57 protein-coding genes (2 of these 57 cut by a window edge) are annotated in these 53,568 nt (G+C 68.0%); 21 read left to right on the forward strand and 36 right to left on the reverse strand.

Annotated elements, in window-relative coordinates:
* The 3 genes from AC1ROD_RS14730 to AC1ROD_RS14740 form a co-directional block, all read left to right on the forward strand.
* Nucleotides 1–996, forward strand: partial view of a lysine--tRNA ligase gene (locus AC1ROD_RS14730; RefSeq protein ID WP_492949012.1) — the 3' portion only. The gene continues 684 nt to the left of window position 1, outside the view; the window shows 996 of its 1,680 coding nt (coding positions 685–1,680); the start codon falls outside the window, past its left edge; its stop codon occupies nt 994–996.
* A 73-nt stretch (nt 997–1,069) separates the two neighbouring features.
* Complete coding sequence (locus AC1ROD_RS14735; RefSeq protein ID WP_492949013.1) at nt 1,070–1,450, forward strand: hypothetical protein; 381 nt, start codon at nt 1,070–1,072, stop codon at nt 1,448–1,450.
* Between the two features lie 79 nt (nt 1,451–1,529).
* Nucleotides 1,530–1,994, forward strand: a complete 465-nt coding sequence (locus AC1ROD_RS14740; protein ID WP_492949014.1) for an SH3 domain-containing protein — start codon at nt 1,530–1,532, stop codon at nt 1,992–1,994.
* Nucleotides 1,995–2,094: 100 nt separating this feature from the next.
* Here AC1ROD_RS14740 and AC1ROD_RS14745 read toward each other — a convergent pair whose 3' ends face one another.
* The 6 genes from AC1ROD_RS14745 to AC1ROD_RS14770 form a co-directional block, all read right to left on the reverse strand.
* A complete protein-coding gene (locus AC1ROD_RS14745) occupies nt 2,095–2,739 on the reverse strand; it encodes a S24 family peptidase (RefSeq protein WP_492949015.1) in 645 nt (214 codons plus the stop codon).
* Nucleotides 2,740–2,789: 50 nt separating this feature from the next.
* Nucleotides 2,790–3,218 (reverse strand): hypothetical protein, encoded by a 429-nt coding sequence (locus tag AC1ROD_RS14750; RefSeq protein ID WP_492949016.1) that lies wholly within the window; start codon nt 3,216–3,218, stop codon nt 2,790–2,792.
* A gap of 89 nt (nt 3,219–3,307) precedes the next feature.
* The gene (locus tag AC1ROD_RS14755) at nt 3,308–3,670 is read right to left on the reverse strand and encodes a hypothetical protein (RefSeq protein ID WP_492949017.1); all 363 of its coding nucleotides are present in this window, start codon (nt 3,668–3,670) and stop codon (nt 3,308–3,310) included.
* A 92-nt stretch (nt 3,671–3,762) separates the two neighbouring features.
* On the reverse strand, nt 3,763–4,104 hold the full coding sequence (locus tag AC1ROD_RS14760; protein ID WP_492949018.1) for a hypothetical protein: 342 nt from the start codon (nt 4,102–4,104) through the stop codon (nt 3,763–3,765).
* Nucleotides 4,105–4,169: 65 nt separating this feature from the next.
* On the reverse strand, nt 4,170–4,568 hold the full coding sequence (locus AC1ROD_RS14765; protein ID WP_492949019.1) for a PaaI family thioesterase: 399 nt from the start codon (nt 4,566–4,568) through the stop codon (nt 4,170–4,172).
* Nucleotides 4,565–5,056, reverse strand: coding sequence for a PaaI family thioesterase (locus AC1ROD_RS14770; protein ID WP_492949020.1), 492 nt, complete (start codon nt 5,054–5,056; stop codon nt 4,565–4,567). Before AC1ROD_RS14770 ends, AC1ROD_RS14765 begins: the two co-directional genes overlap by 4 nt.
* Nucleotides 5,057–5,115: 59 nt before the next feature.
* Between AC1ROD_RS14770 and AC1ROD_RS14775 the strand changes: the two genes are divergently transcribed.
* The gene (locus tag AC1ROD_RS14775) at nt 5,116–6,156 is read left to right on the forward strand and encodes a ligase-associated DNA damage response exonuclease (RefSeq protein WP_492949021.1); all 1,041 of its coding nucleotides are present in this window, start codon (nt 5,116–5,118) and stop codon (nt 6,154–6,156) included.
* Here the strand turns inward: AC1ROD_RS14775 and AC1ROD_RS14780 are convergent.
* Nucleotides 6,153–7,775: a response regulator gene (locus AC1ROD_RS14780; RefSeq protein ID WP_492949022.1), complete on the reverse strand. Its 1,623-nt coding sequence runs from the start codon at nt 7,773–7,775 to the stop codon at nt 6,153–6,155. The two genes, AC1ROD_RS14775 and AC1ROD_RS14780, sit on opposite strands and share 4 nt — an antisense overlap.
* A 235-nt stretch (nt 7,776–8,010) precedes the next feature.
* Between AC1ROD_RS14780 and queC the strand changes: the two genes are divergently transcribed.
* Genes queC through AC1ROD_RS14795 form a run of 3 tightly spaced genes read left to right on the forward strand, consistent with a single transcriptional unit; the run spans nt 8,011 to nt 9,744 of the window.
* Complete coding sequence (queC, locus tag AC1ROD_RS14785) at nt 8,011–8,742, forward strand: 7-cyano-7-deazaguanine synthase QueC (protein ID WP_492949023.1); 732 nt, start codon at nt 8,011–8,013, stop codon at nt 8,740–8,742.
* Complete coding sequence (gene queE / locus AC1ROD_RS14790; protein ID WP_492949024.1) at nt 8,739–9,374, forward strand: 7-carboxy-7-deazaguanine synthase; 636 nt, start codon at nt 8,739–8,741, stop codon at nt 9,372–9,374. The genes queC and queE overlap by 4 nt, the downstream gene beginning before the upstream one ends.
* 4 nt (nt 9,375–9,378) lie before the next feature.
* Nucleotides 9,379–9,744, forward strand: a complete 366-nt coding sequence (locus AC1ROD_RS14795) for a 6-pyruvoyl trahydropterin synthase family protein (RefSeq protein WP_207870851.1) — start codon at nt 9,379–9,381, stop codon at nt 9,742–9,744.
* 51 nt (nt 9,745–9,795) lie between these two features.
* Here AC1ROD_RS14795 and AC1ROD_RS14800 read toward each other — a convergent pair whose 3' ends face one another.
* Entirely contained in the window at nt 9,796–10,449 is a 654-nt protein-coding gene (locus AC1ROD_RS14800) for a hypothetical protein (protein ID WP_492949025.1), read from the reverse strand.
* Between the two features lie 104 nt (nt 10,450–10,553).
* Nucleotides 10,554–11,804, reverse strand: coding sequence for a S8 family serine peptidase (locus AC1ROD_RS14805; protein WP_492949026.1), 1,251 nt, complete (start codon nt 11,802–11,804; stop codon nt 10,554–10,556).
* 187 nt (nt 11,805–11,991) lie between these two features.
* Between AC1ROD_RS14805 and AC1ROD_RS14810 the strand changes: the two genes are divergently transcribed.
* Together AC1ROD_RS14810 and AC1ROD_RS14815 are read left to right on the forward strand one after the other, a co-directional pair.
* Nucleotides 11,992–12,495, forward strand: a complete 504-nt coding sequence (locus AC1ROD_RS14810; protein ID WP_492949027.1) for an RNA polymerase sigma factor — start codon at nt 11,992–11,994, stop codon at nt 12,493–12,495.
* The gene (locus AC1ROD_RS14815) at nt 12,492–13,217 is read left to right on the forward strand and encodes an anti-sigma factor (protein WP_492949028.1); all 726 of its coding nucleotides are present in this window, start codon (nt 12,492–12,494) and stop codon (nt 13,215–13,217) included. Before AC1ROD_RS14810 ends, AC1ROD_RS14815 begins: the two co-directional genes overlap by 4 nt.
* A 5-nt stretch (nt 13,218–13,222) precedes the next feature.
* Here AC1ROD_RS14815 and AC1ROD_RS14820 read toward each other — a convergent pair whose 3' ends face one another.
* The 6 genes from AC1ROD_RS14820 to AC1ROD_RS14845 form a co-directional block, all read right to left on the reverse strand.
* Nucleotides 13,223–13,915: an alpha/beta fold hydrolase gene (locus tag AC1ROD_RS14820; protein ID WP_492949029.1), complete on the reverse strand. Its 693-nt coding sequence runs from the start codon at nt 13,913–13,915 to the stop codon at nt 13,223–13,225.
* Between the two features lie 58 nt (nt 13,916–13,973).
* Nucleotides 13,974–16,280, reverse strand: coding sequence for an arylsulfatase (locus AC1ROD_RS14825; RefSeq protein WP_492949030.1), 2,307 nt, complete (start codon nt 16,278–16,280; stop codon nt 13,974–13,976).
* Nucleotides 16,281–16,405: 125 nt separating this feature from the next.
* Nucleotides 16,406–17,506: a M48 family metallopeptidase gene (locus AC1ROD_RS14830; RefSeq protein ID WP_492949031.1), complete on the reverse strand. Its 1,101-nt coding sequence runs from the start codon at nt 17,504–17,506 to the stop codon at nt 16,406–16,408.
* A 4-nt stretch (nt 17,507–17,510) separates the two neighbouring features.
* Nucleotides 17,511–18,683, reverse strand: a complete 1,173-nt coding sequence (locus AC1ROD_RS14835) for a YjgN family protein (RefSeq protein ID WP_492949032.1) — start codon at nt 18,681–18,683, stop codon at nt 17,511–17,513.
* 107 nt (nt 18,684–18,790) lie between these two features.
* Nucleotides 18,791–19,075, reverse strand: a complete 285-nt coding sequence (locus AC1ROD_RS14840; protein ID WP_492949033.1) for a hypothetical protein — start codon at nt 19,073–19,075, stop codon at nt 18,791–18,793.
* A 61-nt stretch (nt 19,076–19,136) separates the two neighbouring features.
* Nucleotides 19,137–20,774: a long-chain-fatty-acid--CoA ligase gene (locus tag AC1ROD_RS14845; protein ID WP_492949034.1), complete on the reverse strand. Its 1,638-nt coding sequence runs from the start codon at nt 20,772–20,774 to the stop codon at nt 19,137–19,139.
* A 130-nt stretch (nt 20,775–20,904) separates the two neighbouring features.
* Here AC1ROD_RS14845 and AC1ROD_RS14850 point away from each other — a divergent pair, with 130 nt between their 5' ends.
* Genes AC1ROD_RS14850 through AC1ROD_RS14860 form a run of 3 tightly spaced genes read left to right on the forward strand, consistent with a single transcriptional unit; the run spans nt 20,905 to nt 22,690 of the window.
* Complete coding sequence (locus AC1ROD_RS14850) at nt 20,905–21,294, forward strand: hypothetical protein (RefSeq protein ID WP_492949035.1); 390 nt, start codon at nt 20,905–20,907, stop codon at nt 21,292–21,294.
* Nucleotides 21,295–21,328: 34 nt separating this feature from the next.
* A complete protein-coding gene (gene udk / locus AC1ROD_RS14855; RefSeq protein WP_492949036.1) occupies nt 21,329–21,991 on the forward strand; it encodes a uridine kinase in 663 nt (220 codons plus the stop codon).
* Between the two features lie 57 nt (nt 21,992–22,048).
* The gene (locus AC1ROD_RS14860; protein WP_492949037.1) at nt 22,049–22,690 is read left to right on the forward strand and encodes a TetR/AcrR family transcriptional regulator C-terminal domain-containing protein; all 642 of its coding nucleotides are present in this window, start codon (nt 22,049–22,051) and stop codon (nt 22,688–22,690) included.
* 24 nt (nt 22,691–22,714) lie between these two features.
* Here AC1ROD_RS14860 and AC1ROD_RS14865 read toward each other — a convergent pair whose 3' ends face one another.
* From AC1ROD_RS14865 to pdxH, 3 genes are read right to left on the reverse strand one after another with little or no spacing between them, the layout of a single operon-like run.
* The gene (locus AC1ROD_RS14865) at nt 22,715–23,125 is read right to left on the reverse strand and encodes a MarR family transcriptional regulator (protein ID WP_492949038.1); all 411 of its coding nucleotides are present in this window, start codon (nt 23,123–23,125) and stop codon (nt 22,715–22,717) included.
* A gap of 57 nt (nt 23,126–23,182) precedes the next feature.
* Nucleotides 23,183–24,532 carry a S41 family peptidase gene (locus tag AC1ROD_RS14870; RefSeq protein WP_492949039.1) on the reverse strand — a complete coding sequence of 450 codons (1,350 nt, stop codon included), beginning with the start codon at nt 24,530–24,532 and terminating at the stop codon, nt 23,183–23,185.
* 22 nt (nt 24,533–24,554) lie between these two features.
* Nucleotides 24,555–25,229 (reverse strand): pyridoxamine 5'-phosphate oxidase, encoded by a 675-nt coding sequence (gene pdxH, locus AC1ROD_RS14875; protein WP_492949040.1) that lies wholly within the window; start codon nt 25,227–25,229, stop codon nt 24,555–24,557.
* 109 nt (nt 25,230–25,338) lie between these two features.
* Here pdxH and AC1ROD_RS14880 point away from each other — a divergent pair, with 109 nt between their 5' ends.
* The 3 genes from AC1ROD_RS14880 (at nt 25,339) to AC1ROD_RS14890 (ending at nt 27,930) form a co-directional block, all read left to right on the forward strand.
* Complete coding sequence (locus AC1ROD_RS14880) at nt 25,339–26,058, forward strand: DnaJ C-terminal domain-containing protein (protein ID WP_492949041.1); 720 nt, start codon at nt 25,339–25,341, stop codon at nt 26,056–26,058.
* Nucleotides 26,059–26,067: 9 nt separating this feature from the next.
* Complete coding sequence (gene aroC, locus AC1ROD_RS14885) at nt 26,068–27,153, forward strand: chorismate synthase (RefSeq protein ID WP_492949042.1); 1,086 nt, start codon at nt 26,068–26,070, stop codon at nt 27,151–27,153.
* Nucleotides 27,154–27,216: 63 nt separating this feature from the next.
* The gene (locus AC1ROD_RS14890; protein WP_492949043.1) at nt 27,217–27,930 is read left to right on the forward strand and encodes a hypothetical protein; all 714 of its coding nucleotides are present in this window, start codon (nt 27,217–27,219) and stop codon (nt 27,928–27,930) included.
* Here the strand turns inward: AC1ROD_RS14890 and AC1ROD_RS14895 are convergent.
* Nucleotides 27,927–28,832 carry an MBL fold metallo-hydrolase gene (locus tag AC1ROD_RS14895; protein WP_492949044.1) on the reverse strand — a complete coding sequence of 302 codons (906 nt, stop codon included), beginning with the start codon at nt 28,830–28,832 and terminating at the stop codon, nt 27,927–27,929. The two genes, AC1ROD_RS14890 and AC1ROD_RS14895, sit on opposite strands and share 4 nt — an antisense overlap.
* Before the next feature lie 184 nt (nt 28,833–29,016).
* Between AC1ROD_RS14895 and AC1ROD_RS14900 the strand changes: the two genes are divergently transcribed.
* Nucleotides 29,017–29,163, forward strand: coding sequence for a hypothetical protein (locus AC1ROD_RS14900; protein WP_492949045.1), 147 nt, complete (start codon nt 29,017–29,019; stop codon nt 29,161–29,163).
* Nucleotides 29,164–29,166: 3 nt separating this feature from the next.
* Here the strand turns inward: AC1ROD_RS14900 and AC1ROD_RS14905 are convergent, their stop codons facing one another.
* Together AC1ROD_RS14905 and AC1ROD_RS14910 are read right to left on the reverse strand one after the other, a co-directional pair.
* Complete coding sequence (locus AC1ROD_RS14905; RefSeq protein WP_492949046.1) at nt 29,167–29,571, reverse strand: protein tyrosine phosphatase family protein; 405 nt, start codon at nt 29,569–29,571, stop codon at nt 29,167–29,169.
* A gap of 9 nt (nt 29,572–29,580) precedes the next feature.
* Nucleotides 29,581–30,132 carry a hypothetical protein gene (locus AC1ROD_RS14910; protein ID WP_492949047.1) on the reverse strand — a complete coding sequence of 184 codons (552 nt, stop codon included), beginning with the start codon at nt 30,130–30,132 and terminating at the stop codon, nt 29,581–29,583.
* Nucleotides 30,133–30,416: 284 nt separating this feature from the next.
* Between AC1ROD_RS14910 and AC1ROD_RS14915 the strand changes: the two genes are divergently transcribed.
* Entirely contained in the window at nt 30,417–33,413 is a 2,997-nt protein-coding gene (locus AC1ROD_RS14915) for a TonB-dependent receptor domain-containing protein (protein WP_492949048.1), read from the forward strand.
* A gap of 194 nt (nt 33,414–33,607) precedes the next feature.
* Nucleotides 33,608–34,189 carry a hypothetical protein gene (locus tag AC1ROD_RS14920; protein ID WP_492949049.1) on the forward strand — a complete coding sequence of 194 codons (582 nt, stop codon included), beginning with the start codon at nt 33,608–33,610 and terminating at the stop codon, nt 34,187–34,189.
* Between the two features lie 37 nt (nt 34,190–34,226).
* Here AC1ROD_RS14920 and metH read toward each other — a convergent pair whose 3' ends face one another.
* The 6 genes from metH to AC1ROD_RS14950 form a co-directional block, all read right to left on the reverse strand.
* Nucleotides 34,227–36,893 (reverse strand): methionine synthase, encoded by a 2,667-nt coding sequence (gene metH, locus AC1ROD_RS14925; RefSeq protein WP_492949050.1) that lies wholly within the window; start codon nt 36,891–36,893, stop codon nt 34,227–34,229.
* Between the two features lie 12 nt (nt 36,894–36,905).
* Nucleotides 36,906–37,436: a RidA family protein gene (locus AC1ROD_RS14930; protein WP_492949051.1), complete on the reverse strand. Its 531-nt coding sequence runs from the start codon at nt 37,434–37,436 to the stop codon at nt 36,906–36,908.
* A 14-nt stretch (nt 37,437–37,450) separates the two neighbouring features.
* Nucleotides 37,451–39,010, reverse strand: a complete 1,560-nt coding sequence (locus AC1ROD_RS14935) for a flavin monoamine oxidase family protein (RefSeq protein ID WP_492949052.1) — start codon at nt 39,008–39,010, stop codon at nt 37,451–37,453.
* Between the two features lie 80 nt (nt 39,011–39,090).
* A complete protein-coding gene (locus AC1ROD_RS14940; RefSeq protein ID WP_492949053.1) occupies nt 39,091–40,185 on the reverse strand; it encodes a homocysteine S-methyltransferase family protein in 1,095 nt (364 codons plus the stop codon).
* Nucleotide 40,186: 1 nt separating this feature from the next.
* Entirely contained in the window at nt 40,187–41,158 is a 972-nt protein-coding gene (metF, locus tag AC1ROD_RS14945; RefSeq protein WP_492949054.1) for a methylenetetrahydrofolate reductase [NAD(P)H], read from the reverse strand.
* On the reverse strand, nt 41,158–42,123 hold the full coding sequence (locus AC1ROD_RS14950; protein ID WP_492949055.1) for an ArsR/SmtB family transcription factor: 966 nt from the start codon (nt 42,121–42,123) through the stop codon (nt 41,158–41,160). The genes metF and AC1ROD_RS14950 overlap by 1 nt, the downstream gene beginning before the upstream one ends.
* Nucleotides 42,124–42,263: 140 nt before the next feature.
* On the opposite strand from AC1ROD_RS14950, the gene AC1ROD_RS14955 reads away from it, so the two are divergent.
* A complete protein-coding gene (locus AC1ROD_RS14955) occupies nt 42,264–42,761 on the forward strand; it encodes an EF-hand domain-containing protein (protein ID WP_492949056.1) in 498 nt (165 codons plus the stop codon).
* 4 nt (nt 42,762–42,765) lie between these two features.
* Here the strand turns inward: AC1ROD_RS14955 and AC1ROD_RS14960 are convergent, their stop codons facing one another.
* The 4 genes from AC1ROD_RS14960 to AC1ROD_RS14975 form a co-directional block, all read right to left on the reverse strand.
* On the reverse strand, nt 42,766–43,695 hold the full coding sequence (locus AC1ROD_RS14960) for a 2-hydroxyacid dehydrogenase (RefSeq protein WP_492949057.1): 930 nt from the start codon (nt 43,693–43,695) through the stop codon (nt 42,766–42,768).
* Between the two features lie 91 nt (nt 43,696–43,786).
* On the reverse strand, nt 43,787–45,454 hold the full coding sequence (gene ettA, locus AC1ROD_RS14965; protein ID WP_207870882.1) for an energy-dependent translational throttle protein EttA: 1,668 nt from the start codon (nt 45,452–45,454) through the stop codon (nt 43,787–43,789).
* 118 nt (nt 45,455–45,572) lie between these two features.
* A complete protein-coding gene (locus tag AC1ROD_RS14970) occupies nt 45,573–47,333 on the reverse strand; it encodes a cellulase family glycosylhydrolase (protein WP_492949058.1) in 1,761 nt (586 codons plus the stop codon).
* Between the two features lie 128 nt (nt 47,334–47,461).
* Nucleotides 47,462–48,214: a 3-oxoacyl-ACP reductase family protein gene (locus tag AC1ROD_RS14975; RefSeq protein WP_492949059.1), complete on the reverse strand. Its 753-nt coding sequence runs from the start codon at nt 48,212–48,214 to the stop codon at nt 47,462–47,464.
* A gap of 199 nt (nt 48,215–48,413) precedes the next feature.
* Between AC1ROD_RS14975 and AC1ROD_RS14980 the strand changes: the two genes are divergently transcribed.
* Nucleotides 48,414–48,959 (forward strand): TetR/AcrR family transcriptional regulator, encoded by a 546-nt coding sequence (locus AC1ROD_RS14980; RefSeq protein WP_492949060.1) that lies wholly within the window; start codon nt 48,414–48,416, stop codon nt 48,957–48,959.
* Here AC1ROD_RS14980 and AC1ROD_RS14985 read toward each other — a convergent pair whose 3' ends face one another.
* From AC1ROD_RS14985 to AC1ROD_RS14995, 3 genes are read right to left on the reverse strand one after another with little or no spacing between them, the layout of a single operon-like run.
* The gene (locus AC1ROD_RS14985) at nt 48,960–49,595 is read right to left on the reverse strand and encodes an NrsF family protein (protein WP_492949061.1); all 636 of its coding nucleotides are present in this window, start codon (nt 49,593–49,595) and stop codon (nt 48,960–48,962) included.
* The gene (locus AC1ROD_RS14990) at nt 49,585–50,145 is read right to left on the reverse strand and encodes a sigma-70 family RNA polymerase sigma factor (protein ID WP_492949079.1); all 561 of its coding nucleotides are present in this window, start codon (nt 50,143–50,145) and stop codon (nt 49,585–49,587) included. The genes AC1ROD_RS14985 and AC1ROD_RS14990 overlap by 11 nt, the downstream gene beginning before the upstream one ends.
* A 51-nt stretch (nt 50,146–50,196) precedes the next feature.
* Entirely contained in the window at nt 50,197–50,808 is a 612-nt protein-coding gene (locus AC1ROD_RS14995; protein WP_492949062.1) for a TIGR02466 family protein, read from the reverse strand.
* Between the two features lie 88 nt (nt 50,809–50,896).
* On the opposite strand from AC1ROD_RS14995, the gene AC1ROD_RS15000 reads away from it, so the two are divergent.
* A complete protein-coding gene (locus tag AC1ROD_RS15000) occupies nt 50,897–52,255 on the forward strand; it encodes an MATE family efflux transporter (RefSeq protein ID WP_492949063.1) in 1,359 nt (452 codons plus the stop codon).
* Here AC1ROD_RS15000 and AC1ROD_RS15005 read toward each other — a convergent pair.
* Together AC1ROD_RS15005 and AC1ROD_RS15010 are read right to left on the reverse strand one after the other, a co-directional pair.
* Entirely contained in the window at nt 52,228–52,986 is a 759-nt protein-coding gene (locus tag AC1ROD_RS15005; RefSeq protein ID WP_492949064.1) for a hypothetical protein, read from the reverse strand. The two genes, AC1ROD_RS15000 and AC1ROD_RS15005, sit on opposite strands and share 28 nt — an antisense overlap.
* A gap of 88 nt (nt 52,987–53,074) precedes the next feature.
* On the reverse strand, nt 53,075–53,568 hold the 3' portion of the coding sequence (locus tag AC1ROD_RS15010; RefSeq protein WP_492949065.1) for a hypothetical protein. Its footprint extends 322 nt past the window's final position; 494 of the gene's 816 nt are visible here — the last part of the coding sequence; its start codon lies beyond the right edge, outside the window — the gene reads right to left on this strand; it ends in the stop codon at nt 53,075–53,077.

A 53,568-nucleotide genomic window follows, 5' to 3' on the forward strand; every position in this document is an offset into this window, starting at 1 on the left:
CCGACCCTGGCGCGCGACGTCGAGAAGGGCACGATCACCTTCGAGGATCCGGCGGGCGAGCCCGGCAACCGCACCGAGGTCCCGGTCACCGGCGGCCATGTGAAGCTGCAGTGGAAGCCTGACTGGGCCATGCGCTGGACCGCGCTGGACGTCGACTACGAGATGTCGGGCAAGGACCTGATCGAGAGCGTGCGCGAGAGCTCCAAGGTCTGCCGCGCCCTGGGCGGCGTGCCGCCGGAAGGCTTCAACTACGAGCTCTTCCTCGACATCGAGGGCAAGAAGATCTCCAAGTCCAAGGGCAACGGCCTGACGATGGACGAGTGGCTGCGCTACGGCACGCCGGAGTCCTTGAGCTGGTACATGTTCCAGTCGCCGAAGTCGGCCAAGAGCCTGCACTTCAACGTCATTCCGCGCGCCATCGACGACTATCTGGCCTTCATCGAGAACTACAAGACCCAGGAGCCGGCCAAGCAGATCGACAACGCCGTCTGGTCGATCCACGCCGGATCGCCGCCGTCGGCCGTCTCGCCGGTCTCGTTCGCGCTTCTGCTCAACCTCGTGGGCGTGGCCAACGCCTCGTCCAAGGCGCAGCTCTGGGCCTATTTCGCCAAATACCTGCCCGAGGCGACGCCCGAGAACGAGCCGGTGCTGGACCAGCTGATGGACCGGGCGCTTAACTACTACGTCGACTTCGTGAAGCCCTCGAAGTCGTACCGCCTGCCGGACCAGAAGGAGAAGGCGGCCCTGCTCGACCTCGCCGAACGCCTCAAGGCCCTCCCGGCCGACACCACCGACGGCGAGCTGATCCAGAACGAGGTCTATGCGGTGGGCAAGGATCACGCCTTCGAGCCCCTGCGCGCCTGGTTCGCCGCCCTGTATGAGGTCCTGCTCGGCGCCTCGCAGGGGCCGCGCTTCGGATCGTTCGCCGCCATCTACGGCCTGCCGCAGACGATTCAACTGATCGAAGAAGGCGCGGCTGGAAAACTCGCCGTTTAGCGTTTATCTACAAATAGATACGTGACATTTCGGCGTTGCGGTGTAGTCGGGCGCCTCCTCAGGGAGGCAGGCATTGGACTATCTCATCGACCGCGACGACCGGATCGTCACGGTGAAAATCGGCCCGTCGGATTCCGGGGAGGCGACGACGGAGAGCCTGCTCGCCCTGGGCGATGCCGAGCCCGATCTCTGGACCTGGGACTGTATCATCCATGTCCCGGTGGTGGCCCAGGATGCGTCCGTCGAGCAGGTCGCGCGCGCGGCCCGAAAGTACGCCACCCAGAAAGGCGTCCGCGCGACCACAGTCTTCGTTACGGACGACGCCTATCTGCATCTCTGGGCGAAGGTGATGGATGTCCAGTTTCCCGGACGCAAACATCTGGTCGTCCGCGACATCGCCCTGGCCCGCGAGCTGATCCTTTCGCGGCGGCTTCTGAAGATGAACCGAAAATAACGGCGACGCTCGGGGAGCCTTCAGGCGAGCTGGCGCATTCTCACACCCATCGACCAACCTCGATGAAATGGAGAGAGCCATGTCGAAGTCCTTCAAGATCACCCTCGCGACCGCCGCCGCCCTGGCCTCGCTCGTCACCGCCGCCCCGATGGCGGCGTCCGCCCAGTCGAACGGCATCACCAGCTGCGACGCCCCCGGCGGCCGTCAGACGGCCGGCGCCCTGATCGGTGGCGTGCTCGGCGGCGTGGTGGGGTCCAACCTTGCCCGTAACGAGCGCACGGCCGGCACCATCGTCGGCGCCGGCGCTGGCGCCGCGGCCGGGTCCTACATCGGCTGTAACCAGCAGCGCGCCCGCGCCGCCTCGGCCCAGGGCCAGTATCGCGCCACCTCCAACCTGCGCATCCGCTCGGGTCCGGGCACCAACTACGGCACGCGCGGCACCCTGGCCGCCGGTCAGCGCTTCAGCGCCATCGGCTCGTCCGGCGAGTGGGTCCAGATCGCCGGCGGCGGCTGGGTCAACGCCCACTACGTCACGACCAACTGAGTTCAGCCCTCGGGTTGAGGAAGGGGCCGCTCCGCAAGGGGCGGCTCTTTCTTTTTGGGCGCTATCGCTCACCGCGCGGCGGTTCGCTGCCTGAGCGCGGCTACTGGCTGACCCAGAGGATCCGCGCCATCCACACCACTTCCCGGCGGGGCAGGACGCGGGGCGGATAGGCGGGGTTGATCGAGCCCAGGGTGACGGTGCGCGCCGTCAGGGCCGTGATCTCCTTGGCCACCGTCTCTCCCCCCAGGGTGCGGACCACGACCCGGTCGCCCTTGCGCACGTCCGTTGCGGTCTGATCGACAATGACGCGGTCGCCCTCGCGGTAGAGAGGCGTCATGGAATCGCCGCTGATCCTGAGGCTGAACAGACCTTCGCTCAGCCGCGGCAGTTCGGTCTGGTCCCAGCCCTCGCCAGTTGGCAGACCGGCATCATCGAAGAAGCCGTCTGCGCCGGCCTGGGCCAGGCCCAGCAGGGGGATGGTCGCCGGCGGTGCGTCGTCCTCGGCGAGGGCCGCGAACTCCCCCAGCGAAAGCCGTGTCGCTTCGAGAATCCGGGTCAGGCTTTCCGTCGAGGGCCATCGGGGGCGGGGCGGATCGCCCGATCCCGACGAGGGGCCAAACCGTTTTGAGCGGTTGAAGCTGGTCGCATCCAGACCGGCGCGTCGGGCCAACCCCGAGGGGGACAGGCCTTCGCGCCGCGCCAGGTTGTCGACGGCCTTCCAGAGCTTGGCGTGGGACAGGGGCATTGCGCAGGCATCCGGCGATGTGAGTCGCCAGAGTACACAGGAATAAAAGCCTATTCCAGTCCGGCGGCGCGGCGCTCCTGCCAGGCCCAGAAGGTGCCGACGGCCAGGGCGACCAGCACGCCGTAGCCGGCCAGGTTGACGACGGTCAGGAAGGCCGAAACCGAGGGGCGCACGTCGAAGATCGAGAGAACGTGGCTGGTGACCACCAGAAGCTGGCACGCGGCCGCCCAGACGGGCCAGACGCGGCGGGCTTTCCACACGAGAGCGGCGAGAACCACCAGCATGACGACGTCGATGGCGAAGACGCCCCACTGCACCTGAAACACCTTGCCGTCGCCCTGGGCGAGCAGCGAGGCGAACCAGCCGAGCACATAGGCGCCCGCGGCGAGACGCTCAGGCTCGTCGCCCTTCCAGAATGCGAACAGGCAGATCGCGACCACAAAGATCGCGCCGATCTGTGACCACAGGGTATCAAACATCAAAACGCCCCCGTGCCGGATGGCACGAGGGCGATAATGTAACGAGTCTGGCTAATCCGAAATGACCGGAAGCCTACATTACACCGAATTCAGACGGCGCGCAGACGGGTGGTGACGCCCGTGGGCTTTTCGCCGCCGCCGATCGGGGTTTCCCAATCGTTCGGCTTGTTCAGCGGGCCGACGGCGTAGATGCCCCAGCCGAGCTTGCGGTGATCTTTCTGCATTTCGGCGTGGCAGGCGACGATGGCCTCGCGCGCGGTGCTCAGGGCGGCAATCGTTTCCATCGCCTTGGCTTGCGAACCGGCGGCCGTCACCGGCGAAAGCGAGAGGGCGGCGCGGGCGCCGATCATCGACTGAACCAGGGTCGTGGCCTGGGTGATCGCGGTATCGATAGCGTTTTCAGTGGCATGCAGTTCGCCGGCAACGCTGGCGACAACTTCAGAACGATCCATGGTACCCCTCCTAAACAACAGGTAAAGATATCCTTAACACGTTTGAGGAGAGTCCGGTAGGGATTTGTTTACCCTTTGCGTGAGCGTTGCCGTTAGGCCGGGTGGCCCGGGGCGGGCTTTCGGCGCCTCGGACCGCCGCCGATCGGAGGCGTATCTTCGGGCTTGTCCAGAGGGCCGACGGTGGTCTCGTCCAAGCCGATGCGGCGGGCGACATCGGCGAGCGTCTTGTGGGCGCGGGCCAGATGGACGCGCGCCTGGCTGACCGCCCGCACAGGGGCAGGGCGGTCGCCGGCGGCGGGCGCGAGCGCGCTCAGCGCCTGGGCTTCGACCAGGGCGGCGTCGACGGCGGCCTCGGCGGCGTGAAGGCTTGCCGTGACCCTCAGGCCGGCGGAAACGCGAGCCGCGGTGTCACCGTCGTCAGTCTTCGAAGCCATGGCTGTTCCCCCCGGTGACCCAGCGTCACCGTGCGGGACAATCATGGGTGGGCGCGCAACCGCAACTATTCGTTGCTGTCGTCCAGAAGGAAGTTGGCGACCAGGGTGGCGATCGGCTGGGCAGCGTCCTCCTGCCAGGCCTCGGCCAGGACGTGGGCGACCCGGCGACCGGCGCGCGAGATATGCGCCCGTGCTAGCACGTCCACCGGCCGGCCCGAGCGCAGATAGGAGACGGTGACGTTGATCGGCCGCGGCAGGCGCAGGCGCGGATAGGCCAGGGCGACCTGGGCGATGGCCGTCATCTCCAGCAGGGCCGCGGTCGAGCCGCCGTGCAGGGCGGGCAGCAGGGGATTGCCGATCAGCCTGTCGGCGAAGGGCATGACCACGGTCAGGATCTCGTCGTCCAGCCGTCCTTCGAGGCCGAGGAAGCGGGCGTAGGGCAGGCGCTGCAGCAGATCGCTCATCGGGCCGCTCCTTCGGCGCGCGGCTTCAGATTGGCGCCGGTCCGATGTGAGGCGTTCTCGGTGATGACATAGGCCGACTGGGCGGCGGCGACCGGATCGCCGGGACCGTCCTCTGCGTCGGCCTCGAAGGCCCAGGCGCGAACGAAGGCGATGTTGCGGGTCACCTTGAAGCAGTGGGCCTCGGCGATCAGGTCGGTCTTCGGCCGCGCCGCCCGCATATAGTCGACGCGCAGATCCAGGGTCGCGATGTTCTGGAACCCGCCCAGCGCCACCCAGGTCGCCAGCCCGCCGACATGGTCCAGCATGGTGGTGACGAGGCCGCCTGCCAGTACGCCCGTATCGGGATCGCCGACCAGATCCTCGCGCCACGGCGTCCGCAGCCTGACGATCTGGCCCTCGACGCTTTCCAGCTTGAAGCCCAGGGCCTGGGTGTGGGCGGCGCCGCCGGCCAGCTGGGGCAGAATCTCTGTCAGGAACGTATCGCTCATCCAACCGTCCTTATCGGGCGCGGCCTTGCGCGCAAGCCCCGGATGCCGACCTTAGTCCCATGATCCGTTTCGAGGACCTGCTGAAGCCGACGCCCGCTGGGCTGTATTGCCCGCCCGGCGACTTCTACATCGATCCCGTCCGCCCGGTGGAGCGGGCGGTGATCACTCACGGCCATTCCGACCACGCCCGCGCGGGCCACGGCGCGGTCCTGGCCACGCCCCAGACCCTGGCCATCATGGCCGAACGCTATGGCGAGGATTTCGCCGTCCACCGGCAACCGGTCCCGTATGGGGAGACGACCTCGGTCAACGGCGTCGAGGTCAAGCTCGTCCCCGCCGGTCACGTCCTCGGTTCGGCCCAGGCGGTCATCGGCTGGAAGGGCCTGACCATGGTCGCCTCGGGCGACTACAAGCGCCGGCGTGATCCGACCTGCGCCGGCTTCGAGCCTGTGCCCTGCCACGTCTTCATTTCGGAGGCGACCTTCGGCCTGCCGGTCTTCGCCCATCCCCCGGACTCAGAGGAAGTCGGCCGTCTGGTCCAGTCGCTGGGCCAGTTCCCCGAGCGCGCCCATCTGGTCGGCGCCTATGCGCTGGGCAAGGCCCAGCGGGTGATCCGTCTGCTGCGCGAGGCGGGCTGGGAGCGGCCGATCTATGTGCATGGCGCGCTGGAGCGGTTGAACGCTCTTTATCAGCGCGAGGGCGTGGATCTGGGACCGATCCTTCCCGCGACGGGCCTGCCGAAGGATTCGCTGGGCGGCGAGGTGGCCATCGCTCCGCCGTCGGCCATTCAGGATCGCTGGGCCCGTCGCTTCGCCGATCCGGTGACGGCCTTCGCCTCAGGCTGGATGGGGGTGAAGGCGCGGGCGCGGCAGAGGGGCGTGGAACTGCCGCTGGTCATCTCGGACCACGCCGACTGGACCGAACTGACCACGACCTTCGCCGAGCTGAAGCCGGAGGAGATCTGGATCACCCACGGCCGCGAGGAGGGGCTGCTGGGCTGGTGCGAGCTGAACGGCCAGACAGCGCGGGCGCTCCGACTGGTCGGTTATGACGACGAGGACGAGGAGGCCCCGGCGCCGGAGCCTGAAGGCGTCAGCTAGGCGGCGCGGACGCGGCTTGGGCGGGCCTCGGCCGGAGCCAGGGTCTCGCCGCTGAGGGCCGCGTTCATGGCCATGCGCAGGCGCTCGGGCTTGATCGGCTTCTCGACGACGGCGGCCATGCCGATGGCCAGATAGGCCTTGGCGTCGTCCGGGTCCGCGTTGGCGGTCAGGGCCACGATCGGGATCTGGCTTTCGGGACCGGTCAAGGCGCGAATGGCCTGGGTCGCCTGGACGCCGTCCATGCGCGGCATCTTGATGTCCATCAGGATCAGGTCGAACGGGCGGGCCTGAACGGCTTCCAGCGCTTCGACGCCGTCCTCGGCGGTCTCGGAGCTGCAGCCGAACATCTCGCACAAGGCCTGGGCCACGACGCGGTTGGTGGCGTTGTCGTCGACGATCAGGATGTGCGGATTGGCCTGAAGCTCGAGCTCGGCCAGAGCCTGGACGTTCGACTGGGCGTCGACCTGGGCCACGGTGCGCGGGGCGGCGAAGTCGAAGGCGAAGGTGGCGCCGCGGCCGGCGTTGTTCTCGGCCCAGATGCGGCCGTCCATGCGCTCGACGACCTGGCGGCAGATCGACAGGCCCAGACCCGCGCCGTCGGGGCCGGAGCCGTGAACGAAGGGTTCGAAGATGGCGTCCACACGCTCGGCGTCGATCCCGGGGCCGTCGTCGCGGACGCGGGCCTCCATGCGGATGTTCGAGCCGTCGACCCACGCCTTGAGCCTGGCCTCGACCATGCCGTTGCGGGCGAATTTCAGGGCGTTGCCGATCAGGTTGTTGAACACCTGCTTGATCCGCATCGGATCGATCTCTGCAGCCAGTTCGGTGTCGCCCTCATAGCCGACCATCAGGGTCACGCCGTCCTGCGAGGCGCGCGGCGCCCACAGCTGTTCGACGTCGTCCATCAGGGCGCGCAGCGGGGTGGCGACGGGCGAAAGCTCCAGCTCCCCGGCCTCGGCGCGCGACAGATCCAGCGCGTCCTGCAGGATGCGGATCAGGGTCTCTGACGAGTCGACGATGGTCTGGACGTGCGACTGGGCCTGTTCGTTGAGCGGCTGGCGGCGCAGCAGTTCGGCGACGGCGAGGACGCCGTTCATCGGGGTGCGCAGCTCGTGGCTCATGATGGCCAGGAACTGGCTCTTGGCGCGGGCCGAGGCCAGGGCCTGGGCCTTGGAGTCGGTCAGGGCGCGTTGCTGGTCCGCCAGTTCGGCGTTCTGGCGGCGCTGCTGGTCGTTGATGGCCTGAAGCAGGGAGACGGCGGTGCCGACCCCGCGATAGCGGCCGTCGCGGGTGACGATGAAGCCGCGCATCAGGGCGCCGGGGCCGCCCTTCAGCATGATGTCGCAGAAGGCGTCGATGGCGACGCCGGCCTCGACCACGGCCGGCTCGGAGTCCATGACATAGGTCACGGCGCGGCCGGAGTAGAGGGCGTGGCCGAACGGGCCGGCGATCTTGATCAGGAAGGCGTTGCGTTCGACCAGGCCGACCGGGCGGCCGTCGTCAACAACGGGAATGACGAGGGTGTCCGGCTCACGGTGGAAGCGCGCGAAAACCTCGCTCGCCAGCACATCGGGCGCGATGGGTTCGGCTCGTTCCGTGAGGACTTCGATAGTCGGCATACTGGCCGGGACTCCGTTCTACGCTGTGGACAATGGCCGAGAACCATTTTCAGAAGGGTTAAGCGGCGGGGGATTTTCTCAGATTGAGAAAATTGCCTGTTCGTTCAAAAGCCCAGGCGGGGCGGGCCTGCGGCTTTTTGCGCCGGGGGCGGGCTTGGTGTATGGAGGCCGCCGAAGTTTCATCCCGAAGGCGACCCCGAATGCGCGCGGCCAAATGGCCGACCGCAGACTTGTCATGAGCGATTTCCAGAATTCCCCCTCTTCATCCGCCCTCGTCCTCTTCTCCGGAGGGCAGGACAGCGCCACCTGCCTGGCCTGGGCGCTGGAGCGGTACGAACGCGTCGAGACCGTCGGTTTCGACTACGGCCAGCGGCATGCGGTCGAGATGCAGGCGCGTCAGCGCGTCCGCGACGGCATGGCGAAGGTCCTGCCCGAGCTGGCCGATCGGCTGGGCCCGGACCATATCGTCGACCTGACCGGCTTCGGCGCGATCGGCGAAACGGCGATGACGACGGATCGCGCCATCGAGGTCGACGCCCGTGGCCTGCCGACCACCTTCGTGCCGGGCCGCAACCTGGTCTTCCTGACCTGCGCGGCGGCTCTGGCCGACCGGCGGGGGCTGGAGGTTCTGGTCGGCGGCATGTGCGAGACCGACTTCTCGGGCTATCCCGACTGCCGCCGCGCGACCATCGACGCCATGTCCAGCGCCCTGACGCTGGGTCTGGACAAGCCCGTGCCGATCGACACCCCGCTGATGGCCCTGACCAAGGCCCAGACCTGGGCCTTGGCGCAGCGGCTGGGCGGGCAAAGGCTGGTCGAGCTGATCGTCGAGGAGAGCCACACCTGCTACCTCGGCGACCGGTCGCACCGCCACGTCTGGGGCTTCGGCTGCGGGACCTGCCCGGCCTGCGAACTGCGCGCCGCCGGTTACGCCGAATGGGCGGGCGAAACGGAAGCCGCCCAATGACCTATGCGGTCAAGGAGGCCTTTCTGACGGTGCAGGGCGAGGGCGGACAGGCGGGGCGGCCCGCCGTCTTCCTGCGCTTCGCCGGTTGCAACCTGTGGAACGGGCTTGAGCGTGACCGGGCCTCGGCCGTCTGTTCGTTCTGCGACACCGACTTCGTCGGGGTGGACGGCGACGGCGGCGGCAAGTTCGCGGATGCGGAGACGCTGGCCGATCATGTGGCGTCGTTCTGGCGGGGTCGCGAGGGCGATCCGCGTCTGGTGGTCTGCACCGGCGGCGAGCCCCTGCTGCAGCTGGACGCCGCCCTGATCGCGGCGCTCAAGGCGCGCGGGTTCGACATCGCGGTCGAGACCAACGGCACCGTCGCCGCGCCCGAGGGCATCGACTGGATCTGCGTCAGCCCCAAGGCCGACGCCGCGGTGGTCCAGACCTCCGGCGCCGAGCTGAAGCTGGTCTATCCGCAGGCCCTGGCCCAGCCGGACCGATTCGAGGGGCTCGATTTCGAGCGCTTCTGGCTGCAGCCGATGGACGGACCGGACCAGGCCGCCAACACCGAGGCGGCCATCGAATACTGCCTGACGCACCCGCAGTGGCGGCTCAGCGTCCAGACCCACAAATACATTGGCGTGCGTTAGTCAGATGACCGAGTTTGAAATCACCAAGGCGGCGACCTTTGACGCCGCGCATCACTTCCCCAACGAGCCCGAGGGCAGCATCTATCGCCGGATGCACGGCCATTCGTTCCAGGTCGAGGCGACCGTGAAGGGGACGACGCTGGACGGCCACGGCTGGGTCGCGGACCTCGGGGCTCTGGACCGCGCCCTGAAGGCGGCGGCGGAGGAGCTGGATCACGGCCTGCTGAACGACAAGCCCGGGCTGGAGCTGCCGACGCTGGAGCATCTGTGCCTGTGGTTCGCCAACCGGCTGAAGCCCGACTGGCCGGGGCTGTCGCGGATCACCGTGGCGCGGCCAACCATCCATGAGCGCTGTACGCTCACCCTCTGACAAGACAAAGGCCGCCGGGCGAACCGGCGGCCTTCTTCGCTTCTGCGACCCTTAGTTCGGGGTCGTGGACTGCGGGCGCTGGCTGGAGCCGTTGGCGTTCGCATTGGCGCCGAGGCTGACCGAGGCGCCGTTGCGGTCGGCGGACGCCGAGCCGTTGGCCGAGCCCGAACCGCCGGCGTCGATCTGACGGCCGCGCGGGGTGGTCACCGAACTCGAGCCATTGCCCGAACCGGAGCCCGAGGCGGAGACGCCCGAGCCATTGGCGGCGCTGGTCGCGCCGTTCAGGGCGCCGGAGGCCGAACCCGTCGCTGAGGAGCCGAGGCCCTGGGCGGTCGAGACGGCCGAGCCGGCGGCGCCCTGAGCGGTCGAAACGCCGCTGGCGGCGGTGGACGTGGCGCGGTCGCGGGCTGCGCCGGCGGTGCGTTCGGCCCGGGCGCGGGCCTGGGCGGCGCGGGCTTCAGCGCGGGCCGCGGCGCGTTCGGCGCGAGTGGTGGTCTGGTTCACGGCGCCGGTGACGCCCGAGCCGTTGACCGTGCCGTTCAGCATGCCCGAACCGGTCAGATTGCCGCCGATCTGGCCGCCACCGATGGCGCCTCCCAGACCGCCACCGAGGCCGCCGCCTCCGCCCAGAACCTGGGCCTGTGCGCCGCCCGCCAGGGTCAGGGTGAAGGCGGCGGCGGTGATGAGCATCATGGACTTGCGCATTGGAAACTCCTTGCGATTTCGCGGGCGGTTGATCCGTCCTCACAGGGTCCAACGACGGGGCATTCGGCTTTCATCCCGGCGGGCGAAACTTTTTTCCAAGCGGCCTAGTTCGACAGTCTCTGGCGGGCGCCGACGGCCTCGGGGGCGGTGCGCAGGGTCTCGCCGACGAGGCCCTGGCCATAGACCGGATCGGCGCCGCGCTGGCCCAGATCGCGGGCCGACCGTTCGAGCGAGGACAGGCTCTCGCCCGCCAGCAGTCCGGCGACGAGGGGGGAGGCGAACGAGGCGCCGCGCACCGTGACCCAGCTTCCGGCCACGCCTGCCGCCGCCATATCGGAGCCCGGCGCCGACAGGTCGACCTGAGGCCCGCGCCCGGCCTCGGGCAGGATGCGGTCACGGCGGTCGACGGGGGCGACGCCGATGACGCCCTCATAGGCGGCCGGATAGAGGGGCGGGGCGGCCGGGCCGTCATTGCCGACGGCGGCGACGAGGGTCAGCCCCCGTGCCTCGGCCTGTCGGACGGCGGCCTGAACGAGGGCATTGCGCGGGCCGACGAGGCTGATGTTGACCACCGGCACCCGGCTTTCGACCATCCATGACAGGGCTTCGGCCAGGGCGGTGGAAGACCCGCCGGTGGGGCTGCCGCCATAGACGTCGGCGACCCAGAGGGAGGCCCCGGGCGCCGCGCCCGTGAAGTTCGCCGTGCGCCCGACCATCAGGGAGGCGACGGCGAGGCCGTGACCGCCCATGCGCGGCGGGCCGGCGAAGCCGCGCTGGGTCACGCGCGATCCGACCAGCGCCGGGTGGGTGGCCTCGATCCCGGTGTCGATCAGGCCGAGGCGGGCCGAGCTGGAGGCCTGCGCGGGCGGCGGCGCAATAGCGCGCGGCGTGGCGGCGGGTTCGAGCGCGCCGGCCGGCTGGTGCACATGGTTGAAGGCGTAGTCGCCTTCCGGATCGAGCCGTTGCAGCCGCTGCAGCGCCTGCCGCAGCGATCGGCCGCGCGGCGGGGCGAGGACGACGGTGGTCAGGTCCAGCGCCTCCAGCCGTTCCTCGCGCACAACGGTAAAGCCTTCGGCGAGGGCGGCGCGGCGGGCCTCGGCGCTCATGCCGACGGCGACCAGTTCGCCGCTGACGACGGGCCAGCCCTGCGGATCGGCTTCCAGTGCGCCACGCGAGCGGCGGATCAGGGCGGTCAGGCGTGACGGCGCACGCAGGGCGTCTTCGGCGCCGTCCTGAAGCCGGCCGGTCAGGGCGTCCACGCGATCGGTCGCGCCGCCTATCGTGTCCCTGAGTGTCGAAGGCAGCTGGCCGAGGCCGCCGCTCACACCGCCTCCGGGCAGGCCGACCTGGGCCATCGCCGGGGCCGCTACAGCGACGGCGGCGAGCAGAATCGTCAGGGTTTTCAGCGTGCGGGAAATGGTCTTGGCTCCGTGCCCGTTGAGTGAAAGCCATTGGCGCGGCGGCGGCAATGACGGAATAAGCGTGTCGAGGGATGAAACGCCGGAGGCCGGTCGTTCCATCCCTCATGACCGAGGAACGCCTTTGGACGCCTTTCAGACCGGGCTCGTGGAGCTGCTGCCGCGACTGCGACGCTTCGCGCGCGCCCTCGTGGGCTCGGACGCCGACGCCCAGGATCTTGTGCAGGAGACGATCGAACGAGCGCTGTCAAAGCGTTCGGGCTTCCGCGAGGGCACCCGGCTGGACAGCTGGACCTTCACGATCATGAGACGGATCTTCATCGATCAGGGCCGCGCCCGCACCCGATGGGGCAAGGTGGTCTCCCCCGAGGATGACTTCACCGCCGCCGTTCCCGACGCGGCCATGGCCGGTGAGAGCTTGCGTCTCGATGCGCTCGCGGCGCGCGGCGCCATCCTGGCCTTGCCCGAGGAGCAGAGGCTGGCGGTGGCGCTGGTGCTCATCGACGGGCTTTCCTATGCCGAGGCCGCGCGGGTGCTGAACGTGCCCGAGGGGACCCTGACCAGCCGTCTGGTGCGCGGCCGCCAGACCCTGATCCAGACGCTGACCGAACAGGGAGTGGGCGCATGACGACTTTCGATGACGAGATCCTGATGCGCCGCGCCGACGGCGAGCTGTCGCCCGAGCGGGCCGCCGAGGTCGATGCGGCGGCGACGAGCGATCCGGTTCTGGCGGCGCGGCTGGCGGCCTTCCGGGGCGACCGGGTGGCGGCGCGTGACGCCTTTCCGATCGCGCCCGATCCGCGCGACGCCGACCTGATGCGGTTGATCGCAGGTGGAGCGAAGGCGAAGACCGCGCCGGGTTGGGCCGAGCGGCTCAAGGCGGCGTTTGCTCCGAAGGCGGCGCCGATCTGGGGTGGGCTGGCCACGGCCTGTTTCGTCGGCGGGCTGGCGATCGGCTGGCTGGGGCAGGGGGCGACGCCTGAAGGGTTCGCCGTCCAGCCGGGCGGGGTGATCGCCGACGCCGGGCTGGTCCGGGTGCTGGACCAGAGGCTGGCGGCGGACGGCGCGGACGGCGAAGGTCGCGCCATCGGCCTGACCTTCCGCGACGCCGAGGGCCGCTGGTGCCGCACCTTCCGGGCCGGAGAGGCCGGGGTGGCGGGCCTGGCCTGCCGCCGCGACGGCCATTGGGCGATGCAGGCCCTGGCCCCGTTCGCTGCGGCGTCGAGCGAGGTCCGCACGGCGTCGTCGGACACCCCCGCCGTCGTCCTCGCCGCCGTCGACGCCACCCTGGCCGGTGAGACGGTCGCGGGCGCCGAGGAGGTGAAAGCGCGAGCGGCGGGCTGGAATTAGGTCGCCTAGCCCGCCACCCACTCCACCAACGCCGCATTGACCGCCGCGGGCTGCTCCAGCGACGAGGCATGGCCGCAGTGGGGGACGACGACCAGTTTCGCGCCCGGGATGGCGGCGGCCATTTCCTGCGAGCGGTCGGGCGGGGTCAGGGCGTCGCGGTCGCCGACCAGCACCAGCGTCGGGACGGCGATGGCCGAGAGGTAGGGGCGGCTGTCGATGCGGTTGATGATGGCCGTCTGCTGGCGTTTGAAGGCCTCGGGCCCGACGGCCAGACCCATGCGGACCTGGGTCTCGATCAGGGTGTGGTCGTCGCGGTGGTCGGGGTGCAGCAGATTGGGCGCGATCTGACGGATGACCCCCTCCAGATAGCCGTCGTCGGACCGCTGGATCAGGCCGCGCCGGACCGCCGACTGCTCCTTGGTATCGGGGCGGGCGGCGGTGTCCATCAGGGCCAGCTTGAGCACCCGCTGCGGCGCCTGCCGCAGGATCTCCAGCGCCAGATAGCCGCCCATCGACAGGCCGCCGAGCGCGAACCGCGGCGGGGCGTCGCGCAGGATGCCGGCGGCGATGGCGGCCATGCTGTCGCCCTGGGTCGAGGTGGCGACGGTCACCGGCCCGAGCGGCCACAGGGCCGGAATCTGGGGCCCGAACAGTTCGGCGGTGCAGGCCAGGCCGGGGATGAGCAGGGTCGGGGTCATGCGAGCAGCCTAAACCGCCCGATGTGACAGGGTCTATCTCCCGGTCAGGCCCAACCGCTCAGGCCCCGGGTTTGATCTCCACCGTCACCTTGTCGATCCTGCCGGTGAATTTGAACGGCAGTTGGTAGGTCCAGTCGACGGGCGAGCCGCTGTCGAGGCCGATGTCGAGGCCTTCGAAGATGGCGAACTGGATCGGCACCGTATGTTCGATGCGACCGCCCGCGACCTTTTTGCCGCCGGCCTTGAGGGTGAGCTCGCCGCCCTTGCCCATGCCGCCGCCGTCGTATTTGAAGTCGGCGACGATGGTGGTCTTGCCCGCCGGAAGAGCGTCCTCGCCGGTGAAGGTGGGGCGCGCGAAGCTCAGGAAATTGTAGACGAAGACCGGCTTGCCGTCCCGCAGATACAGGCCATAGCCGCCCTCGGACCCGCCCTGGGTGACGATCATGCCGCTGGTCGTCGCGTCGGGCAGATCGACCTCAGCGGTGATGGTCCAGGACTTGTTGAGCATCGGCAGGCAGGCCGCGCCGGGCAGCGCCGTCATGCCCTCGTAGTAGACGGCCTTGGTGCGATGTCCGGCCGGGTTCGGGCGGCCCATGGCCTCGGCGTTCATGCGGATGCTGGCGCGCCAGTCCAGCGGCAGGACGCTGTATTTGGACGCCTCGGCCCACCACAGGTCCTGAAGTTCGCGCAGTTTTTCAGGATTGGCGCCGGCGAGGTCCTTCGCCTGGGAGAAATCCTCGTCGATCTTGTAGAGCTCCCAGACAGCGGTGTCGGGATTCCAGTTGTCGTCGCGAACCGACGCCCAGGGCACGAAGGACGGCGCCGAGGCCATCCAGCCGTCGTGATAAAGGCCTCGGTTGCAGCCGAGTTCGAAATACTGGGTGTTGCGCTTGCTCGGCGCCTTGGCGTCAGCGGCGGTGAAGGCGAAGCTGATCCCCTCGATCGGCTTCTGCGGCACGCCGTTCAGCTCGATGGGCGCCGTCACGCCGGCCCACTCGTAGAGGGTGGGCACGATGTCGATGACATGCAGGAACTGGTCCCGCAGCCCGCCCTTGTCCTTGATGCCGTCGGGCCAGCTGACGATCAGCGGATTGCGCGTGCCGCCGAAGTGGCTGGCCACCTGTTTGGTCCACTGGAACGGGGTGTTCATCGCGTGGGCCCAGGACGAGGGGAAGTGGTTGAAGTGCTTGGGCCCGCCCAGTTCGTCGATGGCTTTGAGGTTGTCCTGCCAGGTCTCGGGGAAGCCGTTGAAGAACAGATTCTCGTTCAGCGAGCCCTCCAACCCGCCCTCGGCCGAGGAGCCGTTGTCGCCGGCGATGTAGAGGATGATGGTGTTGTCGGCGTCGGGCAGTTCCTTGACCGCATCGACCACCCGACCCATGGCCGCGTCGACCTGGGCGCCGTAGCCCGCGAAGCACTCCATCATCCGGGCGTAGAGCCGCTTCTGGTCGGGCTCCAGACCGTCCCAGGCGGGCAGGCCCTTCGACCGCTCGGTCAGCTGGGTGTCCGCCGGGACCACGCCGAGCTTCTTCTGCCGTTCCAGGGTCTTTTCGCGATAGGCGTCCCAGCCGTCGTCGAACTGGCCCTTGAACTGATCGATCCAGTCCTTGGGCGCCTGGTGCGGGGCGTGGGTGGCGCCGGGGGCGACATAGAGGAAAAACGGCTTGTCCGGCGCGATGCTCCTGGCCCGGCGCACCCATTCGACCGCCTTGTCGGCCAGGTCCTCGGTCAGGTGGTAGTCGGGATCGTCGGAGGCCGGAACGAGGTTGTGGTTCTCGTAAAGCACCGGATGCCAGTGGCTCATGTCGCCGGCGTTGAAGCCGTAGAAATAGTCGAAGCCGAGGCCGTTGGCCCAGCGGTCGAAGGGGCCGATCGGGCTGGTCTCCCAGGTCGGGGTGTTGTGGTTCTTGCCGATCCAGGCGGTCATATAGCCGTTCTGGCGCAGCACCTCGGCGACCGTGCCGCAATTGCGGGGCAGGATGCAGCAATAGCCGTCATAGCCCGTGGCCACCTCGGTGATGCCGGCGAAGGACGTCGAATGGTGGTTGCGGCCGGTGATCAGGGCCGCCCGCGTCGGGCTGCACAGGGCGGTGGTGTGGAAATGGTTGTAGCGCACCCCCTCCCTGGCCAGCCGGTCCATGGTGGGGGAGGGCACGCCGCCGCCGAAGGTCGAGAACTGGCCGAAGCCGACGTCGTCCAGCAGGATCAGCACGATGTTGGGCGCCCCCTTGGGGGCCTCGGTCGGCTGGGGAAACTCCGCTGGATCCGAGTCCTTGAAAGTGCGCCCCACCTGGCCGGTGAAGTGGAAGTCCGGACGCGGCAGGTGATCCGGCGTACCGGCGGCGGCTTCGGGCGACTTGGCCATGGCGAGGGCTCCAGAGCCCCGGCGGCTTCGGGGCGGTCCGGAAGGTTCTGGCCCATGCTCTCGGAGCCGCCCATCAGGGCGAATCCCCATGCCCCCGTCTGGCAGCCCTGAGGCCGATCCCGTCGTTAGCGGCCGAGGCCGAAGCGGCTGCGGATGACCGGGATCAGTCTGTCGTCGTCGGCGCCGCAGGTCGCCTTGACGGCGGCCCATTCGGCGGGGGTCAGGGCGACGGCGCCCGGGCGTTCGGCGGCCTTGGCGGCCTTGGCGCGGCGCGCGGCGTTGGGGTGGGTCGCGACGAACTCGGACACGGTGGCCAGATCGCCTTCGCCGTCTTCCTTGCCGAGGCGGGCGAAGAAGCTGGCCATGCCCTTCGACGACAGCCCCTGTTTGTGGAGGAGTTGCTGGCCGCGCGCATCGGCCTCGCTCTCGGCCTCGCGGCCGTAACGCAGATCGGTGGCCTGACCGGCGAGGAGGACCGCCTGCTGGCCCGCGCCTGAGCCGCCGCCGACCACGGCGTCGAGCAGCAGGCCGATGCCGAGGCTGCGCCACACGGCCTGCATGACGTGGCGCTTCTCGACGTGAGAGACCTCATGGGCGACGACGGCGGACAGTTCGTCGGGCGATTTGGCGTCGCGGATGAGATCGTCGGTGACCAGGATCGGGCCGCCGGGCAGGGCGAAGGCGTTCAGCATCGGGGCGCGGACAGCGCGTACCCGGATGTCGAAGGGGGTGTCGGCGCCGGCGGCGATCCGCTGGCCCAGATCGTGAAGCGCCTGCTGGCCTTCGCGGCCGTCGCAGGTCTTGAAGGCGGCGCCGAGCTGGGCGTCGAAATTGCGACCCATGCTGACTTCGAACGACGGCGGCGTCGCCCGGGCCAGAGGCCCCGACAGGGCCGGGACGCCGAAGAAGACGAAGCCGACCGTGGCCGCCGCGAAGGCCGTGAGGCCGACGACCAGCCCGGTCTCGACCCGCCGCCGGTGACGGGCGATGGCCTCGATATGGTCGCCGCCGATCCGGACCCATTCGGCCTCGGGCAGGATCAGGCGGGCGTCGCGGTTGGACTTGTGCGACAGCCGCGCCTCGTCGCCCTCAAGGACCAGGCTCAGTCCCTTGACCGGCCAGGCGTAGGTCCGGCCGTCGGCGACGATGCGGACGGTCGCCCCGTCCACCTCGACCTCAGCCGACAAGGACCGGGCGCTCTTTCCGTCCAGGAACCGGGTCTGCATCGGCTCAGATCAGCGAGAAGCCGAAGGCGTCCGCCAGCCCTTCGCCCGAGCCGGGGCCGCGGCCGGTTTGCAAGGCCTCATCGACCCGCGCCTCGCCCTTGGACGACAGCCGCTCGACGAGGAAGCGGGCTGTGCGCGCCTGGACCCAGGGCATCAGGAAGCCGAAGGTGATCAGGAGGAAGAAGAGGTTGGTGACGATCAGCCACCACAGGGGGATGGCCTTGACGTCCAGCTTGAAGCTGGCTCCGTCGACGCCCACGCCGGCGGTGATCGAGCGCAGGATGGCGGCCTGATAGGGAGCCCAGATCAGCAGGACCAGCGGCGCCAGGCACAGCATCACGCCATAGATGAGCGCGACCATGGCCATGTGCGGCATGGAGTAGGTGTTGGACGCCGACGGAAATCCCCCGTTCGCAGCGGCCGCGAAGCCGATCGCCATGAAGATGAAGACGAACAGGATGTAGGGCGCGAAGGTGAGGAACCAGCCCAGGGCGAAGGCACCGTAGACGCCCTCACGCTCCGACTTGGCGGCGTAGAAGCGGAAGCGGCGGTTGCCGAAGCTGAGTTCGCTCCACAGGGCCTCGGCCAGCTGGCGCTCGCCGGCGGGGGCGTACCAGCCCAGGGTGATGCCGTTCAGGAACAGGATCCCGAGGTATTTGAAGCCGAAGCCGGTCGCCGAGCCGCCGAGCTGGAACCGGATGCCGCGCCAGGTCGTGCGGCTGGCCATGTAGCGATAGGCGGTGAAGACGCCGAAGCCCGAGAGCCAGAAGATGAACAGATAGAGCAGCGGCAGGATCAGCAAGGCGACCATCGGTTCGAGGAACTGGACCGCGAAGACGAACAGCAGAAAGGGCAGGCCCAGGACCAGCAGGGCCAGCAGGAAGCCGATGAACAGCTCCACGCCGCGGCCGGTGTATTCGAAGGCGTCATTGTTCAGGCGGATGCCCTGCCAGACGCGGCGACGGACCTCCGTCTTGCCCCAGAAGCGCCAGAGGGTGAGGGTGATCAGGTTGAGCAGGCCGTTCTTGAGGCTGAGCCCGAGGAAGGACGACGGCCGAAGCGTGGTGTCGAACTTCAGGGTCTGACCGTCGGACGGCGGGGTCCCGATCGTGTCCTCGGTCTTGATAGGCGGCAAGCCGGAGTCGTCGGGCGAGAGCCCGGGCGGCGTGTCGGTCATTTCGTATTCCCCCTCGTTGGCCGAACGCTAGACCATCGCGGGTGTCAGGCGCAACCGCAGGTCCCTTCACCTGTTCGGGGAAAGTTGTTCGCTCTGGAGAAGCCGACCTAGCAGCGCTTGCCCTGACGCTGACGCTGTTCGCAACGGCGTTGCTCGCGTTCGTAGTCGCGCTGTTCGCGTTCGCGGCGGGCCTTGGTTTCCTCGTCAGAGGTGGTGACCGCGTCGATGCCGGCCCCTGCGACCCCGCCGACCACCTTGGCCGTGCCGCCGACGACGGCGACGCCCGCTCCGGCGACCGCGCCGACCAGGCAGCCCTGGAGCAGGGTGGCGGTTCCCAGCACGACGGCCAGGCTGATGGCGAGTTTGGGCGCGCGCGTGGAGGCGATGATCATGACTGGGTCTCCCGAAGCCATGACGTTAACCCTGAAAGGGTGAACGGAAGCTGACCGGGGGTCAGGCCGGTTCGGTCGCCGTGGGCAGGCGGTAGTCCTTGAGGCGTTCGCGGATCAGCTTCTTGTCGACCTTGCCGGTCGCGCCCAGCGGGATGTCGTCGACGAAGACGACGTCGTCCGGCATCCACCATTTGGCGATCTTGCCGACCAGGAAGTCGAGGTGCTCCTGCTTGTCCTGGGTCTGGCCGGGCTTGAGCTTGACGATCAGGACCGGGCGTTCGTCCCACTTGGGATGGGCCGCGCCGATGACGGCCGCCAGTTCGACCTTGCGGTGACCGACGGAGATGTTCTCGATGTCGATGGAGGAAATCCACTCACCGCCCGACTTGATCACGTCCTTGGCGCGGTCGGTGATCTGCATGAAGCCCATCTCGTCGATGGTCGAGACGTCGCCCGTGTCGAAGAAGCCCTCGGCGTCGAGGATGCTTTCGTCCGAGCGGAAATAGGCGCCCGCGATGGTCGGGCCCTTGATCATCAGACGGCCGTAGGTGTGCCCGTCGTGGGGCATGTCCTGACCGGCGTAGTTCTTGAGCTTGAGCTCGACGCCCAGGGGCGGGGTGCCCTGCTTGATCCGGTATTTCATCTGCTCGTCGTAGGGCAGGGCCAGGGTCTCGGGCGTCATGTTCGACAGGGTGCCGATCGGCGAGGTCTCGGTCATGCCCCACCCCTGCAGCACCTCGATGCCGAACTCGTCGTGGAAGGCGCGGATCAGGCTTTCGGGCACGGCCGAACCGCCGATCAGGACGCGCTTGACGGTCGGGATCTGCAGCTTGTTCTCGCGCAGGTGAGCCAGCAGCCCCTGCCAGACGGTGGGGACGGCGGCCGAGAAGGTTACGCCCTCGGTCACGATCAGCTCATAGATGGAGGCGCCGTCCATCTTGGCGCCCGGCATGACCAGCTTGGAGCCCGCGGCCGGACCGCCGAAGGCGATGCCCCAGGCGTTGGCGTGGAACATCGGCACGACCGGCAGGATGACCTCGGACGGGGTCGCGCCCAGCACGGTCGCCTGCAGGCCCAGCAGGGTGTGGATGAAGTTGGAGCGGTGCGAATAGAGGACGCCCTTGGGGTTCCCCGTCGTGCCGGAGGTGTAGCAGAGGCCGCAGGCGGTCTGTTCATCGAAGTCGCCCCAGGTCACCGTTTCCGAAGCGTCTGACAGGATGGCTTCGTAGCATTCGGCGCGCGGCAGGGCGGTCGCCGGCATGGTCCATTCGTCGGTCATGACGATGACCCGCTCGACCTTGGGGCAGTGCGGCAGGATGGCCTCGAGCAGCGGCACGAAGGTCAGGTCGACGAAGATCATCCGGTCTTCGGCGTGGTTGATGATGTAGATCAGCTGTTCCGGGAACAGGCGCGGGTTCAGGGTGTGGCAGACGGCGCCGATGCCCATGATGCCGTACCAGGCCTCGATGTGTTTGCCGGTGTTCCAGGCCAGGGTGGCGATGCGGTCGCCGGGCTTGACGCCCCAGCCGAGCAGGGCGTTCGAGACCCGCTTCGCCCGGGCGTGGATTTCAGCGTAGCTGGTGCGGACGATGGGGCCCTCGACCGACCGGGTGACCACCTCGCGATGGCCATGCCAGTTCTTCGCATGGTCCAGAATCTTGTCGACCGTCAGCGGCCAATCCTGCATCAAACCCAGCATCTGCACTTCCTCGAAATGCGCCGGCTGATCGCGGCGCTTGAGTCCACGCTACTCAGGTGAACGCTGATAAGCAAACGTGACGCAACGTCACTCCACGAAGTGGAAACCCTGTTGTGGCTATGACTTGCGCATGGACAGGGCGCCTCCATCCTCTTTCGATCCCGCGGAGCCGGTCAGTTGGCCCTTCCCGTGGTGGGGCCTGTTCGGCGGCGGCGTTTTCATCGCTCTGGCCGTGTCTCCGCTGGGTGTCTGGATCGGCATGATCAGCGTCTGGGCCTGGCTGATCTGTGGCCTTCCCTTCGCGCTGCTCGGCGAACTGGCGGGCGTGGGATCGGAGGCGACCATCGCCGGACCCGCCGGTCTGGTTGTTCTTTCGATCGGCGTATCAATTCATGCGATCACCAAGGCGCGCGAACGAGAGGTCCGGGCGCTGCTCGTGAACAAATTGGCCCTCTTTATCCTGCTGGTCGTCGGGATGACCCTGTCGGTGTTCCGGTTCGGCGACGCCTGGCCCTACTAGCGGGGGCGGGCCCCAGGCCCTAGAAGGCCCGCCCATGACCATTCTCATCGCGATCACCGGCGGCTCGGGCTCTGGCAAGAGCACGCTTGCGGAGACCATCGTCGCGTCCCTGCCCGAGGGCGCGGCGGCCCTGGTGCGCGAGGACTCCTACTACCGCGACGCGGCCAGCCTCCCGGACTTCGACGCCGCGACCTTCGACTTCGACGACGTGGCGGCGCGCGACCACGAGCTGATGGCCGAGGACCTGAGGCGGCTGAAGGCAGGCAAGCCGATCACCGCGCCGGTCTATTCCTTCATCCATCACGGGCGCGAGCCAGACGGGGAGCCGATCCCGGCGGCCGAAATCATCGTGGTCGAGGGCACCCACGTCCTGTGCACGCCCGAGATGACGGCCCTGTTCGACATCCGCGTCTTCGTCGACACTCCGTCGGACATCCGCTTCATCCGCCGGCTGCTGCGCGACCAGGCCGAGCGTGGGCGCACGGCGGAGTCCGTCATCCACCAGTATCTGCTGACCGTCCGGCCCGGTCATGAGCGGTTGACCGAGCCCTCGAAAACCCATGCGGACTTCATTGTCGCCGACGCCACCGCGGCGGTCCGGCTGGAGGATCCGCAGGCCGTGGTGCGGCTGGCGGCGCCGGTTCTGGCCCATCCGCTTCTGGCGCCGCTGGTCGAAAGGGCTGAACGCGCTCGTTAAATTCGCTTGCGAGCGTAGCGGTTTCGCGACAGGCTGCCGATAACAGCAGTTGGTCAGATGCCCCCGGAAAGCCCAACGATACCGCCCGCCTCTCCCGAAGACCCCCGCAAGGCGGCCATTCTCCGCAGTGCGCGCAAGCCCTTCATGAGCGCCGGATACGCCGCCACCCGGGTCGAGCCAATCGCGCGCGAGGCGGGGGTCTCCACCGCAACCCTCTATGCCTATTTCCCCTCCAAGGAGGATCTGTTCGCCGCCGTCATTCTCGACGCCGCAGACGACTTCGAGCGGCAGATGTCCAAGGTCGGGGCCTATGGCGGGCCGGCGCGCGAGCGGCTGACGGCCTTCATGACCGCCTACGCCGGCTTCATGGGCGACCCCTTCGTGCGGTCTGTATTCCGGCTGGTGATGGCCGAGCGGCCGCGCTTCCGCGACACGGCCATGAAGTTCTTCGACCGCGGGCGCAGCGACTTCGGCCGTCCCCTGATGACCGCCCTGATGGAGCTGAAAGCCTCGGGCGAGCTGGTCATCGACAAGCCGTCCTGGGCGGCGGGACAGCTGATGGGGATGATCGAACACCCCATCTTCTTCATGCCCCTGGTCACCGGTGACGAGGTCCAGGCGGTGCGTTCGGTCGAACAGATCGTCTCGGACGCGGTGGAGACCTTCCTGGCGCGCTACGGGGCGAAGGCCGGAAGCTGACCGACGACGGATTGCGTTGCGCCCTCAGCCGTCGATGCGGTCGATCAGGGGGCGAGATCTGAGCGCGTTTATCGCACGGTCTATCGCGTCGAACACAGGGCCCGTTTCCTTTTCCATGTCTGCGTAGGCCCTGTCGAACTGCGGCGCCAGACTGTCCAGAAGGGCCAGTTGCTCGCGCCCGGCCCCGGTGATCTCGATCAGGACGGCGCGCTGGTCGTCGGGGTCGGGCCGGCGGGTCACCAGTCCCAGTGTCACCAATTTGGGCACCTTTTGCTGGATCAGCTGGTGCGAGCGGTTCACGGCGCGCACGAGATCGGACGCCGAAACCGGACCGAGCGTCGCAATGGCCTTCAACAGAAAGGAGGACTTGACCGGGATGATCAGCCCGGCGCGCGCGAAGACCTCGGCCGACTGCTGCTCGATCAGTTCGCTCAACTGCTCGCTCAGGCGGCCCAGAAAGGTGCGGCTCAACTCTGTCACCCCGTGCGCTCCTCAATCCAGACGGCGATAGGTCAGAACGTCGCCGGATTTGAACACTCTCTCCAGAGCGCTAACATGGCCGGCGTCGCGGACCAGACGGAAGCGGTAGTCATCCGTGCCTTCGACGGCAAACAGATCCTTGCCGATCGGCTCCAGCGCCAGAACGAAGCGGTCACGCCAGTGGTAGGAGAGGCCGGTCCGCGTGCGGACCAGCGTCCGCCCCTCATAGGCACCCGCTGCGTCATCCAGATCCGTGTCGCTGACGCTCTCGCCTGAAAGCGCGAATTCGACGGGGACCAAAGCCCATTTCGCGTCGGCATCGCCTGCGTCCGCCCGGCTTTGCAGCAGGAATTTCTGCGCCGTCAGCAGGGCCTCCGACGCCGGAACGGCGATGTCGGGGGCGACCCCGACGCCTTCGAAGTCCTTGCCGTCGACAGGATCGCGGATCTGGCCGAACGGCACCTGAAGCATGAAGTCGTCGTCAATGGGGACGCGGGTGACGGGGTGGGCGCCGCCGGCGGTTCGCTCGCCAATGAGCGTCGCCCGGCCGAGCTTCTGCAGCGAAAACGCCATCCATTCGGCGGCCGAGAACGATGTCGATCCGGTCAGCACCACGACGGGAACAGTCCCCGATCGCACACCGGGCACAGCGGCCAGACTCCACTGGCTGCGCGCCAGGCGAACACCGTGCTCCGTGGTGTTGTAGTCGAAGAATTCCTGTTCCTTACCGGCGGGATAGAGGTAGCTCATCAGGAACTGCGCCATCTCAAGGACGCCGCCATTGTTGTAGCGGAGGTCGATGATCAGCCCCTTGGCGCCCTCGGCGAAGCGCATGGCGCCCGCGGCCGTGTCCTGGCCGTACTGCGGGTCGGCGAAGAAATCGAACCGGATATAGGCAAGGTCGCCGTCCAGGGCTCTGGCGTCACGGAAGCCGAAATTGGCGGCCCGCTCGCTGTCACGCTGTTCCTGAGAGGTCGCTTCGCCACCGGCCTTGGCCCGGCGATCGGCGGCGACCTCTTCAGGATCGAAGGCCACCGAAAAATGCAGGTCGCTGCTCGCCTTGACCAGGCCCTGCGCCAGACTGGCGGCAAAGTCGGCGCCCTCGACCGGATTGGCCTGCACCCGGCGATCCAGTTCGGCGGCTATGGCCGGGAGGCGGTCGGGGAAGACGTAGTTCTCCCGCAGCGCTGTTTCGAGCCGGGAAACGACCGCCTGCTGCGCCTGACGGTCGAGCGTTTGGGCGAGAGCCGGGGCGGGGGTCAGTGCAGTGAAGGCGAGCAACAGCGAAAACGTCCGGGGAAACATCAACGACCTCATCGTACAATATATTGCGCAATATGTTGTACGATTGGTAACAGTCAAGCGCGATCCCTCTGTCTGGCTTTCAGGGGTAGAGCCGCTCCCGCCGCCATTCGCCGTTCGCCAGGTCGAACCTCAGCCGATCATGCAGACGGAACGGGCGATCGCGCCAGAATTCGACGGCGTCGGGGATGACGCGCCAGCCGGTCCAGCGTTCGGGGCGGGGCACATCCTGGCCCTCGAAGCGTTCGGTCTCGCGGGCGACGGCGGCCTCAAGGGTCTCGCGGTCGGGCAGGGGGCGGGACTGGTCCGAGGCCCAGGCGCCGATGCGGCTCTCCCGGGCGCGGGTGGCGAAATAGGCGTCGGCTTCCGCGACGCTCACCGGCTCGACCCGGCCGCGCACACGAACCTGACGCCGCAGGGACTTCCAGTGGAACAGCAGGGCTGCGACGGGGCGGGCGGCCAGCTCGACGCCCTTGTCGCTCTCGGCATTGGAGAAGAAGGTGAAGCCCCGGTCGTCGATGTCCTTGAGCAGGACCATCCGGCTGTCCGGCGCCCCCGAGGCGTCGACCGTCGACAGGGCCATGGCGTTGGGATCGTTGGGCTCGGTCGCCTTCGCATCGGCCAACCATTCCAGAAACAGGCCGATCGGCTCGGCCCGGTCGAAGATCGTCTCGTCCCCGTTGGCGGCGAGGGCGGCGGCATAGTCCCGCGCATAGGTTTCGCGGTCGGGGCTGGCGGGGATGGCGGCGTTGCTCATGGGGCGGGATATAGCGGCTCGCGACGCAAAGCGCATTGTTCTGGATCAAGACCCCCGCCTGCGAACGCGGTTAACCGGCTCTTGACCATGTTGGCGACAAGGCTGTCGGATGCGCGCGCCCAGCCAGACCCTGACCCAGGCCTATGCCATCCTCGGCCTGCACGGCCCGACGGACGGAGACGCCGTGAGGCGGGCGTTCCGGACGGCGGTCAAGGCCGCGCGGCCCGACCTGCCCGGCGGCGACGACGACCGCTTCCGTCGTGTGATCGCCGCCTGGCGGCTGATCCAGGAGGAGGGCGGCGCCCTGACGCCGCTGGAACCCCCGAAAGCCTCGCCCGAGGCTCTGCCGGTGGTCGGGATCACTGCCTTGCAGGCTGTTCAGGGCGGGGTGAGCCGGGTTCGGCTGCACGGCAAATCTCTGAAGATCACCGTCGCGCCCGGGATGCGGACCGGCGACCATCTGCGGCTGCGTGGCGCGGCGGCGGACGGGGCCGACCTCTATCTGCCGATCCTGATCCGGTCAGCCGACGGACTGAGCGTGCTGGGCGACGACCTGCATATGAGCTGGGCCGTGGCGCCGCGTCTGATCGAGGACGGCGGCCGGGTCGAGATCGATACTTACGCCGGGACGCGCGGGGCCTGGGTCACGCCGGGGCTGACGGTTCCGGTGCGTATCCGGCTGCGCGACATGGGCCTGCCGGCGCGGGGAAGCCGGCCCGCCGGCCATCTGTTCGTGACCCTGAACCCGTCCGAAGACGCACCCTCAGCCGCCGAACACCTGCTGGCCCGTTTCACGCGGGTCTGGACGCCGGAGCGTCTGGCGGCTTAAGCGGGGACCATGTCCCACAACACCTTCGGCCATCTGTTTCGCGTGACGACCTGGGGCGAGAGCCATGGGCCGGCGATCGGCTGCGTGGTGGACGGCTGTCCGCCCCTGATCGCCCTGACCGAGGCGGACCTGCAGCCCTGGCTGGACTTGAGGAAGCCCGGCGGCAGCCGCTTCGTGACCCAGAGGAACGAGAGCGACACGGCGCGCATCCTGTCGGGCGTCTTCGACGATGGAAACGGGCCGGTCACGACGGGCACGCCGATCGCCATCGAGATCCAGAACGAGGACCAGCGGTCCAAGGACTATGGCGAGATCGCCCGGGCGTATCGCCCCGGCCATGCCGATGTGACCTATCAGGCCAAATACGGGGTGCGCGACTATCGCGGCGGCGGCCGGTCCTCGGCGCGCGAGACGGCCAGCCGGGTCGCGGCGGGCGGCGTGGCGCGAAAGGTTCTCGGCGAGGGCGTGAAGATCCGCGCCGGCGTCGTCCAGCTGGGGCCGCATCGGATCGCCGACGAGGTGATCGATTTCGACGCCGTCTATCAGAACCCGCTGTTCGCCGCCTCGGCCGCCGTCGTGCCCGAATGGGAGGCCTATCTGGACGGGGTCCGCAAGGCCGGGTCCTCGATCGGGGCCGTGGTGGCGCTGGAGGTCACGGGCGTGCCCGCCGGCTGGGGCGCGCCGCTCTACGCCAAACTCGACGCCGAACTGGCCGCGGCCATGATGTCGATCAATGCGGTCAAGGGCGTCGAGATCGGCGCGGGCTTCGGCGCCGCCGAACTGACCGGCGAAGCCAATGCGGACGAGATGCGGATGGGCGAGGACGGAAACCCCGTCTTCCTGTCCAATCATGCGGGCGGGATTCTGGGCGGCATCTCCACCGGCCAGCCGCTGACCCTGAAGGTGGCGTTCAAGCCGACGTCGTCGATCCTGACCCTGCGCCAGACTGTCAACCGTGACGGCGAGGAGGTCGATCTGAGGACCAAGGGCCGCCACGACCCCTGCGTCGCCCTGCGCGGCGTGCCGGTGGTCGAGGCCATGGCCGCCTGCGTCCTGGCGGATGCGATGCTGAGGCACCGGGCCCAGGTCGGCTGAAGGTCGCTCAACCCCCACGGGTTGGGGGTGGCCGGAAGGGTTGGCCTTGGCTAGGTTGAGATCATGACCGCTTCGCCCCTGCATGATCGTCGCGACAGGATGTTCCGCCGCGCGCGGCTGGGTCTGCTGGTCGCAGTCCTCGCCCCGCTGACGGCCTTCGCCGCCGCGATCGGCTACAAGTTCGGCGTCTGGCCGCTGGATTTCGCGATCGACCTGCTGACGATGAAGGTCGCGCTGGGTCTCGCCGTCCTCGGCGTTTTCGGCGCCCTGGCCGCCGCGACGGCCGGGTTGGCCGAGCGTCGCTACGCCGGCTCGCTGGGACTGGCGGCGGTGGTGATATCGGCGATAACCTTGGCCGGCTTCGGCTGGCATTTCGCGCTGGAGCGGGACGCAAGGGGCGGCGGCGACGTCTCGACCGACGCCTCGGACACGCCCTACTACCCCGAGCGGATCATCGCCTCGCGGGCTCAAATGGGGTCGTCGCCCGTTCCGGCTGACGCCGGGGCCGGGGGCTGCCCGATCGCCGCCCTGCCGACCCAGGTGGCGCCCGGCGTCGCGGCCTACGCCCTGGACAAGGCCGGCTTCGACGTGCCTGCCGCCGGCGTCGGCGGCGGGGCCGGCACCTGGATCAGCTTCTGGTACAACCAGCCCTATGACGCCGTCGTGCGAATCCGGCCCGGACGGACCGATGTGCGGGTGACGGCGCGCAACCCGCGGCGTGACCGGGGGCAGGCCTGTCGTCTGGCGCAGAAGATCGTCGCCGGGATGACCGCCTAGGCTTCCAGCTTCCAGATCGCGTCCAGACCCGGCGCCGGTTCGGCCGTGACCCGGCCGTCGCGCACCAGCTTTCCCAGATGGGCGAGGACCGACAGGCTGGCGGCCGGCCACAGCCGTTTGTCGACGGCGGCGTAGAGGACGGGGATCATCTCGGCGACCGTCCGGTCTCCGGCGGCCAGACGGTCCAGCACCTGATTCTCGCGCGCCTGGCGGTGGGCGCGATAGGCGATGAGGAAGGGCGCGGGATCGGTGACCGGCGCCCCGTGCGTCGGCCACAGCGTGGTGAAGTTTCGGGCGATGACGGCGTCTAGGCTGGCCATATAGTCGGCCATGTCCCCGTCGGGCGGAGCGACGACGGTGGTGGACCAGCCCATGACATGGTCTCCGCTGAACAGGGCGTTCTCTTCCCTCAGGACAAAGGCCATGTGGTTGGAGGCGTGACCCGGGGTGGCCATGGCCTCGATGGTCCAGCCGTCGCCCTGGATTACTTCGCCGCCGGTCAGAATCACATCGGGCGCGAAGTCGTCGTCCTCATCCTCTTCCAGCGGAGCGGAGGCGTGGATGGTGTGGGCGGGGGGGCGCGCGGCCAGGATCGTAGCGCCGGTCGCCTCGGCGAAGGGGCGGGCGAGGGGAGAGTGGTCGCGGTGGGTGTGGGTCACCAGCACATGGGTGACGCGCCGCCCCTCGACCGCCGCGAACAGGGCCTTGAGGTGGGCGTCGTCAGGCGGGCCGGGGTCGATCACCGCGACCTCCGCCCCCGGTTCGGGACGCCCCACGATATAGGTCCCGGTGCCGGTGAAGGTGAACGGGCCGGGATTGTCGGCGATGACCCTCTGTATCCGCGGCGAAACCTGGTCGCAGCGGCCGTAGACGACATCGAGGTCACGGACGAAAGGAATCATCGGGCGACTTTCCATCAGCGCACGGGCGTCAGCGCGCGGGTTTCAGGCGGTTGATTAGACCCGAACCGGTCCATCCGCCTCGCCGAAAATCCGCCCCCGGCCCAGAGGCGGATTTCTCAGTGGCCCCCGGGGCTGGCCTGACCCTTGCCTTAACAAGACGTAAATCCCCTTCCGGAGCTGCGTCGTGGCCAAGACCATCGCCTTTAATGTCTCAAATCGGCTCCAGCCCATCGCCGCGGCCATCCTGTGTCTCATGGCGGCGCAACTGATCACCGCCTCGTGCACGCCCGAGCCGGCGCCCTATGCGGCCCGGGCCAGCCTTACGCGGTAGGGTCTAGAGCGGCAGGCCGCCGAGCGAATAGCCGGCCCCGGCCGCGGCGGTCAGGATCTCGTCGCGGGAAAGCACGCCGGACCGGCTTGAGGCCAGGGCCCAGGCGGCGGTCGATCGCATGCCCGACTTGCAGAACAGCAGCACCGGCGCGCCGTCTTCAAGAGCCGCCTCGACCGCGTCGACGACGCCGGCGTCGGGCAGGCCCCGGGCGGGGGCGTGGACATAGTCCAGTCCCGCGGCGTGGGCCGCCGCCTCAATCTCGTCCGAGGTCGGCTGGCCCGGCTCTTCATGGTCGGGCCGATTGTTGATGATGCGGCGCACGCCCAGCGACGCCGCCTCGGCCAGGTCCTCCGGCCGGATCTGGCCGGCGACCATGACGCCGGGAACCAGTTGGCGAAAAGCCGACATCTCTCGCTCCTATTGCCGACGAACGCGCACGGCGCGGCTACGCCCGACAGTCAAAAGATAGCTGCCGAGGGTGGCGCGACGCACCCGCACCGCCTGCCCGGCCTCGTTCTGGAAGGAGACTCGCTCGCTGTCGAGCTGACGCCAGGTGCTGCCGTCGGACAGTACAAATACCCATTTGTTCTCTCCGGCCATGACGGCGCGGGTCAAAGTTGTCTCAACCGAGTCGATCCGTTCCGGGGCCGGGCCTGAGTCGAAAAGCGTGATCGCGGGCAGTTCGAAACCGAACAACTGGCGACGGGCGGCGGTAACCTGGGCCCGGTCGACGACTACCACCTCCCCCTGTTGTTGGGCGGTGTCGAGGGCTCCGGCGGCCGCGTCATAGCAGGCCAGACGGGCTTCCGGAGCTGTCACGGCGCGACAGGCGACCAGCCGGGACAGGACTTCGGGTCGTTCATTTGAAGAAGCTTGCTGAGCCGATGCTGCGCTCGCGAATGCGGCGAAACAGGTAACGGCAAAGAAGAGGGCGGGGGTCCCCTGCGGGGCTAGCGGGCGCAAACGCATGGTAGAGTTCACCAGTTCCGATTGGATTCAGGAAATTTTTCGTCTCGAACGACCTTAGCCGGGTCGCCCGTCGGGTCATAGTCGCCCCGGGAGAGAACGTGTCTCGAATACGACAGTCCCGGGGCGAGTTTGTTACACATACGTAATTGCTGTGGCGCAACACGGAACAAGGCGCCTAACCTTCGTCAGCGATCCGGAAATCCGGTCCGGGGTCAGCGAAAACCAAAACAGAGGTCGGGCCCAGCTTTCTGGAAGGAGCGGGGCCACATTCAGGAGAACGATCCTTGAGAACCCAACAAACGCGTCAACGCCTTCTGGCGACGACCATCATCACCGGGGCCGCTCTCGCGGCCTTCGCGGCTCCCGCCTTTGCGCAAACCGCGCCGGCGGCCGATCCGCAGAGCGATGAAGTCGCCGAAGTCGTCGTGACGGGCTCGCGCATTCCGCAAGCCAACCTCGTGACCACCAGCCCCGTCACCCAGGTGACCGGCGAGGACATCGACGTCCAGGGCGTCACCCGGGTCGAGGACCTGGTCACCCAGCTGCCGCAAGCCTTCACCTCGCAGAACTCGACCGTTTCGAACGGCGCGTCCGGCACGGCGACGGTTTCGCTGCGTAACCTGGGTTCGGACCGCACCCTGGTCCTGATCGACGGTCGCCGCATGGGCTACGGCTCGCCGAACGACACCGCCGCCGACCTGAACCAGATCCCCGGCCAGCTGGTCGACCGCGTTGAAGTCCTGACGGGCGGCGCCTCCGCCGTCTACGGTTCGGACGCCATCGCCGGCGTCGTCAACTTCATCATGAAGAAGGATCTGGAAGGCATCCAGATCAATGCCCAATACGGCATGTACCAGCACAACAACGACTACGACGGCACCGGCAATGTCCGCGCCGAAATTGCTCGTCGTGCGACGACCAACCCCGCCCAGTTCGCGCTGCCCGACGACAACGTGTCGGACGGTGAAAGCCGCGACATCACCATTTCGATGGGCGTCAGCTCGCCGGACGGCAAGGGCAACCTGCTGGCCTACGCCGGCTACCGCTCGAACAACGCCATCCTGCAAGCCAACCGCGACTATTCGGCCTGTACGATCGCCCTGCCGAACGGTCCCCTCGGCGCGAACACCTACACCTGCGGTGGTTCCGGCACCTCTGCCACCGGCCAGTTCAACGACTTCGCCGGCCATAACTACACCGTCTCGGGCAACACCTTCGTCCCGTTCAACAACGCGACTGACCAGTACAACTTCGGTCCGGCCAACTACTACCAGCGCCCGGACGAACGCTACACCCTGGGCGCGTTCGGTCACTACGAGATCAACGAGCACGCTGAAGCCTTCACCCAGCTGATGTTCTCGGACTACCAGTCGGTGGCCCAGATCGCTCCGTCGGGCGACTTCTTCAACACCGGCACCATCAACTGCGGAAACCCGCTGCTGTCGGCTCAACAACGGACGGCGATCCAGTGCTCTGCTGCGGACATCGCCGCCGACAACACGAAGCCCTACTATATCGGTCGTCGTAACGTCGAAGGCGGCGGTCGTCAGGACTCGATCACCTACGAATCCTACCGCGCTGTGGTCGGCCTGCGTGGCCTGATCACCGACGGCTGGAACTACGACATCGCCGCCCAGTTCTCGAAGGTCCGCCTGGCGCGTACCTACCTGAACGAGTTCTCGATCCGTCGTCTGACCAACGCCCTGGACGTCGTCAGCGACGTCAACGGCAACCCGGTCTGCCGCTCCGTCGCCAACGGCACCGACCCGAACTGCGTGCCCTACAACGTCTTCTCGGCCGGTGGCGTCACCCAGGCCGCCCTGGACTATCTGCAGGTTCCGCTGGTCAACACCGGCACGACCACGCAGCAGGTCGTCACGGCTGCCGTCACCGGCGACCTGGGCGTCTATGGCATCCAGTCGCCCTGGGCCGCCAGCGGCCTGAAGGTGGCGTTCGGCGTCGAGTACCGCCGCGACTACCTGGAAAACACCTTCGACATCACCTTCACCTCGGGTGACGGCGCGGGTCAGGGTTCGGCTCCGCAAAACATCTCGGGCGCCTCGGACGTCACCGACGTGTTCGGCGAAATCCAGGTGCCGCTGGCCGACGATCAACCCTGGGCCTATTCGGCCTCGGTCGACGCCGCCTTCCGTCACTCGGAATATTCGAACCTGTCGACGGACACCTACAAGTTCGGCGCCGACTATGCGCCGGTCCAGGACCTGCGCCTGCGGGCCAGCTTCTCGCACGCCGTTCGCGCGCCGAACGTCGTCGAACTGTTCAACCCGCAAACGGTCGGCCTCGTCGGCATTCCCCGCGATCCCTGCGGCGCGAACTTCGACAGCAACGGCAACCCGATCGCTCCGACCGCCACCCAGGCGCAATGCTTCGCCACCGGCGTGCCGAACATCAACTACGGCTCGACGGGCCTGAACAACGGCGCTGACCAGTACAACGCCCTGTTCGGCGGCAACCCGAACCTGACGCCGGAAGAAGCCGACACCTTCACCGCCGGTGTCGTGTTCACGCCGAGCTTCCTGCCGGGCTTTAACGCCTCGGTCGACTACTTCGACATCACGCTCGACAACGCCGTCAGCTCGCTCGATCCGGTCACGACCCTGGACAGCTGCTATGAGGACAACCTGGCTTCGGCCTGCGCCCTCATCCACCGCAACCCGGCCAACGGTTCGCTGTGGATCGGTTCGGGCTACATCGAAGCCACCAACATCAACATCGGTGGCGTGAAGACCTCGGGCGTGGACGTCAACGCCAGCTACGGTTTCGACCTGGCTGACCTCGGCGCCCCGTCGTACGGCTCCATGAGCCTGGCCTTCGTCGGCACCTGGGTTGAGAAGCTGGAATCGGACGATGGTCTGAACCAGGCCTCCTCGATCCAGGACTGCGTCGGCTACTACGGCAACACCGGTTGCGGCGTTCCGAACCCCGAGTGGCGCCACCGCGTCCGCCTCGGCTGGAACACGCCCTGGAACGTCTCGGTCGCCGGCACGTGGCGCTACTACAGCTCGGTCGAGTACGGCTCGAGCCTCGGTACGGAACCCACGCGTCTGGACCACGAACTGGAAGCCCAGAACTACTTCGACATCTCGGCCGACTGGCAGATCACGGACACGGTCTCGGGCCGCGTCGGTGTGAACAACGTCCTCGACCGCGATCCGCCGCTCACCTACTCGGGCGACACTTCGAAGAACGGCAACACCTACGGGCAGATCTACGACACCCTGGGTCGCTTCATGTTCGTCAGCGTCACGGCGAACTTCTAAGGAAACCTGTCGGTCCTTCGGGACCGGCGGACTTTCGACACGGAAACGGGCGGTGGATCTTCGGGTCCGCCGCCTTTTTCTTTGGAGCGGTATTTTTCTTCGCCCCGGAAAAACCATTCCAGCCCGGCAAGCGTTACGGTGCGCGCCGTCGGGATGTCCCACCGGCAAGCCGTTTCAACGACTTCGGATTCTTCATGCTGAGCCTCCTCGCCGCCGCCGCCCTGCTGTTCCAGACCCAGACGGCTCCGGCGCCGAATGAGGCCCAGGATGGGCCAATCGCCACCGCTTCCGACGCCGCGGTCGCCGAGACCCCGGCCCAACTGCGGATGCGTGAGGCGCTCGCCTACTCCAACCCCATGCCGCGCGGCGCGCCGGACCAGGACTATCCCCTGGTCGCCTGGTGCGACGCCCTGGTCAGCGGCCATGTGAAGCTGGGCGAGACCCTGACGGACCGGAATCCCGAGGATCTGGAGATCATCCGTCTGGGCAAGCTGGAAGCTGCGGACTTCCGAGGCGCACTGGCCGTGGCCCGGTCGCGCCAGTCGGCCGCCGCCCGCGCCGCCGCCGACACCGCCGCCGCCGAGGCGACCGCCCGCTGGACCGCGGTCCTGGCCCAGACCGACGAGGCGGCGCGCAGCCAGTCCTTCGGTCTGTTCTTCGGCCTGCCGGGCCGCTGCGAACACGCCGCCCGCCGCATCCGCGAGAACATCACCACCCCGCCGGCGACGCTGGAAGAGGTCGGCTTGAAGAGCGAGGGCGTGGAGCAGGCGCAGTAGGCGGTTGGCCCTCTCCCTCTGGGAGAGGGTTTTGTTTTTAGGCCGCCGCGCCTCGCGCAGCCTGACCGGGCTCGTAGTTGAGGATCGGGGCCAGCCAGCGTTCGGCGGTCTCGACGTCCCAGCCCTTGCGACGGGCATAGTCCTCGATCTGGTCGCGATCGATCTTGCCGACGCCGAAATAGTGGCTGCCCGGATGGCCGAAGTAGAGGCCCGAGACCGAGGCCGGGGGCGTCATGGCGAAGCTTTCGGTCAGGGCCATGCCCGCGTTTTCGCCCGCGTTGAGCAGGCGGAACAGGGTCGCCTTCTCCGTATGGTCGGGCTGGGCCGGATAGCCGGGGGCGGGGCGAATGCCCTGATATTGTTCGGCGATCAGGTCATCGACGCTGGTCGTCTCCTCGGCCGCATAGCCCCAGAGCTGCGTGCGGACCTCCTTGTGCAGCCGTTCGGCGAAGGCCTCGGCCAGGCGGTCGGCCAGGGCTGCGGCCATGATCGACGAATAGTCGTCGCCGGCGTCCTTGAACGCCTTGGCCTTCTCCAGCTCGCCATGGCCGGCGGTGACGGCGAAGGCGCCGATATAGTCCTCGCCCTCTTCCGCGATGAAGTCCGACAGCGCCAGGTTGGGCTTGCCGTTCGTCTTGGCGATCTGCTGGCGCAGGGTGTGGAAGCGGGCGATCTCGTCGGTGCGGCTCTCGTCGGCGAAGACGGCGACGTCGTCGCCAACGGCGCGGGCCGGCCAGAAGCCGACGACGCCCTTGGCCGTGAACCACTTCTCCTCGACGATCCGCTTCAGCATCGCTTGCGCGTCGGCGAACAGGTCCTTCGCCGCCTGGCCCACGATCTCGTCCTCGAGGATCAGCGGATAGCGGCCGATCAGCTCCCAGCTGGCGAAGAAGGGCGTCCAGTCGATGTGGTCGGCCAGATCCTGCAGGTCCCAGCTGTCGAAGGCGCGCACGCCGATGAAGGACGGCTTGCCGGGCATGCGATCAGCCGGGTCGGGCAGGAAACGGTTGGCCCGCGCCTGAACGAGGCTGGCGCGCGCCTTGACCTCCTGGCCGCGGGCGTACTGCTCGCGGATGCGGACGTATTCGTCGCGGGTGGCGGCCTCGTTCTTCGCACGCTCGGTCTTCGACAGCAGGCCAGAGACCACGCCCACGGCGCGCGAGGCGTCGATGACATAGGTGGTCGAGCCGCGATGGTAGCCAGGCTCGATCTTCACCGCCGTATGGGTGCGGCTGGTGGTGGCGCCGCCGATCAGCAGGGGGATGTCGAAGCCGCGCCGCTCCATCTCGCGCGCCACGAAGACCATCTCGTCCAGCGAGGGGGTGATCAGACCCGACAGGCCGACGATGTCGACGTTGTGCTCCTTCGCGGCGTCCAGGATGCGGTCGGCCGGAACCATGACGCCCAGGTCGATGACCTCGTAGTTATTGCACTGGAGAACGACGCCGACGATGTTCTTGCCGATGTCGTGGACGTCGCCCTTGACGGTGGCCATCAGGATGCGGCCGGCCTGTTCGCGCGGCTTGCCGGCCTTTTCGGCCTCCATGAAGGGTTCCAGCCAGGCGACGGCCTGCTTCATGACGCGGGCCGACTTCACCACCTGCGGCAGGAACATCTTGCCCGAGCCGAACAGGTCGCCGACCACATTCATCCCGTCCATCAGCGGACCTTCGATGACGTGCAGCGGCCGGTCGAAGGACAGGCGGGCCTCTTCGGTGTCGGCGTCGATGAACTCGGTGATGCCATTGACCAGGGCGTGCTCGATGCGCTTGCCGACGGGGGCGTTGCGCCATTCCAGATTGACGACCCTGGCCTCGGTCTTGTCGCCCTTGAAGCCCGGGGCGATGTCCACCAGTCGTTCGGTGTTGGAGACGTTTGTACGCTGGGGCCGGTTCAGGATCACGTCCTCGACGGCCTCGCGCAGCACGGGGTCAATGTCGGAATAGACCGGCAGGTCGCCGGCGTTGACGATGCCCATGTCCATGCCGGCGGCGATGGCGTGGTACAGGAAGACGGAGTGGATGGCCCGGCGGACCGGCTCATTGCCGCGGAAGCTGAACGAGACGTTCGACACCCCGCCCGAGACGCGGGCGTAGGGCAGGGTCTCCTTGATGACCTTCGTCGCCTCGATGAAGTCGACGGCATAGTTGTCGTGCTCCTCGATCCCCGTCGCCACGGCGAAGATGTTGGGGTCGAAGATGATGTCCTCGGGCGGGAAGCCGACCTCGTCCACCAGGATGCGGTAGGCGCGGGTGCAGATCTCGATCTTGCGCGCGGCGGTGTCGGCCTGACCCACTTCGTCGAAGGCCATGACCACGACGGCGGCGCCGTAGCGCAGACAGGCCACTGCCTGTTCGCGGAACTTGTCCTCGCCCTCCTTCATGGAGATGGAGTTGACGATGGGCTTGCCCTGGACGCACTTCAGCCCGGCCTCGATCACCTCCCACTTGGAACTGTCGATCATCACCGGCACGCGGGCGATGTCGGGCTCGGCCGCGATCAGGTTGAGGAAGGTGATCATGGCCTGCTTCGAATCCAGCAGGCCCTCGTCCATGTTTATGTCGATGACGGCGGCGCCGGCCTCGACCTGCTGACGCGCGACATCGAGCGCGGCGGTATAGTTCCCCTCGACGATCAGCTTACGGAATTTGGCCGAACCGGTGACGTTGGTTCGTTCGCCGATGTTGAGATAGGCAGGACGCAAGACAGGGTATCCTTAGTGGGCGGTCGCCGCGGGGGTGCGGGCGGCCGTGACCTCGACCTCGATCAGAAAGCCGGGGCCGGCGAGGCCCGCGACCTGCACCGTCGAGCGCGAGGGGCGGTTAGGTTGTTCGGCCGTGCCGAAATATTTGCCGTAGGCCTTCATCATCCCGGCGAAGTCCATGCGGTCCGATCCCGGCGCGGCGGTCAGATAGACGGTCATGGAGACAACGTCGCCCATGGTCAGGCCGCGCGTGGCCAGAAGGCGTTCGATCTTGGCGAAGGTGGAGGCGGCTTGGGTCTCGGTGTCGCCATAGGCGGCGACGGTTCCCGCGGGCGCCGTGGCGTCGGCGACGTCAGGCAACTGGCCCGACAGGAAGATCAGCTCGGTCCCGGCGGGCACGGTCACCGTCGAGGCGATGAAGGCGGTGGGAGAGGGGTAGGTGCGTTCGATCGTCGACGAAGGCGCGGTCGGCGACGTGGTCTGGGCGAGGGCCGGGGCGGCGAAGGCGGCGAGCAGGGCGGCGGCAGTGAGGGTCTTGAACATCGTCACGGTCTCCTTCAGGCGGCTTGAGCTTGGCGACGGGCGGCGATGGCGTTGACGGCGCGCCAGCCCGAGACGATGGCGCCCTGTTGCCAGGCGCCGACGTGGCTGAGGTGCTCGCCCGCGAACAGGTACGGGCCGTCGGGATCGTTCATCAGCGTATAGCCTGCGGGGTCCTCCTGGGCCACCTCGCCGGCGATGCCGAGGTTGAACGGAATCTGGCCCCAGTGGACAGTGACGCCGTCGGTCAGCTTGCCCGACTGGCCGGGGTGCAGCCGTTCGACCGTCTCACGCGCATAGGCCTGGCCCTCGGCCAGCGGCAGGGAGCCCAGCCGCGTCGCGGGCCGCGCGAAGCTGTAGCCGGCGACGAGGATGCCCGTGGGATGCAGGAAGCGGCCCGACGGATACCAGGTCATCAGGGTGTCGCGGTCGGTGAACGACAGGCCGCCGTAGATCTGGTCGCGGCTCTCCCAGAAGCGCGGCGACTGGAAGGCGATCTTGACCGAGTCGCCGTACACCGCGTTCTTCACGACGGCCTGACGATTGGCCGAGAAGTCGTTCTCGATCCCGGCCAGGACCGGGAAGGGGATGGTGCAGATACAGTGGTCGGCGGCGACGGCGTGGCTGGCGCCCGCCCGGTCCTTCCAGGTCACCTCGACGCCCGCCCCCTTGCGCTTCAGGCCGGTGACTTGGGCGTTCAGGGTGATGGCGCGGCCCAGCTTCTCGGCGAAGGCCATGGGGATGCGGTCCATGCCCCCGACCGGCTGGAGCATGGTCGCCTGCATGTCGATGATGTCGTGGAAGGTCGGCGCCCCCCAGGCCGCCGGATGCAGAAGGGAGGCCAGGATCATGGCGTCGCGCGGCTTGCCGACGACATCCCCGGCACCCGGTTCGATCATCAGGCCCGAGGTCTCGCTGTGGCGGAAGGCGAGGTCCGGATCCAGCCCGCCCCAGCCGATCAGATTCTCGACCAGCCGGGCCTGGTCCTCGGCGCCCAGAGCCGTATCAACGCCGCCATTCTTCACCCCCTTGGCCAGCAGGGAGGCGACATGGCCGCGGACATTGTGGATGGCCTGACGCATCTGCATCGGCTTGCCGCCGTTGAAGCCCTCGGCCTGGATAAGGGCGCTTTCGGAGTGGTTGACCAGCACCTCGATCTCGACGCCCAGCTCCTGGCAGTAGCCGAGCGTGGCTTGATGGTGGCTGGGGATACGGCCTGGGCCGGCGTTGAAATACTGGCCGTCTTCAAACGTGCAGGTCTGTTCGGGCTTGTCGGTGTGGGCGATCTTCGAGCCGCGCCGGACGGTCCAGTTGCGTCCCCCGACCCGGTCGCGGGCCTCCAGCACGGTGACGGCGTATCCGGCCTTTTTCAGCTCCCAGGCGGCGCTCAGTCCGGCCAGGCCGGCGCCGAGGATGACCACGCTGGATCCATTGCCCGAGCCGGGCTGAAGGGACGGGGTCTCGGCGTGGGCGACGCCGTCATCGACCAGACCCATGGCCCGCATGGCCATATACATCCCGCCGGTCCCGGCTGCCGCCGCCAACCGTGTCAGAAACGCCCGCCTCGTCCCGCTCATGATTCAGCCCCTTTTCGCAGATGCGAGAAGAGCAACACGCTTCCGGAAGCGTGACCACAGAAAAGGACGGGCGCGGACAGTCATCCTGCCATTTCGAAGGGCTCAAGCCCCGACAGTCGCATGGCCACCGGACGCTCCGGGATGGGGCGCGGCGGCAGTTTCGAAACGCCCCGGGCGACGTGGGCGATGTGGTCTGGCGTCGTGCCGCAGCAGCCGCCGACGATATTGACCAGACCGGCCTCGGCCCATTCCTCGATGAAGTGGGCGGTCTCGTGCGGCTCCTCGTCGTACTGGCCCATGGCGTTGGGCAGGCCGGCGTTGGGATAGGCAGCGACCAGTGTGTCGGCGACGCGGCTCAGTTCGGCGATGAAGGGCCGCATCAGATCGGCGCCGAGGGCGCAGTTGAAGCCGATGGCGAAGGGCTTGGCGTGGCGCACCGAGTTCCAGAAGGCCTCGGCCGTCTGGCCCGACAGGGTGCGGCCCGAGCGGTCGGTGATGGTGCCCGAGATCCAGATCGGCAGGGCCTCCATGCCCTCGTCCTCAAGGTCCTTGATGGCCTTGATCGCCGCCTTGCAGTTCAGCGTGTCGGTGATGGTCTCGATCAGATAGAGGTCGACGCCGCCCTCGTTAAGCGCCTTCACCTGCTGGCGATAGGCCTCATAGACCTGGTCGAAGGTCACCAGCCGGGCGCCCGGATCGTTCACGTCGGACGACATCGACAGCATCTTGTTCAGCGGGCCGATGGAGCCGGCGGCGAAGCGCGGCTTGTGCGGCTCCTTCTCGGTCCAGCGGTCGGCGGCGGCGCGGGCCAGTTTCGCGCCTTCCAGATTGATGTCCCAGACCGCCTGTTCGTCCAGCTTGTAGTCGTCCTGGGCGATGACGGTGCCGGAGAAGGTGTTGGTCTCGGAGATGTCGGCGCCAGCGCCGAAATACTGGTCGTGCAGGTCACTGATGACGTCCGGGCGGGTGATGCACAGGATGTCATTGTTGCCCTTCATCTGCTCCTTCTCGTCATAGCCGTTGGCTGTGACGAAGCGGTCGCCGCGGAAGTCGTGCTCTTCCAGGCCGCGGCGCTGGATCATCACGCCCCAGGAGCCGTCGAGGACCAGGATGCGCTCTTTCGCGGCCTTGTGCAGGGCGGCGATGCGTTCGGCGCGGGAGAGGGGAGAGGTCATCTTACGCAACGGCTTTCTGTTCGCGGACGCCCAGAACGCGGCAGATCGCATAGACCAGGTCGGCGCGGTTCAGGGTGTAGAAGTGGAAGTCCTGGAAGCCCTCTTCCTGCAGCCGGGCGCAGGTTTCGGCGGCGACCGAGGCGGCCAGCAGCTTGCGGGTTTCGGGATCGTCATCCAGGCCGTCGAAATGGTTGGCGAGCCACTGGGGCACCGAGGCGCCGCATGATGCGCTCATCCGCTGCAGGCCCGCGAAATTGGACACCGGCATAATGCCCGGCAGCAGGGGCGCGTCGATTCCGGCCGCGCGGATACGGTCGCGGAAGCGCAGGAAGGCGTCGATGTCGAAGAAGAACTGGCTGATCAACCGGGTCGCGCCCGCGTCAATCTTGGCCTTGATGACGTCGATGTCGTGGTCGATCGACGGGCTTTCCGGATGCTTCTCCGGATAGGCGCCGACCGAGATGTCGAAGCCGCCGACGCGGCTGATGGCCTGGGCCAGTTCGGTGGCGTTGGCGTATCCGTCGGCGCGGGGCGTATAGACGCCGCCGATGCCGGACGCTCCGGGCGGATCGCCGCGCAGGGCCACGATGTGGTCGACGCCGATGGCCTTGTAGCTCTCGATCACCTCATCGACCTCGTCGCGCGAGGCCTCGACGCAGGTCAGGTGGGCGGCCGGGCGCAGGGTGGTCTCGGTCAGCATCCGCTGGACCGTGCGGTGGGTGCGTTCGCGTGTCGAGCCGCCCGCGCCATAGGTCACGGAGACGAAGGCGGGGTTCAGCGGCTCCAGCCGGCGCACGGCCTCCCACAGGGTTTCCTCGGCCTTGTCGGTCTTGGGGGGGAAGAACTCGAACGAGACCCGCACCGGATTGGCGTTGTCGCCGGCGCGGGCGACGGGGCCCAGCGGCGAGAGCAGCAGGGCACGGGCGGCGGCCAAGCCCTGGGAAGGGCTCTGGAGGGAGGCGGCGGAAGCCATCAGGCGGCCTTTCGGGAATCAGAGGAGGCGGCGCGCAGGCCGGTCCAGATGGTGACGGTCAGGCCGTCCGCGTCGGGTGGCAGGGCCACCGGCGGCAAGGCGGTCAGGCCGCAGTCGTTGAGCCAGCCGGCGATCTCTTCGTCGGCGAAGCCCAGACGGCGGTGCTGGTGTTCCTCGCGCAGGGCCTCCATCTCGTGGGGAGCGAAATCGACGATCAGGATGCGTCCGCCGGGCGCCACCAGTCGCGCGGCCTCGACCACGGCGGCGTGGGGGTCGGCCAGATAGTGGAGCACCTGGTGCACGATCACCAGATCGGCGCTGGCCGAGGGCAGGCGGGTCGCGAAGATGTCGCCGTGTCTCAGCTCGACCTTCTCGACGCCCGCGCGGGCGACGTTCGACCGGGCGATGTTGAGCATGTTGTGGCTGAGATCCAGCCCGACCGACATCTTCGCCTTCTTGCCCAGAAGGGTCAGCATCCGGCCCGAGCCGGTGCCGAGATCGACCACCCGCTCGAACGGGCCGGGTCCGGCGGCGGCCTCGACCGCGCTTTCAACGGCGGTCTCGGCGACATAGAGGGAGCGGATGCGGTCCCACTGGGGGGCGACCTGTTCGAAATAGGCGGCGGCGGCGGCGGCGCGTTCGTCGCGAACCTCATCAAGGCGGCGATGGTCGGCCTCGCCCTCGGAATCGTCCAGCAGGTCCAGCACCGTCTCGACCAGACGCCGCGCCAGCGGGTCCGAGGAGATGCGGTAAAAGACACGGGCCCCGTCCGGGAAACGTTCGATCAATCCGGCGTCGGCCATCAGTTTGAGGTGCCGCGAGACCCTCGGCTGGCTCTGCTGCAGCACCCGCGACAGCTCCATCACCGACAGTTCCTCGCCGGTCAGCAGCGACAGCACCCGCAGCCGGGTGGGTTCGCCGGCGGCGCGAAGGGCGTCGATCGTCTGATCAGCGGACAGGCTCATGGCTTTATATAAAGATATCCTTATATGATTTTGCAAGGAAGAAACGCAGGCGCCCGGGCGGGATCGGGGATAATGATCGAATTCCCGCGACGGAAGGCCGCAGGGCCGTCGTTCAACGGGAGTCTTCAGGAGATTTTCCCATGATCCGCCTCGCTCTCGCCGCTGCCGCCGTTCTGGCCGCCGCCCCCTTCGCCGCTTCCGCCCAGCAGGGTCCGGGTGGCGGGATGATGGGCGGCATGGGCCAGATGGGCCCCTTCACCCTGGCCCAGATGCAGGAGCGGTCCGACGCCCGCTTCCACAACCTGGACACCAACCACGACGGTTCCCTGACCGGCGCCGAACTGACCCCGCCCCCGACCCCCGGCAGCATGATGAGCGCCGGCCGCGGCATGGAGCGCGCCGACGCCAACCACGACGGCACGGTCACCCTGGACGAATATCACGCCATGTCGGCGGCCCTGTTCGCCCGTCTGGACGCCAACCACGACGGCACGGTCACCCCGGAAGAGCTGCAGGCCATGCGCGGCATGATGCGTCAGGGCGGCGGCCAGGGCGGCCCCGGCGGCGGCATGCCTCAAGGCGGCATGCCTCAAGGCGGCATGCCCGAAGGCGGTATGCAGCCGCCCTCCGGCGAGTAATTCCTTAGTCCCGGATGGGGGTCTTCAACGGTTCGCCGGCGAAGACCGCCGCCAGGTTCTGGACCATCAGCATCAACATGCCCTGCACCGCCTCTGTCGTGGCCCCGGCGGTGTGGGGCGTGAGCACGGTGTTGGGCACATCCGCCCAGTCGGCAGGGTCCACGGGCTCATGGGTGAAGACGTCCAGCGCCGCCTGACCCAGCGCGCCGGACTTGAGCGCCGCGATCACGGCCTCCTCGTCCAGCACTTGGCCGCGCGAGACATTGACCAGCAAGCCTGACGGACCCAGCGCCTCCACAACCTCTTTCGAGATCAGGCCGACATTGCTGTCGTCCACCCGGCAGGCGACGACCAGGATGTCGCTGTCCTTCGCCAGTTCGAGCAGGGTCGCCGCGCGCGGCCAGTCGGCGGGGCGGTCGCGCGGCCCCCACCAGCGCACCGCAATCCGCATCGCCTCGGCGCGACGCGCCACCGCCTGACCGATCAGGCCCAGCCCGACGATCCCGACCTTCTGTCCCTTCAGCGAGGGGGTGAGGATGCGCGTCTCCGGCGTCCATTCGCCCGCGCGCAGATGGCGGTCGCCCTCGACGATCTTGCGCCTCGCCGCCAGGATCAGGCCGATGGCGTGGTCGGCGACGTCCTCGTGATTGACCCCCGGCGCATGGGTCACCGGCAGGCCGCGCGCCCGGCACCAGTCGACATCGATCCGGTCGTAGCCCGAGGTGAAACAGGCGACCAGCTTGAGGTTCGGCAGTCGTTCGATCAGCGCCTTGTCGAGCTCGAACTCGCCCGCCACCACAATCGCCCCGATCCGCGCCTCGACCTCCGCCGGCGGCCCTTCCCAGAAGCGATAGACGTCGTAAGCGCCCTCCAGAAACGGCGTCAGCTGCCCGAGATGGCGCTGCATGATCAGAACGGCGGGGCGGGTGGTCATGGGGCCAGATTACGCCGGCCGTCGACAGACGCCACCCGAAACGAAAACGGCCTCCCGCGAGGGAGGCCGTTCACATCGGAGCCGGTTGAAATCAGCGCCCGAACTTCTGGAACTTGATCCGGTGGGGGATCAGGCTGTCGGCGCCCAGGCGGCGCTTCTTGTCTTCTTCATAGGCCTCGAAGTTGCCTTCGAACCATTCGACGTGGCTGTCGCCCTCGAAGGCCAGGATGTGGGTCGCCAGACGGTCGAGGAACCAGCGGTCGTGGGAGATGACCACGGCGCAGCCGGCGAACTCTTCCAGCGCCTCTTCGAGGTTCTGCAGGGTCTCGATGTCCAGGTCGTTGGTCGGTTCGTCGAGCAGGATCAGGTTGCCGCCGGTCGCCAGGGTCTTGGCCAGGTGGACGCGGTTGCGCTCACCGCCGGACAGCTGGCCGACCTTCTTCTGCTGGTCGCCGCCCTTGAAGTTGAACGAGCCGACATAGGCACGAGTGTTGATCTCGCGCTTACCGACCAGCATCACGTCGGTGCCGCCGGAGACTTCTTCCCAGATGGTCTTGTTGGGATCGAGCGCGTCACGCGACTGGTCGACATAGGCCAGCTTGACCGTCTCGCCGACCTTGACCGTGCCGCCATCGGGCGTTTCCTGGCCGGTGATCAGCTTGAACATGGTCGACTTGCCGGCGCCGTTGGGGCCGATGACGCCGACGATGCCGTTGGGCGGCAGTTTGAAGGTCAGGTTGTCGAACAGGACCTTGTCGCCATAGGACTTCTGCAGGCCCTCGACCTCCAGAACGACATTGCCGAGGCGCGGGCCGGGCGGGATCTGGATGACGGCGTGGGTCTGGGCCTGACGCGAGTTCTCCTGCTCGGAGACCATCTTCTCATAGGCGGCCAGACGGGCCTTGGACTTGGCCTGACGGGCCTTGGCGCCCGAACGGACCCATTCCAGTTCGCGGGTGAGGGCGCGCTGGCGGGCTTCGGATTCCGACTGCTCCTGCACGACGCGCTTCTGCTTCTGCTCCAGCCAGCCGGAGTAGTTGCCTTCGTAGGGGATGCCCTTGCCGCGATCGAGTTCGAGCGTCCACTTGGTGACGAGGTCGAGGAAGTAACGGTCGTGGGTCACCAGGATGACGCAGCCGGGGAAGGCTTCCAGATGGTGCTGCAGCCAGGCGACGCTTTCGGCGTCCAGGTGGTTGGTCGGTTCGTCGAGCAGCAGCATGTCGGGCTTGGACAGCAGCAGGCGGGCCAGGGCCACGCGACGCTTCTCACCGCCGGACAGGTTGGTGGTCATCCAGTCGTCCGGCGGGCAACGCAGGGCGTCCATGGCCATTTCGATGCGGCTGTCGATGTCCCAGACGTCGCCGGCGTCGATCTTCTCCTGAAGGGCGGTCATCTCCTCCATGAGTTCGTCCGAGTATTCCTCGGCCATTTCCATGGCGATGGCGTTGAAGCGGTTGACCCACTGCTTCTCTTCGCACCAGGCCTCGACGTTCTCACGAACGGTCAGGGCGTCGTCGAGGTGGGGCTCCTGCTCCAGATAGCCGCGCTTGACGCCGTCGGCGGCCTTGGCCTCGCCGGTGAACTCGCTGTCCAGTCCGGCCATGATCTTCAGCAGGGTGGACTTACCCGAGCCGTTGACGCCGACGACGCCGATCTTGGCGTCGTTGTAGAAGCTCAACCAGATGTTTTCGAAGATCTTTTTGCCGCCAGGGAAGGTCTTGGTCAGACCCTGCATCTGGAAAATATATTGCTGCGCCATGGGGAGCGGTGCGCCCTTCGGGTTCGTCGGAAATGGGAATAGGGGCGGGATGTAGCGATCCGCGCGCCGGGTGGCAAATGACGTAGCCGGGACAGGGGGCGTTTTGAGGGCGGAAGCCTCAATCGGCGGCGACCATCAGACTGCGCACCGCACACCCGTCGCAATCCTCGACCTTGAGGATCAGGGTGTTGGTCCCCGCGGCAAACGACAGTGGCGGCGTCGAGACCTCCCGCCAGTCGGTTGAGGCGGGGACCGCGACCTCGACCGGCGCCGCGCCATTCAGACGGATCGACAGTCGGGCGGGCGCACCGCTCCGGGCGGACACCGTCACTCTCCGCGCCCCGGCGGCCTCCGCTGTCAACGTGTACCTCAGCCATTCGCCGGTGGTGAAGTCGGTGACGACCGGCGCGCCGTCCGCCTCGCGGGCGATGTCGACGCCGTCGTTGCGGTAGGTCCGCCCCGTGTTCCACCAGATCCTCTGGCTCGGGGTCTCATAGCTGGCGTCGCGCGTGTCGGACCAGGCGTGGCCCACGCGGCCGAGGTCGTAATCGACGGCGGGGATGACGGCGGGGCCGCCTCCGATGCGGTGGTCGGCGAAGGGAGCTGTGGCGTCCGAGTGCGGCTGGCGCAGCATGGCGTCGATGACGTCGGGGTGGGCGGTGTTGTTCTCGAACCGGATGTCGTGTTCGGCCATCCGCATCAGGGTCGCCTCGGCCTCGGCGGGCGTGGGGGCCGGTCCCTTGCCGGTCAGGTAGGCCACGAGCGCCGCCCAGCCGGGGTTGGGAACCACCTCCAGCGGCTGGTTGAAGCCGATCTTCTTCAGTGGCCAGAAGGCCCAGCCGATGTTCTCGTCCTCGACCAGGCGGATGGCGTCGCGGAACCAGGTGTTGGAGTTCTCTCCCGACTCCCCCAGCCAGATCGGGACCTGGTTCTCGTCGCGCAGCCTGACGATGTCGGCGATCGAGGCAGGGTCGTTGGCGTTCCAGTATTTGTGGAAGCTCAGGGCCGTGTTGTCGTCCCAGACCGGCAGGACGCCGCGATAGTTGTTGCCCCAGCAATTGCCCTCGATGACGATCAGGTGGCGCTGATCCACCTCGCGGATCGCGGCGGTGATCTCCATCATCAAGCCGCGCAAGGGGGCGTTGGTCGTCTCCTCGCAGCCATGCCCGCCACCCGGCCTTTCGAAGTCCCAGTTGGGTTCGTTGATGATGTCATAGGCGCCGACGGCAGGCTCGTCGGCATAGCGTTCGGCCAGTTTGCGCCACAGGGCGATGGTCTTCCTGCGGTTCTCCGGACTGTCCCACAGCGAGGGCTTCGACGGATCGCGGTCGGAGATGGCGAGGTCGGTCCCCTGACCGCCCGGCGCGGCGTGCAGGTCGAGGATCAGGACCATGCCGTTGGCCTTCACCCAACCGATCAGGTCATCGATCTGTTTGAACCCGGCCTCGTTCCAGCGGTCCGCGCCCGGTGTCGGTTCGCGGTCGGCGGGCAGGGTCAGCTGGTCGTAGTGCAGCGGCACGCGCACCGAGTTGAAGCCCCAGCGGCCCATGGCGTCGATGTCGGCCTTGGTGACGTAGTTGGCGCGCCAGGCGGCGTAGAAGGCCTCGGTCTTCTCCTCCCCGATCAGGGCGGCGATGCGGGCCCGGATGACGTGCTGCTGACCCAGTTCGGGCAGGTGCAGCATATAGCCCTCCTGCAGAACCCAGCCGCCCAGACCCATGCCGCGCAGGATGATGGGACGGCCCTGACCGTCGACGATCCCGGTCCCGCGCGCATGCAGGAAGCCGGGGTCCGGCGAGGTGACCTGCGCCGAGGCCGCAGAGGCCGCGAGGGCAAGACAAAAGGCGCCGCAGGCGGCGATCAGGCGTGTGGCGACCATTGATGTTCTTCCACGGGACGTTTCCGTTGAGAACGATCACATTTCAGGCGGCGCTTGACCAGAGGCCCATGGCCAAAGAGCGAGGACCGGCGACGAATGGCCGCCGGTCCCCTGCATTCAGACGCCGATCAGGCGCCGATGCCACCGTCCACCAGAATGCTGGTGCCGGTGATGTAGCTCGCGCCCGGACCGGCCAGGAAGGCCACGGCCGAGGCGATCTCGGAGGGTTCGCCGTAGCGGCCCAGCGAGATGCCCGACAGCATGGTCGGGGCGTTGGGGCCGTCGGCGGGGTTCATGTCGGTGTCGGTGGCGCCGGGCTTGACCATGTTGACGGTGATGCCGCGAGCGCCGACCTCACGCGACAGGCCCAGGGTGAAGGCCTCCAGCGCCGACTTGGTCGCCGAATAGACGGTCACGCCGGGGAAGGGCACGCGGTGGGCCAGGACGCTGGAGATCGAGATGATCCGGCCGCCCTCGCCGAGGTGCGGCAGGGCCGCCTGGCTGGTCAGGAAGACCCCGCGGACGTTGACGTTGAGCAGGGCCTCGATCTCCTCGACCGACTGGTCGGCGAACAGGGCCCCGCCGGCGATCCCGGCGTTGTTGACGAGAATGTCCAGGCCGCCGAGGCCGGCGACGGTTTCGCTCACGGCCTTCTTCGGCCCTTCGACGGAGCCGGCGTCGGCCTGGATGGCGACGGCCTTGCGGCCCAGGGCGCGGATTTCGGCGGCGAGAGCCTCGGCCTTTTCGGCGGACTTCTCATAGGTGATGGCGACGTCGGCGCCGTCGGCGGCCAGCTGGCGGGCGATGGCCGCGCCGATGCCGCGCGCGCCGCCCGTGACGAGAGCGCGTTTGCCGGAAAGGGGGAGGGAGGGAGTGCTCATGGCGATGATCCTGTTGCGTTCGGCCAATTCTGTATCGATCGGCACAGAAGTAGCTGGGGAGCTTGCCTCAGGAGCGCAAGGGATTATTTATCGATCAGCACAAAAAGAGGTCCGAATGTCGCTATCCGTTGATGGCGCCCCCGCTCCTACCCGGGGCCGCCCCCGCAGTTTCGATCGCACCCAGGCCCTGGAACAGGCGATGCGCGTGTTCTGGGAGAAGGGCTACGCCGCAGCTTCCATGAGCGAGCTGACCGCCGCCATGGGCATCGCCTCGCCCAGCCTTTATGCCGCCTTCGGCTCCAAGGAAGGCCTCTATCGCGAGGCCATCGACCACTATGTGTCGAGCTTCAGCGGCGGCTTCTGGGGGGTGATGCAGGCGGCGACGGCGCGCGAGAGCGTCGAAGGCCTGCTCAGAAACGCCGCACGCGTCTTCACCGACGGCGACTTCCCCAGCGGCTGCATGGTCATCCAGACCGCCGCCGAGGCCGGGGAGATGTCGCCCGAACTCGCCGCCAGCCTGTGCGAGATCCGCGCCAGCACCACCGAGACCCTGGCCGCGCGGGTTCGCAAGGGCATCGCCGAGGGCGAGCTGTCGCCGACCACCGACGCAAAGGCCGTGGCTCAGTTCTATGCCGCGATCCACAAGGGGCTGAGCCTCAGCGCCAAGGGTGGGGCGGGGCGTGAAGAGCTGGACTCGGTGGTGACCTCCGCCATGAAGGCCTGGCCGGCGTTGACCGGAGAGTAGTCACCAGCGGAAGGCGAACTTCCCGATCACGGCCCCGGCCGCCACCGCCATCGCCATCCCCATCGTGTACCAGAGGCCCACGAAGGCCGCCGCGTGCTCGGGGCAGTGCAGGCCGTAGAGGGTTGTAGCCAGACCGCCGGTCAGCAGGCCCGCCGCCGCGCCCGCCAGCATCGGCCGGGTCGGGGCGAAGGCGCGGGCGGCCCAGAAGACGAAGGGCGCGGCGACAAGGCTGAGCAGGGCGATATTGGGCGCGCAGACATGGGCGCTGTCGCCCATCATGGCCGGCATCCGTTCGGGCATCGGCAGGGTGAACAGCTCATAGAGCCCCAGTCCGACCGCCAGGGTCAGGACGGCGGCCAGCAGGATCAGCGGCCCCTTTGGACTGGCGCCCGGCCGGCCCAGCCGGTCCAGCAGCCAGAAGCCGGCTCCGGCCATGACGGTGGTATAGGCCGCCTTGGCCCAGAAGACCGGACCGCGCATGGCCGCCATCAGGTCGTCGCGATAGCCGAGCCACAGGCCGACGGTGACCAGCACCACGATGGCGGCGGGGATCAGGGACAGCAGCAGCCGCCGGTCGAGACGGCGCGCAGGCGGCAGGTCGGCGGCCAAGGCCTGGATCAGGTCGTCAGTCTTCATCGACGGCCTCCTGCATGACCGGGGCGAATTTCGCGTTCAGCGCCTTCAGGCTGCGGTGGATGGAAACCTTGGCGGCGGTCAGGGAATAGCCGTGCCGCTCGGCGGCCTCGGCGACCGACAGGCCTTTCAGCCGCACGTCCTCGATCAACTTGCGCTGGCGGGCGGGCAGCAGGGACAGGCAGCGGCTCAGGTCCGCCTTCGTCGCCCCGTCCTCGACGGTGTGATCGGCGAACAGGGCCGAGGCCTCCTCCAGTGGGTGGGTCGGCCGGCGGCCACGGCGGCGCAGATGGTCGACCAGCTTGTGGTGGGCGATCGCCCAGGCCCAGCCGCTGAACGACTGGGACGGGTCCCAGGTCGCGCGCTTGGCGTGGATGGCGATCAGGGTTTCCTGCACAAGGTCCTCGGCGTCGGCCCCGCCGTCGAACAGGCGGGCGCGGAAATAAGGGCGCAGATAGCCGCCCAGATCGGTAAGCAGCACGCGCCATGCCGCCGCGTCGCCGTCGAGACCGCGGAGCATCAGGCTTTTCAGATGGGCTTCACGATCCGTCACGGTCAAAGGCGTCTTCGTCCGGTGCGCGGCGAAGGTTACACGCCTCTGGTCTCAGGCATAGTTGAAGCTGATCGAGATCCGTTCGGACTTCGCCTGATTGGTCGGGACCTCGTGGCGCAGCCAGCTTTCCCACATCAGCACCGTACCCGCCGAGGGGGCCAGATAGACGAAGGGCTTCTCGGCCTCGGGCGCGTCCTCGGTGACCCCGGGGCGGGCCATCATCATCGGCAGGCGCGGATCCTCGAGCTTGAGCGCCGAGGCGCCGTCGGGGACCTCGACATAGACGGTGCCCGAGAGGAAGGCGTGGGGGTGAATATGGCCCGTATGGCCGCCGCCGGGCTTGAGGATATTGACCCAGAGATTTTCGAGCTTGGGCTTCTTCGCCAGGTCGAAGTTCAGCGCCCTGGCATAGGCCAGGGCGTGTCGATCGAGATGCTTCTTGAGTTCGGCGAACTCGGGGAACCGCAGCGGCAGGTCGTTGAGCGAGCCGTAGGAGGTATAGCCGCGATAGCCGTTGGCCTTGCACCAGGCCCGGCCAGCGCCGTCCTCGTCGGCCAGCATGCGGCAGGCGTCGGACAGGTCGGCGTTGAAATCCTCGAACCCCGCCGTGGTGGCGAGGCTGGCCTCATAGACCTGGGTGACGAAGAGGGGGCGAAGGGTCATTCGCGCTCCTTAGCCCGCCGCGGCTTATCCATCCATAAGCATCCCTCGTGTTGACCCGGGCGCCCGTCCGTGGTCCGTGCCGCGTCCCATGTTGAGCCCGACCTCCCGCACCGCGACCAAAGACCTGCTGCGCCTCGCCTGGCCGGTGATCCTTGCGCGTCTGGGCATCATGACCATGGGTCTGACCGACGTGATCGTGGTCGGCAACTATTCGGCGCGGGAGCTGGCGTTCAGCTCCCTGGCGTTGGCCCCCATGAGCATCGTGGTGACCACCGCCGTCGGCCTGATGATGGGGGTGCAGGTCATGACCGCCCGCTTCCTCGGCGAAGGGCGGCGGGCCGAGGTCGGCGCCGTCCTGCGCCGTGGCGTCTCCTATTCGCTGCAGCTCGGGATCGCGGCCATGCTGGTCCTCCTGCTGCTCGGGCCCCTGGGTCTGCAGCACGCCGGTCTGGCCGACGGTCTGGGCGAGGGCGCCAGCCCGGCCCTGCGCATCTTCGCCCTCTCGATGCCGGGCTATCTGGTCAGCGTCGCGGCCCAGTTCTTCCTTGAGGCCCTGCACAAACCCAAGGCCGGGATGTGGGCCATGTGGGTGGCCAACGGCATCAATCTGGCGCTCAACCTGCTGCTGGTGCCCGACATTCTGGGGCTGGGCGTCCACGGCGCGGCGGCCTCGGCCTGGGCGACCTTCGCGGCGCGCACTTCGCTGGCCGTCTTCCTGATCATCTATATCGTCCGCCTGCCCGAGGCGCGGGAGTTGGGCGTCTTCCTCAAGCCGTCTCGCGATCCTCTGGCCGAGCGCGAGCAGCGCAAGGTCGGCTACGGCGCCGGCTCCAGCTACTTCATCGAGGTCGGGGCCTTCGCCGCCATGACCTTCATCGCCGGCCAGCTGGGCGCCATCGAGACCTCGGCCTGGGCCATCGTGCTCAACGTCTCGGCCATCGTTTTCATGGTCCCGATGGGGCTTTCGGCGGCGACGGCGGTGCTGGTCGGCCGGGCCTATGGAGCCAGAGACGGCCGCGGCGTGCTGCGGGCCGGTCTGGTCGGGATCGGGGTGGTCAGCGTCCTGACCATCATCGTCGCCATAGGCCTGTGGCTGTTCGCCCCCGTGGTGGCCAGCGCCTATAATCGCGATCCCCTGCTGCTGGCGGTGGTGACCCCCGCTCTGGTGCTGGCGACCCTGTTCTTCGTGGCGGACGGCATTCAGGTGGTCTCGGCCAGCGCCAACCGCGCGGCGGGCGACGTCTGGTGGCCGACCATCATGCATTTCGGCGCCTATACGCTGGTGATGATGCCGGTCGGCTGGGTTCTGGCCCACCATCTGGGCGTCAACGGTCTGGTCTGGGCGGTGATCATCGCCAGTCTGGTGTCCTCGGCCCTGTTGACCGGCCGGTTTGTCCGCGTCGCACGCCGTCTTGAGGTTCAGGCCGCCAGCGTCACAGGTTCCTGACCGGCCGCGGCCAGCCCGCGCCGGTAGATGGCGTCATAGACCCCCCACACCGCCGTCGCGATATAGCCGACCAGCAGGGCGTCCACGCCGAACAGACCCCAGAGCGTGGGACCCAGCCCGATCAGGGCCATGGCCACGTTCAGCCCCGTGTGCAGCACCAGCAGCGGCAGGAAGACCATGAAGTAGATCGCAAGCCCGGCCGGCATGACCCTGAACCCCTTTCCGATCGAGCCGAAGAACCCCATCCGCCGGTCGCGCAGGGGCACGCCGACGCGCCAGCCCGCCGTCAGCACCTGAAACACCGCGCCGAGTACGAACAGGCCGATCCCGGCGGCGATGGACGGGACCTGACCGATCGCCGCAGCGCTGAGCCACGGCCCCGCCGCCATCTGGGCGCCCTCCCAGGCCAGGGCCACGACGATCACAGGGATGAAGGCTGTAAATAGCCCGCCGGTGACCCTGCCCGCGACCCTGCGGTCGCCGCCGCTGTGCCGATACCGGCTGATCCACAGGCCGACCACCAGCAGGGACGCCAGCTTGACGAAGCCGAACCCGAGCCGGACCGGATGGTTGGATAACGCCTCTGCCTTCTGCACGCTGTCGAAGACGCCGAGCTTCCATTCGATCACATGCTGGAGGAACTCCACCACGGGCGGCAGCAGGAAGATCAGCGGGAAGGCGAGGGCGAAGCCCCATCCGAGCCCGTAGCTCGACTTGATGTCAGACCCCATGGCGGCTTCCCCCTGCGTTCAACCGCAGGCTGATCGGGATACCGGCGTCATGCAAGTTAAGTCGGCGTAAGGCGCGCCGCGTTCAGGGCTACTGCAGCGACGGCCCCGAGAAGACATAGCGGCAGGACCGGCCGGCGCCGTCGGATTTGCCGTCACCGAGATAGAAGCCGTCCATCACCAGCCGGCCCTCATCGGGCTTGAGCTCGGCCGTGCCGCTGAGACGCGCTCCCTCGCCCGGAAGCTGGTTGCCGCCGGTCACCGTCAGGGTCATCCGCCCGGTCGCGGCGTCGTGGACATAGTCGCCCCAATAGTCTTCGTAGGTCTCGAACGGCGCCCAGGTGACCGAGAAATGGCCGTCGGCGCGGAAGCGCAGCTCGCGCACCGGCTGCTGCGGCTCTGGCCCTTGGCATTCGACTTCCAATTGGCTGTAGCGCCCGACGAGCAGGGCTTCGTCCCGACCGACGACGACCACGGTGGCGACGGCGGGCTGGCCGGGCGTGCGCGCCTCGATCGTGACGGTGGTCCCGGCGGCGAGGTCGGGGGCGAAGGTCACCCGGGCCACGTCCCGGAACCCTGTGGCGC

Source organism: Brevundimonas sp. GW821-FHT12E07, from assembly GCF_058807035.1.

What these genes read in the sequence shown, in the direction of transcription:
- AC1ROD_RS14740 (WP_492949014.1), top strand. Translation starts at nt 1,530, where the DNA reads ATGTCGAAGTCCTTCAAGATCACCCTCGCGACCGCCGCCGCCCTGGCC.
- AC1ROD_RS14745 (WP_492949015.1), bottom strand. Translation starts at nt 2,739, where the DNA reads ATGCCCCTGTCCCACGCCAAGCTCTGGAAGGCCGTCGACAACCTGGCG.
- AC1ROD_RS14750 (WP_492949016.1), bottom strand. Translation starts at nt 3,218, where the DNA reads ATGTTTGATACCCTGTGGTCACAGATCGGCGCGATCTTTGTGGTCGCG.
- AC1ROD_RS14755 (WP_492949017.1), bottom strand. Translation starts at nt 3,670, where the DNA reads ATGGATCGTTCTGAAGTTGTCGCCAGCGTTGCCGGCGAACTGCATGCC.
- AC1ROD_RS14760 (WP_492949018.1), bottom strand. Translation starts at nt 4,104, where the DNA reads ATGGCTTCGAAGACTGACGACGGTGACACCGCGGCTCGCGTTTCCGCC.
- AC1ROD_RS14765 (WP_492949019.1), bottom strand. Translation starts at nt 4,568, where the DNA reads ATGAGCGATCTGCTGCAGCGCCTGCCCTACGCCCGCTTCCTCGGCCTC.
- AC1ROD_RS14770 (WP_492949020.1), bottom strand. Translation starts at nt 5,056, where the DNA reads ATGAGCGATACGTTCCTGACAGAGATTCTGCCCCAGCTGGCCGGCGGC.
- AC1ROD_RS14775 (WP_492949021.1), top strand. Translation starts at nt 5,116, where the DNA reads ATGATCCGTTTCGAGGACCTGCTGAAGCCGACGCCCGCTGGGCTGTAT.
- AC1ROD_RS14780 (WP_492949022.1), bottom strand. Translation starts at nt 7,775, where the DNA reads ATGCCGACTATCGAAGTCCTCACGGAACGAGCCGAACCCATCGCGCCC.
- queC (WP_492949023.1), top strand. Translation starts at nt 8,011, where the DNA reads ATGAGCGATTTCCAGAATTCCCCCTCTTCATCCGCCCTCGTCCTCTTC.
- queE (WP_492949024.1), top strand. Translation starts at nt 8,739, where the DNA reads ATGACCTATGCGGTCAAGGAGGCCTTTCTGACGGTGCAGGGCGAGGGC.
- AC1ROD_RS14795 (WP_207870851.1), top strand. Translation starts at nt 9,379, where the DNA reads ATGACCGAGTTTGAAATCACCAAGGCGGCGACCTTTGACGCCGCGCAT.
- AC1ROD_RS14800 (WP_492949025.1), bottom strand. Translation starts at nt 10,449, where the DNA reads ATGCGCAAGTCCATGATGCTCATCACCGCCGCCGCCTTCACCCTGACC.
- AC1ROD_RS14805 (WP_492949026.1), bottom strand. Translation starts at nt 11,804, where the DNA reads ATGGCCCAGGTCGGCCTGCCCGGAGGCGGTGTGAGCGGCGGCCTCGGC.
- AC1ROD_RS14815 (WP_492949028.1), top strand. Translation starts at nt 12,492, where the DNA reads ATGACGACTTTCGATGACGAGATCCTGATGCGCCGCGCCGACGGCGAG.
- AC1ROD_RS14820 (WP_492949029.1), bottom strand. Translation starts at nt 13,915, where the DNA reads ATGACCCCGACCCTGCTCATCCCCGGCCTGGCCTGCACCGCCGAACTG.
- AC1ROD_RS14825 (WP_492949030.1), bottom strand. Translation starts at nt 16,280, where the DNA reads ATGGCCAAGTCGCCCGAAGCCGCCGCCGGTACGCCGGATCACCTGCCG.
- AC1ROD_RS14830 (WP_492949031.1), bottom strand. Translation starts at nt 17,506, where the DNA reads ATGCAGACCCGGTTCCTGGACGGAAAGAGCGCCCGGTCCTTGTCGGCT.
- AC1ROD_RS14835 (WP_492949032.1), bottom strand. Translation starts at nt 18,683, where the DNA reads ATGACCGACACGCCGCCCGGGCTCTCGCCCGACGACTCCGGCTTGCCG.
- AC1ROD_RS14840 (WP_492949033.1), bottom strand. Translation starts at nt 19,075, where the DNA reads ATGATCATCGCCTCCACGCGCGCGCCCAAACTCGCCATCAGCCTGGCC.
- AC1ROD_RS14845 (WP_492949034.1), bottom strand. Translation starts at nt 20,774, where the DNA reads ATGCTGGGTTTGATGCAGGATTGGCCGCTGACGGTCGACAAGATTCTG.
- AC1ROD_RS14850 (WP_492949035.1), top strand. Translation starts at nt 20,905, where the DNA reads ATGGACAGGGCGCCTCCATCCTCTTTCGATCCCGCGGAGCCGGTCAGT.
- udk (WP_492949036.1), top strand. Translation starts at nt 21,329, where the DNA reads ATGACCATTCTCATCGCGATCACCGGCGGCTCGGGCTCTGGCAAGAGC.
- AC1ROD_RS14860 (WP_492949037.1), top strand. Translation starts at nt 22,049, where the DNA reads ATGCCCCCGGAAAGCCCAACGATACCGCCCGCCTCTCCCGAAGACCCC.
- pdxH (WP_492949040.1), bottom strand. Translation starts at nt 25,229, where the DNA reads ATGAGCAACGCCGCCATCCCCGCCAGCCCCGACCGCGAAACCTATGCG.
- AC1ROD_RS14880 (WP_492949041.1), top strand. Translation starts at nt 25,339, where the DNA reads ATGCGCGCGCCCAGCCAGACCCTGACCCAGGCCTATGCCATCCTCGGC.
- aroC (WP_492949042.1), top strand. Translation starts at nt 26,068, where the DNA reads ATGTCCCACAACACCTTCGGCCATCTGTTTCGCGTGACGACCTGGGGC.
- AC1ROD_RS14890 (WP_492949043.1), top strand. Translation starts at nt 27,217, where the DNA reads ATGACCGCTTCGCCCCTGCATGATCGTCGCGACAGGATGTTCCGCCGC.
- AC1ROD_RS14895 (WP_492949044.1), bottom strand. Translation starts at nt 28,832, where the DNA reads ATGATTCCTTTCGTCCGTGACCTCGATGTCGTCTACGGCCGCTGCGAC.
- AC1ROD_RS14905 (WP_492949046.1), bottom strand. Translation starts at nt 29,571, where the DNA reads ATGTCGGCTTTTCGCCAACTGGTTCCCGGCGTCATGGTCGCCGGCCAG.
- AC1ROD_RS14910 (WP_492949047.1), bottom strand. Translation starts at nt 30,132, where the DNA reads ATGCGTTTGCGCCCGCTAGCCCCGCAGGGGACCCCCGCCCTCTTCTTT.
- AC1ROD_RS14920 (WP_492949049.1), top strand. Translation starts at nt 33,608, where the DNA reads ATGCTGAGCCTCCTCGCCGCCGCCGCCCTGCTGTTCCAGACCCAGACG.
- AC1ROD_RS14930 (WP_492949051.1), bottom strand. Translation starts at nt 37,436, where the DNA reads ATGTTCAAGACCCTCACTGCCGCCGCCCTGCTCGCCGCCTTCGCCGCC.
- AC1ROD_RS14935 (WP_492949052.1), bottom strand. Translation starts at nt 39,010, where the DNA reads ATGAGCGGGACGAGGCGGGCGTTTCTGACACGGTTGGCGGCGGCAGCC.
- AC1ROD_RS14940 (WP_492949053.1), bottom strand. Translation starts at nt 40,185, where the DNA reads ATGACCTCTCCCCTCTCCCGCGCCGAACGCATCGCCGCCCTGCACAAG.
- metF (WP_492949054.1), bottom strand. Translation starts at nt 41,158, where the DNA reads ATGGCTTCCGCCGCCTCCCTCCAGAGCCCTTCCCAGGGCTTGGCCGCC.
- AC1ROD_RS14950 (WP_492949055.1), bottom strand. Translation starts at nt 42,123, where the DNA reads ATGAGCCTGTCCGCTGATCAGACGATCGACGCCCTTCGCGCCGCCGGC.
- AC1ROD_RS14955 (WP_492949056.1), top strand. Translation starts at nt 42,264, where the DNA reads ATGATCCGCCTCGCTCTCGCCGCTGCCGCCGTTCTGGCCGCCGCCCCC.
- AC1ROD_RS14960 (WP_492949057.1), bottom strand. Translation starts at nt 43,695, where the DNA reads ATGACCACCCGCCCCGCCGTTCTGATCATGCAGCGCCATCTCGGGCAG.
- ettA (WP_207870882.1), bottom strand. Translation starts at nt 45,454, where the DNA reads ATGGCGCAGCAATATATTTTCCAGATGCAGGGTCTGACCAAGACCTTC.
- AC1ROD_RS14970 (WP_492949058.1), bottom strand. Translation starts at nt 47,333, where the DNA reads ATGGTCGCCACACGCCTGATCGCCGCCTGCGGCGCCTTTTGTCTTGCC.
- AC1ROD_RS14975 (WP_492949059.1), bottom strand. Translation starts at nt 48,214, where the DNA reads ATGAGCACTCCCTCCCTCCCCCTTTCCGGCAAACGCGCTCTCGTCACG.
- AC1ROD_RS14980 (WP_492949060.1), top strand. Translation starts at nt 48,414, where the DNA reads ATGCGCGTGTTCTGGGAGAAGGGCTACGCCGCAGCTTCCATGAGCGAG.
- AC1ROD_RS14985 (WP_492949061.1), bottom strand. Translation starts at nt 49,595, where the DNA reads ATGAAGACTGACGACCTGATCCAGGCCTTGGCCGCCGACCTGCCGCCT.
- AC1ROD_RS14995 (WP_492949062.1), bottom strand. Translation starts at nt 50,808, where the DNA reads ATGACCCTTCGCCCCCTCTTCGTCACCCAGGTCTATGAGGCCAGCCTC.
- AC1ROD_RS15000 (WP_492949063.1), top strand. Translation starts at nt 50,897, where the DNA reads ATGTTGAGCCCGACCTCCCGCACCGCGACCAAAGACCTGCTGCGCCTC.
- AC1ROD_RS15005 (WP_492949064.1), bottom strand. Translation starts at nt 52,986, where the DNA reads ATGGGGTCTGACATCAAGTCGAGCTACGGGCTCGGATGGGGCTTCGCC.